This window comes from uncultured Maricaulis sp., assembly GCF_947259345.1.
GTDB lineage: Bacteria > Pseudomonadota > Alphaproteobacteria > Caulobacterales > Maricaulaceae > Maricaulis.
In genome coordinates this window covers 1-56821 of the sequence record NZ_CAMYLS010000019.1, presented here as the reverse complement: position 1 = coordinate 56821, position 56821 = coordinate 1, and the positions used below count along the sequence as shown (strand labels likewise).

Annotated in this window: 51 protein-coding genes (1 of these 51 cut by a window edge); 18 read left to right on the top strand and 33 right to left on the bottom strand. The window is 63.5% G+C overall.

The window, feature by feature from the left end:
* The 3 genes in view from Q0X62_RS08630 to folK are tightly spaced (at most 48 nt apart) and all read right to left on the bottom strand, a layout consistent with a single transcriptional unit that may run on beyond the window.
* On the bottom strand, positions 1 to 1929 hold the 5' portion of the coding sequence (locus Q0X62_RS08630) for a bifunctional (p)ppGpp synthetase/guanosine-3',5'-bis(diphosphate) 3'-pyrophosphohydrolase (RefSeq protein WP_297734151.1). The gene continues 303 nt to the left of window position 1, outside the view; only the first 1929 of its 2232 coding nucleotides appear in the window; its start codon is at positions 1927 to 1929; its stop codon lies beyond the left edge, outside the window.
* Positions 1930 to 1935: 6 nt separating this feature from the next.
* Positions 1936 to 2307: a DNA-directed RNA polymerase subunit omega gene (rpoZ, locus tag Q0X62_RS08625; RefSeq protein WP_297734148.1), complete on the bottom strand. Its 372-nt coding sequence runs from the start codon at positions 2305 to 2307 to the stop codon at positions 1936 to 1938.
* A gap of 48 nt (positions 2308 to 2355) precedes the next feature.
* A complete protein-coding gene (gene folK / locus Q0X62_RS08620; RefSeq protein WP_297734145.1) occupies positions 2356 to 2922 on the bottom strand; it encodes a 2-amino-4-hydroxy-6-hydroxymethyldihydropteridine diphosphokinase in 567 nt (188 codons plus the stop codon).
* Positions 2923 to 2952: 30 nt separating this feature from the next.
* On the opposite strand from folK, the gene Q0X62_RS08615 reads away from it, so the two are divergent.
* The 3 genes from Q0X62_RS08615 (at position 2953) to Q0X62_RS08605 (ending at position 5508) form a co-directional block, all read left to right on the top strand.
* Positions 2953 to 3492 (top strand): NYN domain-containing protein, encoded by a 540-nt coding sequence (locus Q0X62_RS08615; RefSeq protein ID WP_297734142.1) that lies wholly within the window; start codon positions 2953 to 2955, stop codon positions 3490 to 3492.
* Complete coding sequence (locus tag Q0X62_RS08610) at positions 3489 to 4151, top strand: uracil-DNA glycosylase (RefSeq protein WP_297734139.1); 663 nt, start codon at positions 3489 to 3491, stop codon at positions 4149 to 4151. The genes Q0X62_RS08615 and Q0X62_RS08610 overlap by 4 nt, the downstream gene beginning before the upstream one ends.
* Positions 4152 to 4500: 349 nt before the next feature.
* Positions 4501 to 5508, top strand: a complete 1008-nt coding sequence (locus Q0X62_RS08605) for a GlxA family transcriptional regulator (protein WP_297734136.1) — start codon at positions 4501 to 4503, stop codon at positions 5506 to 5508.
* Between the two features lie 4 nt (positions 5509 to 5512).
* Here Q0X62_RS08605 and smpB read toward each other — a convergent pair whose 3' ends face one another.
* Positions 5513 to 5983 carry an SsrA-binding protein SmpB gene (smpB, locus tag Q0X62_RS08600; RefSeq protein WP_297734132.1) on the bottom strand — a complete coding sequence of 157 codons (471 nt, stop codon included), beginning with the start codon at positions 5981 to 5983 and terminating at the stop codon, positions 5513 to 5515.
* Between the two features lie 11 nt (positions 5984 to 5994).
* Positions 5995 to 6876 carry a 4-hydroxy-tetrahydrodipicolinate synthase gene (gene dapA, locus Q0X62_RS08595; RefSeq protein ID WP_297734128.1) on the bottom strand — a complete coding sequence of 294 codons (882 nt, stop codon included), beginning with the start codon at positions 6874 to 6876 and terminating at the stop codon, positions 5995 to 5997.
* A gap of 145 nt (positions 6877 to 7021) precedes the next feature.
* On the opposite strand from dapA, the gene Q0X62_RS08590 reads away from it, so the two are divergent.
* Positions 7022 to 9082 carry a lytic transglycosylase domain-containing protein gene (locus Q0X62_RS08590; RefSeq protein ID WP_297734125.1) on the top strand — a complete coding sequence of 687 codons (2061 nt, stop codon included), beginning with the start codon at positions 7022 to 7024 and terminating at the stop codon, positions 9080 to 9082.
* A gap of 15 nt (positions 9083 to 9097) precedes the next feature.
* Here Q0X62_RS08590 and Q0X62_RS08585 read toward each other — a convergent pair whose 3' ends face one another.
* From Q0X62_RS08585 to Q0X62_RS08575, 3 genes are all read right to left on the bottom strand, one after another.
* The gene (locus Q0X62_RS08585) at positions 9098 to 12085 is read right to left on the bottom strand and encodes a hypothetical protein (RefSeq protein ID WP_297734123.1); all 2988 of its coding nucleotides are present in this window, start codon (positions 12083 to 12085) and stop codon (positions 9098 to 9100) included.
* Positions 12073 to 12828 (bottom strand): hypothetical protein, encoded by a 756-nt coding sequence (locus tag Q0X62_RS08580; RefSeq protein ID WP_297734120.1) that lies wholly within the window; start codon positions 12826 to 12828, stop codon positions 12073 to 12075. The genes Q0X62_RS08585 and Q0X62_RS08580 overlap by 13 nt, the downstream gene beginning before the upstream one ends.
* 64 nt (positions 12829 to 12892) lie before the next feature.
* Positions 12893 to 14083, bottom strand: a complete 1191-nt coding sequence (locus Q0X62_RS08575; protein ID WP_297734116.1) for a hypothetical protein — start codon at positions 14081 to 14083, stop codon at positions 12893 to 12895.
* A 78-nt stretch (positions 14084 to 14161) separates the two neighbouring features.
* Here Q0X62_RS08575 and Q0X62_RS08570 point away from each other — a divergent pair, with 78 nt between their 5' ends.
* The gene (locus Q0X62_RS08570) at positions 14162 to 15559 is read left to right on the top strand and encodes a hypothetical protein (RefSeq protein WP_297734113.1); all 1398 of its coding nucleotides are present in this window, start codon (positions 14162 to 14164) and stop codon (positions 15557 to 15559) included.
* Complete coding sequence (locus Q0X62_RS08565) at positions 15556 to 16995, top strand: serine hydrolase (protein ID WP_297734110.1); 1440 nt, start codon at positions 15556 to 15558, stop codon at positions 16993 to 16995. The genes Q0X62_RS08570 and Q0X62_RS08565 overlap by 4 nt, the downstream gene beginning before the upstream one ends.
* Positions 16996 to 16999: 4 nt before the next feature.
* On the opposite strand, the gene Q0X62_RS08560 is transcribed toward Q0X62_RS08565, so the two are convergent.
* The gene (locus Q0X62_RS08560) at positions 17000 to 17446 is read right to left on the bottom strand and encodes an XRE family transcriptional regulator (protein ID WP_297734107.1); all 447 of its coding nucleotides are present in this window, start codon (positions 17444 to 17446) and stop codon (positions 17000 to 17002) included.
* Between the two features lie 189 nt (positions 17447 to 17635).
* Positions 17636 to 18625, bottom strand: coding sequence for a threonine/serine dehydratase (locus Q0X62_RS08555; RefSeq protein WP_297734104.1), 990 nt, complete (start codon positions 18623 to 18625; stop codon positions 17636 to 17638).
* 164 nt (positions 18626 to 18789) lie between these two features.
* Between Q0X62_RS08555 and Q0X62_RS08550 the strand changes: the two genes are divergently transcribed.
* The 3 genes from Q0X62_RS08550 (at position 18790) to Q0X62_RS08540 (ending at position 22890) form a co-directional block, all read left to right on the top strand.
* On the top strand, positions 18790 to 20433 hold the full coding sequence (locus Q0X62_RS08550; protein ID WP_297734101.1) for a long-chain-fatty-acid--CoA ligase: 1644 nt from the start codon (positions 18790 to 18792) through the stop codon (positions 20431 to 20433).
* A gap of 185 nt (positions 20434 to 20618) precedes the next feature.
* Positions 20619 to 20822 carry a superinfection immunity protein gene (locus Q0X62_RS08545; RefSeq protein WP_295694000.1) on the top strand — a complete coding sequence of 68 codons (204 nt, stop codon included), beginning with the start codon at positions 20619 to 20621 and terminating at the stop codon, positions 20820 to 20822.
* 325 nt (positions 20823 to 21147) lie between these two features.
* On the top strand, positions 21148 to 22890 hold the full coding sequence (locus Q0X62_RS08540; protein ID WP_297734098.1) for an alpha/beta fold hydrolase: 1743 nt from the start codon (positions 21148 to 21150) through the stop codon (positions 22888 to 22890).
* 72 nt (positions 22891 to 22962) lie between these two features.
* On the opposite strand, the gene Q0X62_RS08535 is transcribed toward Q0X62_RS08540, so the two are convergent.
* From Q0X62_RS08535 to hutI, 12 genes are all read right to left on the bottom strand, one after another.
* Positions 22963 to 23631 (bottom strand): nitroreductase family protein, encoded by a 669-nt coding sequence (locus tag Q0X62_RS08535; protein WP_366946134.1) that lies wholly within the window; start codon positions 23629 to 23631, stop codon positions 22963 to 22965.
* A gap of 40 nt (positions 23632 to 23671) precedes the next feature.
* Complete coding sequence (gene tdh / locus Q0X62_RS08530) at positions 23672 to 24700, bottom strand: L-threonine 3-dehydrogenase (protein WP_297734093.1); 1029 nt, start codon at positions 24698 to 24700, stop codon at positions 23672 to 23674.
* Complete coding sequence (locus tag Q0X62_RS08525; RefSeq protein WP_297734090.1) at positions 24697 to 25536, bottom strand: hypothetical protein; 840 nt, start codon at positions 25534 to 25536, stop codon at positions 24697 to 24699. The genes tdh and Q0X62_RS08525 overlap by 4 nt, the downstream gene beginning before the upstream one ends.
* 44 nt (positions 25537 to 25580) lie before the next feature.
* Complete coding sequence (locus tag Q0X62_RS08520) at positions 25581 to 26690, bottom strand: NAD(P)/FAD-dependent oxidoreductase (protein ID WP_297734087.1); 1110 nt, start codon at positions 26688 to 26690, stop codon at positions 25581 to 25583.
* Positions 26691 to 26816: 126 nt separating this feature from the next.
* Positions 26817 to 27995, bottom strand: coding sequence for a hypothetical protein (locus Q0X62_RS08515; protein WP_297734085.1), 1179 nt, complete (start codon positions 27993 to 27995; stop codon positions 26817 to 26819).
* Positions 27996 to 28180: 185 nt separating this feature from the next.
* Positions 28181 to 28603 carry a DUF805 domain-containing protein gene (locus tag Q0X62_RS08510; RefSeq protein ID WP_297734083.1) on the bottom strand — a complete coding sequence of 141 codons (423 nt, stop codon included), beginning with the start codon at positions 28601 to 28603 and terminating at the stop codon, positions 28181 to 28183.
* 40 nt (positions 28604 to 28643) lie between these two features.
* Entirely contained in the window at positions 28644 to 29846 is a 1203-nt protein-coding gene (locus Q0X62_RS08505; protein ID WP_297734080.1) for a glycine C-acetyltransferase, read from the bottom strand.
* 214 nt (positions 29847 to 30060) lie between these two features.
* Positions 30061 to 30306 carry a hypothetical protein gene (locus Q0X62_RS08500; protein WP_297734077.1) on the bottom strand — a complete coding sequence of 82 codons (246 nt, stop codon included), beginning with the start codon at positions 30304 to 30306 and terminating at the stop codon, positions 30061 to 30063.
* Between the two features lie 14 nt (positions 30307 to 30320).
* The gene (hutU, locus tag Q0X62_RS08495) at positions 30321 to 31991 is read right to left on the bottom strand and encodes a urocanate hydratase (protein WP_297734074.1); all 1671 of its coding nucleotides are present in this window, start codon (positions 31989 to 31991) and stop codon (positions 30321 to 30323) included.
* A complete protein-coding gene (gene hutG / locus Q0X62_RS08490) occupies positions 31992 to 32804 on the bottom strand; it encodes an N-formylglutamate deformylase (RefSeq protein WP_297734071.1) in 813 nt (270 codons plus the stop codon).
* Positions 32804 to 34327 carry a histidine ammonia-lyase gene (gene hutH / locus Q0X62_RS08485; protein WP_297734068.1) on the bottom strand — a complete coding sequence of 508 codons (1524 nt, stop codon included), beginning with the start codon at positions 34325 to 34327 and terminating at the stop codon, positions 32804 to 32806. Before hutH ends, hutG begins: the two co-directional genes overlap by 1 nt.
* On the bottom strand, positions 34324 to 35532 hold the full coding sequence (gene hutI / locus Q0X62_RS08480) for an imidazolonepropionase (protein WP_297734065.1): 1209 nt from the start codon (positions 35530 to 35532) through the stop codon (positions 34324 to 34326). The genes hutH and hutI overlap by 4 nt, the downstream gene beginning before the upstream one ends.
* An 89-nt stretch (positions 35533 to 35621) precedes the next feature.
* Between hutI and Q0X62_RS08475 the strand changes: the two genes are divergently transcribed.
* The 3 genes from Q0X62_RS08475 (at position 35622) to Q0X62_RS08465 (ending at position 38313) form a co-directional block, all read left to right on the top strand.
* Positions 35622 to 36995, top strand: a complete 1374-nt coding sequence (locus Q0X62_RS08475) for a formimidoylglutamate deiminase (RefSeq protein WP_297734049.1) — start codon at positions 35622 to 35624, stop codon at positions 36993 to 36995.
* Positions 36992 to 37744, top strand: coding sequence for a histidine utilization repressor (gene hutC, locus Q0X62_RS08470; protein ID WP_297734046.1), 753 nt, complete (start codon positions 36992 to 36994; stop codon positions 37742 to 37744). Before Q0X62_RS08475 ends, hutC begins: the two co-directional genes overlap by 4 nt.
* 83 nt (positions 37745 to 37827) lie before the next feature.
* Positions 37828 to 38313: a hypothetical protein gene (locus Q0X62_RS08465; protein ID WP_297734043.1), complete on the top strand. Its 486-nt coding sequence runs from the start codon at positions 37828 to 37830 to the stop codon at positions 38311 to 38313.
* Positions 38314 to 38321: 8 nt separating this feature from the next.
* Here Q0X62_RS08465 and hisIE read toward each other — a convergent pair whose 3' ends face one another.
* Genes hisIE through Q0X62_RS08430 form a run of 7 tightly spaced genes read right to left on the bottom strand, consistent with a single transcriptional unit; the run spans position 38322 to position 44138 of the window.
* The gene (gene hisIE, locus Q0X62_RS08460) at positions 38322 to 38948 is read right to left on the bottom strand and encodes a bifunctional phosphoribosyl-AMP cyclohydrolase/phosphoribosyl-ATP diphosphatase HisIE (RefSeq protein ID WP_297734040.1); all 627 of its coding nucleotides are present in this window, start codon (positions 38946 to 38948) and stop codon (positions 38322 to 38324) included.
* On the bottom strand, positions 38945 to 39712 hold the full coding sequence (gene hisF, locus Q0X62_RS08455; RefSeq protein WP_297734036.1) for an imidazole glycerol phosphate synthase subunit HisF: 768 nt from the start codon (positions 39710 to 39712) through the stop codon (positions 38945 to 38947). The genes hisIE and hisF overlap by 4 nt, the downstream gene beginning before the upstream one ends.
* Positions 39694 to 40428: a 1-(5-phosphoribosyl)-5-[(5-phosphoribosylamino)methylideneamino]imidazole-4-carboxamide isomerase gene (gene hisA, locus Q0X62_RS08450; protein WP_297734033.1), complete on the bottom strand. Its 735-nt coding sequence runs from the start codon at positions 40426 to 40428 to the stop codon at positions 39694 to 39696. Before hisA ends, hisF begins: the two co-directional genes overlap by 19 nt.
* Positions 40425 to 41024, bottom strand: a complete 600-nt coding sequence (hisH, locus tag Q0X62_RS08445) for an imidazole glycerol phosphate synthase subunit HisH (protein ID WP_297734030.1) — start codon at positions 41022 to 41024, stop codon at positions 40425 to 40427. The genes hisA and hisH overlap by 4 nt, the downstream gene beginning before the upstream one ends.
* On the bottom strand, positions 41021 to 42916 hold the full coding sequence (gene hisD / locus Q0X62_RS08440) for a histidinol dehydrogenase (protein ID WP_297734027.1): 1896 nt from the start codon (positions 42914 to 42916) through the stop codon (positions 41021 to 41023). Before hisD ends, hisH begins: the two co-directional genes overlap by 4 nt.
* 23 nt (positions 42917 to 42939) lie before the next feature.
* Positions 42940 to 43827 (bottom strand): ATP phosphoribosyltransferase, encoded by an 888-nt coding sequence (hisG, locus tag Q0X62_RS08435; RefSeq protein WP_366946133.1) that lies wholly within the window; start codon positions 43825 to 43827, stop codon positions 42940 to 42942.
* Positions 43821 to 44138, bottom strand: coding sequence for a YerC/YecD family TrpR-related protein (locus Q0X62_RS08430; protein WP_297734021.1), 318 nt, complete (start codon positions 44136 to 44138; stop codon positions 43821 to 43823). Before Q0X62_RS08430 ends, hisG begins: the two co-directional genes overlap by 7 nt.
* 144 nt (positions 44139 to 44282) lie before the next feature.
* Between Q0X62_RS08430 and Q0X62_RS08425 the strand changes: the two genes are divergently transcribed.
* Positions 44283 to 44597: a metalloregulator ArsR/SmtB family transcription factor gene (locus Q0X62_RS08425; protein ID WP_297734018.1), complete on the top strand. Its 315-nt coding sequence runs from the start codon at positions 44283 to 44285 to the stop codon at positions 44595 to 44597.
* On the opposite strand, the gene Q0X62_RS08420 is transcribed toward Q0X62_RS08425, so the two are convergent.
* The gene (locus Q0X62_RS08420; RefSeq protein WP_297734016.1) at positions 44594 to 45121 is read right to left on the bottom strand and encodes a rhodanese-like domain-containing protein; all 528 of its coding nucleotides are present in this window, start codon (positions 45119 to 45121) and stop codon (positions 44594 to 44596) included. The two genes, Q0X62_RS08425 and Q0X62_RS08420, sit on opposite strands and share 4 nt — an antisense overlap.
* Before the next feature lie 132 nt (positions 45122 to 45253).
* Between Q0X62_RS08420 and Q0X62_RS08415 the strand changes: the two genes are divergently transcribed.
* From Q0X62_RS08415 to Q0X62_RS08400, 4 genes are all read left to right on the top strand, one after another.
* Positions 45254 to 46123, top strand: coding sequence for an MBL fold metallo-hydrolase (locus tag Q0X62_RS08415; protein WP_297734013.1), 870 nt, complete (start codon positions 45254 to 45256; stop codon positions 46121 to 46123).
* Between the two features lie 4 nt (positions 46124 to 46127).
* Positions 46128 to 47885: a SulP family inorganic anion transporter gene (sulP, locus tag Q0X62_RS08410; protein ID WP_297734011.1), complete on the top strand. Its 1758-nt coding sequence runs from the start codon at positions 46128 to 46130 to the stop codon at positions 47883 to 47885.
* A gap of 96 nt (positions 47886 to 47981) precedes the next feature.
* On the top strand, positions 47982 to 49937 hold the full coding sequence (acs, locus tag Q0X62_RS08405) for an acetate--CoA ligase (RefSeq protein WP_297734008.1): 1956 nt from the start codon (positions 47982 to 47984) through the stop codon (positions 49935 to 49937).
* Positions 49934 to 50452, top strand: coding sequence for a hypothetical protein (locus Q0X62_RS08400; protein ID WP_297734005.1), 519 nt, complete (start codon positions 49934 to 49936; stop codon positions 50450 to 50452). Before acs ends, Q0X62_RS08400 begins: the two co-directional genes overlap by 4 nt.
* Before the next feature lie 245 nt (positions 50453 to 50697).
* On the opposite strand, the gene aceB is transcribed toward Q0X62_RS08400, so the two are convergent.
* On the bottom strand, positions 50698 to 52341 hold the full coding sequence (gene aceB, locus Q0X62_RS08395) for a malate synthase A (protein WP_297734002.1): 1644 nt from the start codon (positions 52339 to 52341) through the stop codon (positions 50698 to 50700).
* 78 nt (positions 52342 to 52419) lie between these two features.
* Entirely contained in the window at positions 52420 to 53706 is a 1287-nt protein-coding gene (gene aceA, locus Q0X62_RS08390; protein ID WP_297733999.1) for an isocitrate lyase, read from the bottom strand.
* Positions 53707 to 53865: 159 nt separating this feature from the next.
* Between aceA and Q0X62_RS08385 the strand changes: the two genes are divergently transcribed.
* Positions 53866 to 55296: a short-chain fatty acyl-CoA regulator family protein gene (locus Q0X62_RS08385; RefSeq protein ID WP_297733996.1), complete on the top strand. Its 1431-nt coding sequence runs from the start codon at positions 53866 to 53868 to the stop codon at positions 55294 to 55296.
* Positions 55297 to 55371: 75 nt separating this feature from the next.
* On the opposite strand, the gene Q0X62_RS08380 is transcribed toward Q0X62_RS08385, so the two are convergent.
* A complete protein-coding gene (locus tag Q0X62_RS08380; protein ID WP_297733993.1) occupies positions 55372 to 56463 on the bottom strand; it encodes a ferritin-like domain-containing protein in 1092 nt (363 codons plus the stop codon).
* Positions 56464 to 56821 lie beyond the last annotated feature (358 nt).

The following is a 56821-nucleotide window of genomic DNA, read 5'->3' as shown; positions in this document are numbered from 1 at the left end:
CCAGTCATCCATCGACCCTTCCTCGAATTGGGCCAGGCGTTCGCAATCAATGGTGTGGATCTCGATGCCCTTGTCCTTGCGCAGGAGGCCGATAATCCGGTCGCCGGGCAAAGGTGAGCAGCATTCGGCGAAGTGCAGGGTCACGCCCTGGGTCAAACCTCGGCCCCGCACATAGAGACGCGCCTTTGAGTCCTGGATCAAGTCGCGGCTGGTGGTGTCCTCGCGCTCGTCGAGCCGCCCCGGGAAAGCCGCATTGAGCAGGTCACCCGACGTGATCCGGCCGCGTCCGAGCGTCTCATACATCTCGTGGATATCCTTGACCTCCAACCGCGACAGAGCGTCCTTGAGATCATCCTCGATCAGGGTCCGACCCTCGCGGCGGAAGGCGTGCTCGGCCATGATCTTGCCAATACGGTGGAATTCGTCGCGCTCGCTTTCGCGGATCAGGCGGCGGATCGCAGCCCGCGCCCGACCGGTCACGGCGAGATTCTCCCAGCCCGCCGGCGGCTGACGCACCCCGCCCTTCACGATGGCGACGACATCACCATTATGCAGACGGGTCCGCAGCGGTCGCTCCCGACCATTGATCTTGGCCGCCACCGTGGTGTGGCCGAGCTCGGTATGGACGGCATAGGCAAAGTCCAGCGGCGTTGCTCCGACCGGCAGGGAGATAAGATCGCCCTTGGGCGTGAAGCAGTAAACCTGGTCAGCAAACATCTCGAGCTTGGCATGCTCGAGGAATTCTTCCGGATCGCCGCCCTGATTGAGGATTTCCACGAAAGGACGCAGGCGTTCCAGCGGATCGCCACCGGCGGCCTCGGCCGCGGCCGGATCATAGGTGTAGGTTGAATTCTTGTAACGCCAATGCGCCGCCACGCCGCTCTCGGCGACCGATTCCATCTCTTCAGTGCGGATTTGCAGCTCGACCCGCACATTCTTCGGTCCCATCACCGTGGTGTGCAGGGAGCGATAATTATTCGGCTTGGGCAGGGAAATGAAATCGCGAAAGCGTTCCGGCACACAGCGCCAGGCCTGGTGAATGACGCCCAGCGCCCGATAGCAATCATCCGGCGTGTTGACGATCAGGCGGAAGGCATAGATGTCGGCGATTTCCTCGAAAGTCAGCCCCTTGCGCTCCAGCTTGCGCCAGATCGAATAGGGCCGCTTCTCGCGACCGAATATCCGGCCATCAATACCGGCTTGGGCGAGACTGTCGGTCATCGCCGCAGAGACCGAGGAGACTTCCTGGGCGTGCTGCTCGCGGAGCCGTTTCAGGCGGGTATTGATCGATTCATGGGCGGCGGAATTGAGATGCTCGAAGGCCAGGTCTTCCAGCTCGACACAGACCCGGTTGATCCCGATCCGGCGGGCCAGCGGCGCGTAGATTTCCAAAGTCTCGAGCGCGATCCGCTCGCGCTTGTCCTGGCGCGAGATGGCGTCGAGCGTGCGCATATTGTGCAGGCGGTCGCACAGCTTGACGATCAGGACGCGGACATCGGCCGAGATGGCGACCACCAGCTTTTGAAGATTTTCAGCCTGTTTGGTGCGCTTGGAGCGCAATTCCATCTGGCCGAGCTTGGTGACACCATCGACCAGGCCCGCGACCTCCTCGGAGAAGGCGCTCGTGAGGTCTTCCAACGTGGCGGGCGTGTCTTCGACCGTGTCATGGAGCAGGCCAGTACAAACCGTCGCCACATCCATGCGCAGCTCGGCCAGGATCATCGCGACCTGGGCGACATGTGCGAAATAGGGTTCACCCGACTGGCGGCGCTGCGGCCGGTGCGCTTCTTCCGCAAAGTCATAGGCACGCCGAACAAAGTCGGCATCGACCTTGGGAAAATAGCGTCGAATACGCGCTATCAGCTCGTCCGCACTTGGTATGGCGGGCGGCGGCGATGCCAGTTCTGGTGACGTCGCGCCGGGGGTCAAGACGCGTTAGAGGCGGCCGTCAGGCGCGCCGTCCCGGTCATTCTGCAGAGCCTTGAGCATTTCCGCCTCGTCCAGCTCGACCGGCGGGGCCGGCAGGGCTTCCAGCTGCGGAGAGCGCTCTTCCCGGGCGGCATCTTCCTCGTCTTCGCTCGGCAGCACGCGCTGCAGACCGTTCACGAGGCTGTCCTTGAGCGCGTCCATGTCGAGCGTCTCGTCGGCGATTTCGCGCAGGGCAACGACCGGGTTCTTGTCGTTGTCCCGATCAATCGTCAGCTCGGAACCGGCCGAAATGTTGCGGGCGCGATGCGCCGCCATCAGAACCAGACGGAAACGATTGGGAATTTTTTCAATGCAATCTTCGACGGTGACGCGAGCCATGCGCGCGATCTCCTTGAACCAGCGCTAGAGGTTTTGGAACCGCGTTACCTAATCCCCTCGCCCTGCAAAAGCAAGGCTGTCGGGTGAGAGTTTCCCGCCCTCTTGCAGTGCATATGTTGCGCTGCGATCCGCCTGCGGCAGCGCGGCGATCAAATCGTCGATGCCGCGCCCGCTCACCGGGTCGTGCCAATCCGGCGCGATCTCGGCCAGCGGCAGCAGGACAAAGGCCCGTCCGGTCGCTCTGGGATGCGGAATGACGACGCCGTCCTCCCCGTCGAGCTGTTCGCCGCGACAATCGATCAGATCGAGGTCCAGCGGCCGCGGGGCATTGCGCTCACTGCGTTCGCGGCCGAAGCGCGCTTCGAGCGTGTGCAGGACGTCGAGGATGGCGCGCGCGGTCTGGTCGGATTTCACGGCCACAACGGCATTCACGTAAGGCGGATCGGACGGATCGGGCCAGGCCGGGCTGTGCCAGTCCGATGACGCCGCAAGCACCGTTAGCCCGGCCTTGTCCATCGCGGTACGGGCCCTGGCCAGCGTCTCGCGTGGACCGGAAGAGCCCTGTGGAAGGTTGGCGCCGAGCGCGATATAGATTGGACCAGATTGAATCGACATATTCCACATCGCTATTTGAAGGTTATTGCCATGGCTTTTTATCCGGATGAACGGATCGGACTCTTCATCGACGGGGCCAATCTCTTTTCCACCACCAAGGCGCTCGATTTCGACATCGACTTCAGACGCCTTCTCGAGGAATTCCGCAAGCGGGGCAAGCTGATCCGGGCCAATTACTACACCGCCCTGCTCGAGCATGAAGACTATAATCCCTTGCGTCCGCTGGTCGACTGGCTCGACTATAACGGCTTCTCGGTGATCACGAAGCCGGCCAAGGAATATACCGACGAGCATGGGCGCCGCCGGATCAAGGGCGACATGGATATCGAGCTCGCTGTCGACCTGCTCGAAGCCGCGACCTATCTCGATCACATCATCCTCTTTTCCGGCGATGGCGATTTCCGCTACGCACTCGCTGCGGCCCGCGCCAAGGGGGCCCGCATCTCGGTCGTCTCATCGCTCAAGACCAACCCGTCCATGATCTCCGACGATCTGCGCCGCGAGGCGGACGCGTTCATCGAACTGGACGACCTCAAGGCCATGATCGGCCGCAATGGGGGCGGTGCGTGAGCCAGGCCTACCCGCCCGAAGCACCGCTGGACTGTCCGCTCTGCCCGCGCCTGGTCGCCTTTCGCGAGGCGATCGCCGCGGATCATCCCGACTGGCACAATGCGCCGGTGGACTCCTTCGGCTCCGATCAGGCCCGTCTGTTGATCATCGGGCTGGCGCCCGGCCTGCGCGGTGCCAACCGGACCGGTCGTCCCTTTACCGGCGACTGGGCGGGTGATCTCCTCTACGCGACGCTCGACCGCTTCGGTTTCTCACGCGGCCGCTATGGCAGCCATGCCGATGACGGCGTCGAGCTCGTTGATGCCATGATCACAAATGCCGTGCGGTGCGTTCCGCCGGAGAACAAGCCGGTCGGGGCCGAGGCCAATACCTGTCGGCCCTTCCTGACCAGCCGGATCGCCGCCATGCCTAGGCTGCGAGCCGTCCTCTGCCTCGGCAAGATTTCGCACGACAATACATTGCGCGCATTGGGCCTGCCGCTGAAGACCGCCAAGTTCGGGCATGCTGCAACCGCGGACCTCGCCGGACCGAACGGCCCCATCCGGCTTTTCGACAGCTATCACTGCTCGCGCTACAACACGAATACGGGCCGCCTGACCGAAGCCATGTTCGACGCCGTCTTCGCCGACATCCGCGACTGGCTTGCTACCAACCCCTGAAATCCTGCCGACTGTTTATAGTTAATGGGAAGGCGCCTGACAGGCGAATATCCGGCACTCTGCACGCATCAGAGTTGCCACTTGCTGGCAGGATTTCTGGGCGAACAGGCCCGACAGGACTCGAAGACACGCATCGCCGCCTCGCCGGAGAAGCGGCAAGCAGGAATGCAGAATCCGCCCACCGCTCCACGGTATCGTGTCAGGGAATCCGCCGCGACTGGCCTGCCCGAGGCGGGGCAGGTCTCTTTGAGGACATTATCCAGCGCTAGCGTCATGGCATTAACCCTGTTTCTGCGTTCTTGCGGGTTCCCGCTGGATATCTCGCCTGATCAATGGCATGAATAACCACATGCTCCCTTTTTCTGCCAAGCCCGATCAAACCGAACGCTGTGTCGCCTTTGTCACCTATCCGGGTGTGAAGCTGCTCGACATTACCGGCCCGCTCCAGGTGTTCGAGGATGCCAATAATTTTCTCGGACGCACCGCCTATTCGACGCCAATCGCGTCTTACTATGGCGGTCCAATCGAGACCGATGCCGGCGTGCTGCTGAATACGCGCCGCCTGGCCGGGATCGGCCTCGACGAAGAGGACACGCTGATGATCGCCGGCGGCAACGGAGTCTTTCCCGCCTGCCGTGATTTGCGCCTGGTCCAGGCGATCCAGAAAGCTGCGGAGAAAGCCGGGCGCATATCTTCCACCTGCACCGGCGCCTTCCTGCTCGGAGCGACCGGTCTGTTGTCCGGGAGGCGTGCCGTCACCCATTGGCGTTATTGCGACCAGCTCGCGGAAGACTGTCCGGAAACCGAAGTGGATGCGGATCCGATTTTCATCGAGGATGGGCGCATCTGGACCTCTGCCGGCGTGACGGCTGGAATTGACCTCGCCCTGGCCATGGTCGAGCGCGATCACGGGCGCGACCTGGCGCTTGATCTGGCCCGTTCGCTCCTGGTCTACGTCAAACGCCCGGGCGGACAGTCACAATTCTCCGAAGCCCTGCGACAGCAAAAGCGCTCGGCCACTGGTCGTTTCGACGCCCTGCATTTCTGGATGAAGGAGAATCTCACCGCTGACCTTAAAGTCGAGGCCCTGGCCGAACGGTCCGGCATGAGCCCACGCAATTTTGCCCGAATCTACACCGAGGACACTGGCATGACACCGGCCCGTGCCGTCGAGCAATTTCGGGTCGATGCCGCCCGCGCCATGCTGGAAAACCCCAATGTCTCGATCAAGACCGTCGCGGGCCAGACCGGTTTCGGCAATGACGAGCGCATGCGGCGCTCCTTCGCACGCCTGCTGGGCGTGACGCCGCAAGCCTATCGCGAGCGTTTTGCCGTCGAAATGGCTGACAGCCTCTGACCGCCTAGCCGTAATTCTTCATCAGGCGCGATTTCTGCTTGTTCCACTCGCGGTCCTTGATCGTCTGGCGCTTGTCGATGTTCTTCTTGCCCGTCGCCAGGCCGATCTGGAGCTTGGCTAGACCACGTCCGTTGAAATAAAGGCGCAGGGCGACAATCGTCCGCCCCTGCTGTGTCGCGGCGCCGGAGAGCTTGGCAATTTCCTTCTTCTTCAACAGGAGTTTGCGGTGACGCCGCGGCTCGTGATTGAAGCGATTGGCCGGGCCATAGGGCGGAATATCGGCATTGATCAGCCACAAGCCCTCACGTTCCGGGCTGACATAGCTCTCGGCAATATTGGCGCGGCCTTCGCGCAGGGATTTGACTTCCGAGCCCATCAGCATCAGGCCGGCTTCGAACGTCTCCTCGATCTCGTAGTCATAACGGGCGCGCCGATTGACCGCGACGGCTCCGAATTCGGTCTTGGGTTTGCTCATGGCGCTTTCTATCAGGCCTGATCCAGCAGGCCGGCATGGACGAGTGCCGCTCGCACCGCAGCATTCGACGCTTCATTCGGCTCGGTCAGCGGCAGACGCAATTCGGTGTTCATGACACCCAGAACCGACATCGCATACTTGGTCGGCCCGGGGCTGGACGAGGTGAACAGGGCGTTGTGCAGTGGCATCAGACGATCATTCAGCGCCCGCGCCGTATCCCAGTCCCCGGACAATGTGGCGTCCTGGAATTGTGCGCACAAGGCCGGTGCGACATTTGACGTCACCGAGATCGCGCCGACACCGCCCGTCGCGTTGAAGCCGAGCGCCGAGGGGTCATCACCGGACAATTGCACGAATTCACCGTCGATCAGGAGACGGTGCCGGGAAACACGCGCCATATCGCCGGTCGCGTCCTTGATGCCCACAACACGCTCCAGCATCGCGATCCGCGCGACTGTCTCGGCATCGATATCGACGACGGTCCGGCCCGGCACGTTATAGACAATGATCGGCAATTCGACCGCGTCATGAATGGCCTTGAAATGCCGGTAGAGACCTTCCGGGTTCGGCTTGTTGTAATAGGGGGCAACCACAAGCCCGGCATCAACGCCCAATTCCAGGGCGCGCTGCTGGTTCTCGATCGCGACAGCCGTATTGTTCGAACCGGTGCCAGCAATGACCGGCACGCGCCCCTTCGCGGTATCGGCGACGATCTCGACCACGCGCATATGTTCGGCAAAGGTCAGGGTCGCGCTTTCGCCCGTCGTTCCGCACGGCACGAGTCCATGCGTACCGGCCGCAATCTGACGCTCGGTCAGGGCGATGACAGCCTCTTCGTCAACGGCCCCGTTCTTGAATGGGGTGACGAGTGCAGTGATGGACCCTTTGAACATGTTTCATTCCCGGATACGGCCAAATCAGCGCGCGACCATATCGACCGCGCCGGTCACGGCCAAGTGTTCTTGTCAAGTCTGGACAGGCCCGCGGATTTGCTGTGATGATGGGCGTCCCAGTCGATCCAAGAGTGTCCCGTTTGCCATGATCGCACGCTGCCTCGCCGCACTTGTGTTCCTTGCTGTTTCCGTTCCCGCGGACGCGCAGGTTCCGACACCGCGCATCCGACCGGAACCGCTCAATTTTTCCCAATACCTCTCCGACGCCGATTTCCAGCGCTTCCGCGAGGGACTCGATGCCGCGGATGATGAGGAATGGGACCGCGTGCGCGCGCTCCGCCTCGAGCTAACCGATACTGCCGCGCGCGACATCCTGTTGTGGCGGATTGCTCTCAATGATGCCCGGGCCACTTTCCTCGAGCTCGACCTTGCCCTGAGCGAGCTGGATAATTGGCCACGCGACAGCTTCATCCGCTCGGAAGCAGAGTCGAAGATTGACAGCTCCGGACTGACAGCGCCCTTTATTGTCAATTGGTTCGAGGAAAACCCGCCGACCACCGGGCGCGGACGGGTCAGCTTTGGCGAAGCGCTCATCGCTGTCGGCCGGACCACTGAAGGCGAGGAATTGCTGCGCGAGACCTGGCGCTCCGGCCGCCTCGCCTCCTCGGTTCAGAGTGACACCTATCAGCGCCACAGTGACCTTTTCACCGAAGACGACCACATGGCCCGGATCGATTACCTGATCTGGTCCAATCAGCGCTCCCTCGCGCGCCGCGTCCTGCCACTCCTGAGCGGCAATAATCGCAATCTCGCCGATGCCCGCCTGCGCCTTGCCGGCCGCCAGAGCGGCGTCGACCGGGCGGTCAACCGCATTCCCGCCAGCCTCTCCAATGATCCAGGTCTTGTCTTCGAAAGGGCGCGCTGGCGCCGCCGGTCCGGATTGCGTGACAGCACCCTGCCCTTGCTGCTGCAATTGCCGGACAGCCACACGGATGTGACGGCGCTGGAATTGATGTGGACCGAACGCAAGCTGATGATCCTGACCCTGATCCGGGACCAGGAGTATGACACCGCCTACCAGCTCGCCCGCGCCCACGGCATGTCCCGCGGAGCTGATTTCGCGGATGCGGAATTCATGGCTGGCTGGCTCGCCCTGGTCCATCTTGATCGAGCTGAAGAGGCGCTCGCCCATTTTACGCGCCTGCACCAGAACGTTTCGACGCCGGTGAGCCAGTCTCGGGGAGCCTATTGGATGGCGCGCGCGCTGGACGCTCTGGGGCGCCCGGAAGAAGCCGCCGTCAGCTATGCAGAGGCGGGTCAGCACTCCACGGCCTATTATGGCCAGCTCGCCCTCACCCAGCTGCCGGGTGCGTCCGGTCAACTTGCCCTGGAGCGCGATCCCGAGCCGACCGAAGAGGTCATTGTCCGTTTCGAGGCCCGCCCGCTCGTCCGCGCCATGCGCCTGCTTGCCGAGCAGGACGAGGAATATTACTTCCGCCTGTTCAGCTACCGGCTCGACGATCAGCTGACCGATCCGCAGGAAGCGGTCCTGCTGTCGCGCCTGGCCAGCAATTACCTCTTCCTGCGTCAATCCGTGCGCGCCGCCAAGGCGGCTCGCCTGCGCGGTATCATCCTGCCGCAAAGCGCCTATCCGACGATCACCCTGCCACCGCAGACCAATGTCCGCGCCCAGCGTCCCGAAGATGCCCTCGTGCACTCCATCATCCGCCAGGAAACCGAGTTCGGACAGCACGCCGTCTCCGGCGCCGGCGCTCGCGGCATGATGCAGTTGATGCCCGCCACGGCCCGTGCGACCGCCCGTGATCTGGGCGAGCCATACCGTTTCAACTGGCTGACCGATGATCTCGACTACAACCTTCTTCTGGCCATGCACCATCTGGCCGAAGTTGTGGACGACTATGACGGCTCTTATGTGATTGCGCTGGCGGCCTACAATGCCGGCGCCCATCGCGCCAATCGGTGGATCCGGGATTATGGCGACCCGCGTGACCCGGACGTCGATCCGGTCGACTGGGTGGAAAGCATTCCCTTCTCGGAGACCCGCAATTACGTCCAGCGGGTGATGGAGAATCTGCAGGTCTACCGCTCGCGCCTGAATGACGATGCGGCCGTACCGCTTCTCATCGAGGACGATATGCTGCGGGGCACGGCGCCGGTGCGCGTCGTCGTCGATCCGCAGCAGTAAGTTTCATCCCGCCAGTCAGTCGTAAATGACGTGCTTGAGCGCGTCGCTGATCGGATCGCCAATTCCGCTGAGTTCAATCAGGACCCCAGCCTCCGTATTGACGAGGGTTTCGGTAAACGCCGGCAGCGTACCGCCGGCAATTCCCTTGACCGCATCTGTCGCGCGATCCCCCATCGCACCCGTGACATAGCCCTTGCCGAAGGCGGCAAAATACTCGGCATAAATATCGCTCGGATCGATCTGACACCCTTCCGCCGCCGCGGCCTCGGCATTCGCGTCCAGCTCACCGGTCTCCATCGCGTCCGTGACAAAGCCAAGCATGACCGTCGAGTAGCACCAAAGCCGCAGATTGGTGTCGAGAATCCCCACAATACCACCCAACTGGGCCCCACTCACGCCCAGCGGAGACCCGACACCACTGGCTGTTATCCCCAGCACCGTCAGCATGCGCCGGATACGCGCGAATTCATCGATTGCCTGCCGCGCTCGCGCGCCCTTCACTTCAGGCGCGAAAAAGCGGGCCTCAAGCGCGCCATTTCGATCGATCAACCAGCCGGCCTGTCCGTCCGGTGTCGCCAGCAGGCTGCCCCCGCGCTCTGACAGGACGCGCGCAATATTGGCCGGCCATTCGGCCGGCAGGGCTGTATCCGGGTCAATCATCACCAGATCTGCCGCACTTTCCATCAATGCATTAACGCCGTCGCCGTCCAACACCTCCGCCTCCGCAACGGCCAGGGCCAGACCGAGACGCGGCGAGATCCGGCCATCCGCATGACGCGCATGCCCGTCGTGTAGAACATCGAGCCTGCGCACGAGATCTGCCGTCTCCGCGTCAATGATATCCACGACCGCAGCGCGCAGCGTGACGAGCGGCTCACGCCGCACGGCGCGCTCACCCAACAGATAATCCACCTGCCCGATCAGACCATTGCTGGTGGCCAGACCGTCGAGGCTTGGCCCGACCGGGCTCGGCAGGGTCTCCGCCGTGCCTGACTCGCGCGCAAGGCGGGTTTCGAGCTCGAGCCGCCACTCCGCGAAATAGCGGCGATAGAGCGCTTCGGGCGCGAACTGGCCTCCCGCGAGGAAGATCGCGCGACTGCCCAGTAGCTCGTCCTGGCTTCCATCGCGCCCCAGTTCAATCAGGGTGCGCCGCCCGCCGAGGGACTGCGCGCCCCGTCTGACCTGCAATTCCAACCGCGCCGCTGACGCCGCGCCGGTTTCCGGAACCGCGTACTCGCCGCTGACCGCCAGATCACCTTCACCGAGGGCGAGCGTCATGCTTTGCGTGTCCCCGGCGGTGGCGAAGGGAGCGGTGTAGCGGATCTCCAGCTGGGTCCCGAGGGCCCGGCGGATCGAAGCAATGGTCGCATCGGGATGGCTGTCCTCGGGCAAGGCCCAGACCCGATCAAACACGCCCTGGAAACGTGCGGTCTGCGTCTCCGGCACTACGCCGAAGACGCGGCCCGGAAGGGTCGCAATGGCAGACTGAACGGCGGCGAAGTCGGCGCCCAGCTCGCCATCGGTCATGACGAGGAAAACAGAATCCCCACGCGCCACTTCGGCAGCCATTTCCAGCGCCGCGGCGAGATTGTCGCCTTCGCGAACAATCAGGCCGGAATTATAGGCCAGTACCGCATCCCGACGCTGGAAATAGAGTTGATCACCGGCTGCGAGCTGCGGCTCTCCGGCTGCGGAAATTGCGACAAACCGATCCATGCGCCCCATGGCCTCCACCAGGCCTCGCCCGAGCAGACCGGCTGAGAAAAGATTTCCCTCGTCGATCATGGACGGAGAAACATCGGTGATGAAGACGATGCGCGGCGAGCTTTGTGGCTGCGCCGTGATGCGGGGAGTGAGGGCTTGGCCCTCAACTTCAAGGCCAAGATGAGGAGCATACCACCGCGCACCCGCCGGCGTATCGGTCTGAAGGGTCAGACCGACCTCCGGCCAGTCCGCGGTATCGATCCCCGCCAGCGTAACCTGCGTGACCGCGGGCGCCGGCGGCAAGCCCGACGCGAGACTCGTTGGCCCATCGGCGGCCAGCGGCAGGATATTCCCGCCAGAGCTGAAAGCGCGCCCGGCAACCGGATCGCCCGCGCCAGCGATCACCGGCCGCCAGGCCGGGACGTCCAGCTCACCCGGCGCGCTGGTCAGGAAGGCCTGCAGCTGAGCGGCCGGCAGAAAACGCAGAACCGGCTCCTCCGACATGCTTCCGCGCCAGTCAAGCACACGCTCACGCCCGCCACCGGGTGTCACGAGGTCCACGGCAATCTCTGTCGCGGTCAATCCAGGATCCCGCCAGGCCGAGGCGTCATCCGGACGGTCGAGACCCGGAAAAACAGGATCGGCAACCTGCCAGGCGCCGTCTTGCAAAAACTCCACCCAGACCCAGGCCTGGCCTGGCCCCTGCCATGTGTCGGACGGATCAAGGCGGAGATGGCCGGCGAGGCGCTCTTCCGACCGCTCAAACGCCGCGCGCAATTCCGCCGGGACCGCACTGGCCTGAGCGAGCACAGCCTGGCGGGCGGCCGCCTCATCAACACCAAGCGCTTCATAGAGCGCGGTCAGACTGTCGCGTCGATCTGTCTCGACCGTGCCAATGACCGGGTCTGCATCGGGCCAACCAGCGCCGCGCATACGCACAGGCAATCCCTGCGATTCCAGCAGAGCTGCCAACAACACGGCCTGATCGGCCGCGTTCGCGCCGCGCAGAATCATTACATCATCCGGTGAAAGTCCGCGGCCCTCATACTGTTGCAGCCAGACCCGGTCGCGCACAAAAGCCAGACTGGCCTCCGGCGTGGCCAGGACAGGAGCCGCCTCGGCCACGCTCAACCCCGGCGCGGCATAATCCGCTTCGGCGGCCTGCAGGAGTCCCAGCAAGTCGAGCTGCCGGTCGCGCGCGCCATCATTGCCCATCAAAATCCAGAGGAGCACGGCGAGCAGTACCAAGGCCGCGATACCGGCGCGCAAGGATGTGACGTGTCGGGTCAATCCATCCATGATCGAACGCCCGCAGTTTCGCGGACATAGCTGTCCGTCACGGTGTTGATGTAGCTCGTCTCGCAACGGGTGGAGAGATTGTTGCGGATGCGGGCTCCGTCGATCCGGACCTGCCCGCTTTCGCTGAAGCCAAAATGAACCGAGTGCACCGGAAACGGCGCCTCCCATTGGTCCGGGCAAGTGTCTCTCATGCGTTCTGGATACCGAATGATCGCAAGCAGGTCGACGCGATCTGGCGAGACCTGTCCGATCAGCCACTCATCACCGAACATATAGCCCCAGACCGCGTAGTAATCATTCTCCGGGTCGACATGGGTAAAGCGCATCTCGAGCGCGCCGCCGCGCTGTTCATGATAAGCAATCAGCTGGAAGCTGCCCGACATTTCCCATCGCCCCGACAGGTCCGTGAAGCGCAATCCGCAGGGGTCGAAGATCTCTATGCCGGACTCACCGACATCCGGGTCGCGGACGTTCAGCGGTGGTCCATAGGTTCCGAAGGGACAGGGACGTTCCGTGGCGGGCTCGATCGGGCCGGCAGCCCGGATCGCGGCCAGCAGGGCCAACTCGGCGTCGGTCAGCGAAGCGCCTTCGGGCTCGTCGATGGCAGGATTGGCGGCCTCGTCTGAGCGCGCATCCGGCTCGGTCGCTTCCTCGGGCGGCTGGGCAGATACGGCCGGGACGGCGCCCTGAATGACCAGTGCGACCGCGAACCACAAGGCATAGCATGGTCTGGAACCCGGCATGCAACCTCCCCATTTCGGCTCAAAGGTTAACGCGCGGGACCGGTTCCGGCAATCAATCCGACGATCAGGGTCGGTCTGCGCCTTGCGATGCAACCTCGCGCTCCCTCTCCAGCGCGGCCAGGTCGCGGGCCAGAAATGCAAGTGACTGCTCAGCCCTCAGAAGGTGTTCACGCGCCTGGTCCAGCTCCCCACCGACCCAGAGCGCCATACCCATGGCGCGCTCAGACCCCGCATCCAACGGCGCAAGGCGAAAGGCTGTTTCGGCATGACGCCGAGCCTGATCCGCGAGGGCGCCATCCCCCTCGCCCATCCGGCTCAACCGGGCCAGCACCAGCGCCAGGCGCGCATGCGCCGCCGCGAAGTCCGGTTCCGCCGCGATCGCCAAGTCCAGTTTCTCCCAGGCGACCAGGAGGCCCGCTTCGTGCCCGAAGGCCATGGCACTGAGCGCCTCAAGATACAGTTCTCGCGCGTCTTCGGACAGCGCCATTCCGGCGAGAATCTGGTCAGGATAGGCGGCGGCCAGACGGTCTTGCATGCGCACGACGAAATGCGCTGCAATACGGTCACTGACATCCAGATCTGCAGTGGACGGGAAATCATAGAGCTCGGAAGCGATCAGGCGACCGTCGCGGCGGTCGGTCAGGCGCAGACGTATCCGGCGCGTCTCACCGTGCCCTTCAAGGGTCAGATCCAGGCGCACGCGCCCGGCAGACGGCGCCGCTTCGACAACATCAATCCCCTGGAGCGCGGCGAATTGGGCGGCCACACTCTCCGCCAGCACCTCGGTCGCCGGCTCGCCTGCCGCATAGCTGACGATCAGCGCTGCAGGCGCCGAGCGCGGCCAAAGCATCAGGAGCGCCACAACGAACACCATCACCGTTGCGCCCAGAACCAGACCCAGTCGCCGGTAATCCGGCCGCGACTGTTCATCCGCTGACGCAAACAGGACCGGCACATCAAGTCGGTACCCGCGATGCCGGTCAGAGGGCACAGGATCGCCGGCAAGGCCGGCCTGTCGCAGACTCTCACGAAGCAGGCGCGCGCGCTGTTTGATGGTATCCGGTCCAATCTGAACCTCGCCCCAAACCTCAGCATGCAGTCTGTCGACAGCCACACTATCCGGCGCAGCCGCGGCCAGGGTCACGAGGAATCGATAGCTGAGATCCGACAATTCGAGTGCCTGACCTGACAGGCTGACCTGTCGTCGCGCGCGGTCAATCCGCAGTTCCTGGACAGCCTCTCGCCCTGTCTTCACCGATCTTCACTCCACTTCACGTGCATCGCGACATGCCAAGCCTAGCCTGAGCCGACCTAGCCATCCCGGAGTTTTGACATGTCTTCTACCAAATGGGGATGCCGGGTCGCTGAAGCGACCTTCATCCTGCTCTTGCTCTGCCTCGTCGCGACCGTTCCGGCCCGTGGTCAAAGCGTAAGCGACCGGCACCCGGATGCAGTCCATCTCGCATGGTTCAGCACCCTGCCCTTTCGGGAAACACCCTTTGCTGATCTCGTCGGCCTCCACCCGATGACAGCCGAAGCCGCCCGCGAGCGCAATCATTACCGATTTGAATACGATGCCGAAGGCCGCCCGGTCCGGGTCAGCTTCCGGCTCGGTGAGCGGATCCGTGATCTCAACACAACGGCGAACTACTATTTCGAGGCGCCCAGGATCGATATCGACTACGCAGACGGACGGGAAACCCGCCATTATTTTGATCGCCACGGCAACCGCATCGCCGTCAATGGCAGTGTCTTTGAAGCCGTTTTCAGCCTCGACAGCCGCGGCTACCGCCAGAGTCTGCGCTTTCGCGCGATCGACGACGCGCCGACCGAGACCCATTGGGGTGTCGGCCTCTATGAATGGACGATAGCGCCAGACGGCACAGTGCACGAACACCGCGAAGGTCTGGATGGTCAACCGGCGCCTCTCCGGCGCGGCTTCCCCTTCCACGACATCCGGCTTCATTACGGACCGGGCGGTTATCTCGCCTTGATGGAGAATTACGGCGATGGCGATCGCCTGACCCTGAATGAACTCAATGCCGCTCAGGACCGCCTTGAATTTGCTGCCAATGGCGATATGCGCGCCTGGAACGTGCTTGATGAGACCGGCGCTCGCGCTGTCGGCAATGGACCCGGCGTCGCCCGCGGGCAGATCGGTTATGATGCAAACGGCCTACAAATCTCCCAGCATCACCAGGACGCCGCTGGTCGGCCCATGGTCTCCGACTATGGCTGGGGCGTGACACGGAGTGAGCATGACCGCTTCGGCAATGTGATCCGGCGCAGCAACTTTGCCCTCGATGGTGCCACACCGCTCGACAATCCCCGAAATGGCTACAGCTATTACACCTATCAATGGTCCGAGAACGGGCTCCACCAAACGGGCCTTGCGCTCTTTCACGCAGATGGGCGCCCGGCCCTGCACCCGCGTGGTGGCTTTGCAGAGCGGCGCCGCGACCATGATGCCTACGGCCGGTTGATTGAAGAGCGCTTCTTTGACCCCGACGGCCTGCCCACTGATCGGAGCGACAGCGGGGCGCACCGTATCGAGCACGCCTATGATGCTCGAGGTCGACGGGTCGTAACGCGCCTCTTCGACGCCGCCGGCTCACCTGTCGCGCATCGAAGCGACGGGTGGCATGCGCGCCATTTCAGCTATCACGGCCTGAGCGGCGTGGTGGACCGGGTGACCGACGAGGGTGTCGACATGGAAGGACGCCAGCCATGACCGCCCTGACAGCCGCTCTCGCCCTTGCCAGCCTGCAAGCCGCCAGTCTGGCCCCCGAACAGACCGCATGGTCGGAACAAACCGCGCAGGCCGCCCTTGATGCCGTTCGGGAGGTCAGCGGTGTGCCCGGCCTGTCCCTGGCCATCGCGATAGCGCCGGACCAGGGTCTCACTCTGACCAGTGGCCTGTCTGACATCGCGCAAGCCCGCCCCGTCACACCGGCCACCCAGTTCCGGCTGGCGAGTGTATCGAAACTCTATCTCGCCTCCCTTGCCGCGCGCCTGCACCAGGAGGGGCGTTTCGATCTCGACGCACCGGCATCTGACTTTCTGCCTGACCTGTCGCCCCGACTGGGCCGCGTCACGGGCCGCCAGCTGGCCGCGCATATCTCCGGGGTGGGTCACTATACCGAGGCGGATCGCTGGCCGGATCTCTACACCCGGCACTATGATACTGCGATCGAGGCGCTGGCCATCTTCGCGGATCGCCCCCTGCTCGCCGAGCCGGGGACGCGCTATCACTATTCAAGTTTCGGCTACACCTTGTTGACGGCGGTGATCGAAGCCGCCACGGGCCGGGTCTATCCGGACCTGCTCGCCACCGAGATCCTGCAGCCCTTTGGCCTGCCGGAAACCGGTCCCGATGATTTGGCGCACCGGCCTGAGAGCATGACCACGCTTCACACATTGACGGATGGAGTCGCGCGCCCGGCCCCGGTTCGCGATTACAGCTATAGCTGGGGCGGTGCCGGGATGCGGGCGAGCGCAGGTGATGTCGCCCGCTTCGGGCTCGGCCATCTCGATCCGGCGCTGACCCCACCGGAGACCTGGGACACGCTGCAGGCGACGACCCGGCTTGTGGACGGACAAGTCGTCAGTGATCGCGGCTACAGAGTGGGCCTGGGCTGGCGGCGCATGACCGACCCGCTGTCCCGCGAAGTCGCCTTCCACACAGGCGTAATTGTCGGAGGGCGCTCCGCCCTCCTTGTCTATCCCGAGGAGTCCATTGCTGTTGCGCTTCTGGCGAATTCGGGCTGGGTCGCCCAGATCGACCGGACAGCCGCCCTGCTCGCTGCGCCCGTCCTTGAAACACGCCCGCTCGACAGCCGCGCAGGCTGTCCGGAGACGGACCTGCCATTGGCGGGTTACTTTGATGGTCAAGCGATGACCGCCAGGCTGATCCTGAATGAGCGCGACGGACTGTGCCTGGGTACGCTCGAGCTGGATGGCGGGCTGGAAGTCTGGCTCGCCGGTTTTAACCCGGCGAGCCGTCCCTACCCGCTTTTTGCGTTATCGTCTCAGGCCGGTCATTCGGTCTGGCTGCTGGCGACCCCGGTCGGACTAGCGGACATCCATATGGAGATGATGGAAACCGGCCCACGACTGACAGCGTCATGGGGGGCACGAGCGCTGACGCTGTCAGCCGCGCCGCAATGACTGTCTAGAACTGCTCGGAATAATGCGTGACCACATGGATGATCACGACGGTGGCGGCGTGGGCGACGATGCCGACTGTCCACCAGATCGCGGGCCATGCCATTTCGCCGACATTGCCGATGCCCAGACCGATGCCGATGAACACCACCATGCCGAGCACATAGCTGGCCAGGTGGATCCAGAAGGACAGGAGGATGCCGGCCCGGGCACGCCGGTTTTTTGCCCGGAGCCGGTCGCTCACTTCGGTTTCCGGATCGATGCACAGTGCCATGGTGTCGACATTGAAGGCGGCCGCCAGGGCCATCAGCGTTTCGCGTGATCCGGCTTCGCCATTCTCGATGCGCTGGATCGTGCGCAAGCCGATACCGGCCAGGTCTGCAAGGTGTTCCTGCGACCACTGACGTTCCTCGCGCCAGCGTTTGATTTTCGGGGCGTCGACCTTGAAGCTCATCTTCTTCTCCTGCCTGTTGGGTCCGGTCGGTGGCCACCCCCTCACGGGCCGGCCTGCCGTCCGCGTCCAAACAGCTCTTCTGCGCTCGTCGCGCCACGCCAGACGCCCGCCACAGGCACGCCAACACCCCGCCAGCTGGCCGCCACTACCGACCGGCCCGCGGTCCGAACGCCCTGGCCTGCAGGGCGATCAGACCCGCTGCAGCGCCTGCTGGAAGACGGCCGGGTCGACATTGCCGCCAGTTGCGAGCACACAGACCGTCTTATCGGCGATATCGAGCTTGTGGGACAAGACCGCCGCCAGCGCGGCCGCTCCGCCCGGCTCGACCACGATTTTGAGATGGCGCCAGGCTGTCGCAACGGCGTCGAGCGCGTTGTCATCACTGATCGCCGCGCCGCCGGTCAGCTGGGACGCATTGAGCGCCCAGGTCATCACACCTGGCGTTGGCGTTATGATGGCGTCGCAGATTGAACCGGTCAGGCGCTCATTCGTCTCCCGCTTCCCGCTGGCGAGCGATCGCCGGTGATCATCAAAACCTTCCGGCTCGGCGGCCCAGATTTCGACACCGGGGAAAGCGTCGCGCATGGCGAGCCCGACGCCGGCTATCAGTCCGCCGCCGCCGGCACAACACACGACAATGTCAGGGCTTTCACCGCGCGCCCGCAGCTGTTGTGCGGCCTCCAAACCGGCTGTGCCCTGACCGGCAATAACAAACGGGTCCTCATAGGGCGGGACCAGGACACGTCCCTCCGCGGCCGCGATCGCCTGCCCGATCTTTTCGCGACTTTCCGTGCCGCGATCATAAGTGACGACCTCGCCTCCCCAGAAGACAACGCCCTCGACCTTGGAGCGCGGCGCATCGGCCGGCATCAGGATCTTGGCCGTTGTGCCGTTGATCCGGGCCGCCGCAGCAACCCCCTGGGCATGATTGCCGGAGGAATAAGCGAGAATACCCCGCTCCTTTTCAGCATCATCCAGCCGCGAAATGCGGTTGAAAGCCCCGCGAAACTTGAACGACCCCGTGCGCTGAAGGCATTCGGCCTTCACGAAAATCCGTGCGCCCGTGCGTGCATCGAGCTGGTCATTGCGCAGGAGTGGCGTGCGCACCGCATGCCCCTCCAGCCGCTTGGCCGCATCCAGAATGTCCGCATGGGACGGCAGGGAGACGGGCTGGGTCACGGGCATCACTCCTCAACTGGACGGGACACGATCCGACGCCGCATCTTGAAAAAACGCATAAGCAATTCAAATCGATTGAGCAAAGGGATTGCGCCGTCGAGCGATAGACCGTTTGATTGGCAAAACACAAACACGAAGCAACGGTTGATATTCAGGGGAAGAACATGACTTTGCGCGCACACATGATGGACTGTCCGTTGATGATTTCGGACATTCTGGTCCACGCGGCAAATTGCCATGGCGATCAGGAGATCGTAACGCGTCTGCCGGAAAGCGGTCAGATTCATCGGCAAAATTACGCCCAGACCCACGAGCGCACCAAGCAGCTGGCCAATGCCCTGCAAAAGAAGCTCAAGGTCCGCGAGGGAGACCGGGTGGCCACGATCGCCTGGAACTCGCATCGCCATTTCGAGCTCTATTATGCCATTTCCGGGGTCGGCGCGGTCGTGCACACAGTCAATCCGCGGCTCGACCCCAAACAGTTGATCTGGATGCTCGATCACGCCCAGTCCAAGACGGTCTTCTTTGACAAGCAGTTCGCGCCGCTCATCGATGCAATCTCCAAGGCCTGCAAATCGGTCAAGAACTGGGTTTTGATGACGGACAAGACCCATCTCGACAGCGTCCAGACCAAGTGCAAGAGCTATGAGGAACTGATCGCCGACTACCCGTCCGATTTCGACTGGCCGGTCTTCGACGAGTTTGCCGCGGCCGGACTTTGCTACACGTCGGGCACGACGGGTGACCCAAAGGGCGTGCTCTACTCGCACCGCTCGAACGTTCTGCACGCCATGGCGAGCGCCTCGGCGGACGTTATCGGCGTCGGGGCCCGTGGCACGCTACTGCCAGTCGTGCCCATGTTCCACGTCAATGCCTGGGGCATTCCCTACGCGGCACCGATGAATGGTGCCAAGCTGGTCATGCCGGGCGCCCAGATGGATGGGCCCAGCATTCACGAGCTCATCGAGAGCGAGAATGTCAGCTATGTCGCCGGCGTGCCGACCGTCTGGCTGGGCCTGCTCAACTATCTCGAGACCGAAGGCAAGCGGATTGATACGGTCGATCGTGTCCTGATCGGCGGTTCGGCCCTGCCGGAGGCCCTGCTGCGCGCCTATGAGGACAAGTATGGCGTGGTCATGCAGCAAGGCTGGGGCATGACCGAGATGAGCCCGCTGGGCACCGTCAACTCCCTCCTGCCCAAGCATGACGGGCTGGATCGCGAAGAGGTCATCAAGATCAAGTTGAAACAGGGCCGCCTCGTCTTCGGTGTCGGCATGCGGATTGTCGATGATGAAGGCAAGGAATTGCCCTGGGACGGCAAGTCCTCCGGCCATGTGCAGGTGCGCGGCCCCTGGATCGCCTCGGGCTATTATCGCGGCGCCGGTGCCGAGAGCTTCACCGAGGATGGCTGGTTCGAGACCGGCGATGTCGCCCATCTCGACGGCAATGGCTTCATGACCATCACCGACCGCTCGAAGGACGTCATCAAGACCGGTGGCGAGTGGATTTCCTCGATCGACCTGGAAAACGCTGCCATGGGTCATCCCTCGGTCGCCATGGCCGCCGCCGTCGGCATGCCGCACCCGAAATGGCAGGAACGCCCGCTCATGGTGGTCCAGCTCAAGGAAGGCGCCGAGCCGAATGCCGCCTCGATCATAGAGTATCTGCGCGGTGAAGTGCCGAAATGGTGGCTGCCCGATGCCGTCGAGTTCATCGACGAGATGCCGATCGGTGCCACCGGCAAGATACTCAAGACCAAGTTACGGGAAATCTACAAGGACTACGAATTCCCCACGGTCGACGCGTAAGCGTCCGATCAAGGCCGACAAGATCAAGCCCCGGTCGGCTGGCCGGGGCTTTTTCTTGTCGGGTGTCTGACGCGGGACTTGAATCGGTTCAATCCCCCCTCGATCTCCCTTGTGCGCTTTCGCAACCCCTCCTACATTCATATCGAAATTCGATAAGCCCTCCTGAGGGCGAAGGAGACAGGACAATGGAGGTTTACGTCATGGGTGGTGAAGTCGCGGTGATTGGTCTGCTTGCCTACTTCCTGCCGACCCTGATCGGCCTCCTGCGCGGCCACGACAATACATTTGCGATCTTCCTCACCAACCTCTTGTTGGGCTGGACTTTCATCGGCTGGATCGTGGCCTTCATCTGGTCTTTCACGGCAATCCGCCGGCGCGTGCGGGCCTAGGGGTTCCCCAGACCCTACTCACGGGCTGACCGCCCAAGCCTCACACCTCAACGGTCAGCCAGGCAAACGCGCCACCCCAACCGGCCCCAAACCGGACAATGCTGCGCCCGGATCGCCCCCAACGATCCGGGCGCTTTTTGTTGGGGACCATTCTCATTTAGATATTCATCAAAATACGGCTTGACCTCATTTCGATCATTAGCTAATTATCGAGCTGAACGCGGGCCAAACCGTCCCCCGACTTCCCGGCCCCACCATCATCACCGCCAGCTCACCGCACCGTCACGGGCGAATGCACCCGGCTGGCCAAACACCGGAGGACAATATGCCGATCATCCGAATTGCTTCGCCCTTGCTGACAGGCCTTCTGGTCGCGCTCTTGCTGACACTCGCCCCGGCTTTCGCCCAGGACAGCCCCAATACCCCGCCGGCCGGCGACTGGCTGGGCGTGCTGGCGACACCGAGCGGCGAATTGCGCTTGCTGGTCACGGCGACCGAGCAAGCGGATGGCAGTTTTCGGGGCCAGCTGGAAAGTCTCGACCAGGCCCCCGGGCAAAAAATCCCGATGAGCGAATTCGCCATTGATGCCGAGACAATGCGCTTTTCCATTGCCGCCATGGGCGCTTCCTATAACGGCGTTTGGAACGATCAAACCGAATGCTATGAAGGCGAGTTCAGCCAGGGCATGAGCTTTCCCCTGGCTTTCGCCCGGCCCGCGGCTGTCGAGGTGACCGTCATCGAAGGTATGGATGGCGTCTGGGAGGGCCTGCTGGTACGCGGCGAGACCGAATTGGCTTTCACCCTCAATGTCGAGACCGGCGAGGACGGCACACAGGTCACGCTCGATTCCGTCACACAGGCGGCTTATGACATTCCCGTATCTGATTTCACCCGTGAAGGTGATTCGATCGGCTTTCGTGTCCCGGCAGCCAGTGTGACCTATCGCGGCGCCCTGAATACCGAGGGCGACACGCTGACCGGCCAATGGACCCGCCCTGGCTTTCCCGAAGCCGAGGTCAGCTTTCAACGCACGGCCGAGATCGTCACGGGTCCCAATCGTCCACAGGAGCCGGTTGGTCCTTTCCCCTACAGCGTCGAGGACGTCCGCTTCGACAATCCCGAGGCCGCCGGCGTCACCCTTGCCGGCACGCTGACCATACCGGCCGGCGACGGCCCCTTCCCGGCCGCCATCCTGATCTCCGGCTCCGGTCCGCAGGATCGCGACGAGACCGTGTGGACCCATCGCCCCTTCGCCGTGCTGGCCGATCACCTCACGCGCCATGGCATCGTCGTGCTGCGCTATGATGATCGCGGCTTCGCCGAGTCGACCGGCGATTTTGCGTCCTCGACCTCGATGGATTTCGCCTCTGATACCGAGGCCGCGCTGGCCTGGCTGCGGGGTCGGCCGGAGATCGACACATCCGCAATCGGCTTGATCGGCCATAGCGAGGGCGGACTGATTGCCCCGGTTGTCGCCGCCGACAATGACGCGGTCGCCTTCCTGGTGCTGCTGGCCGGTCCGGGTACGACCGGCGAGCAGATCATTCTGGACCAGTCGCTGGCAGCCGCCCGCGCCGGTGGGCGGAGCGAAGAAGACCTGGACGTGCTGGCACAGCTGATCCCGCAAATCACCGGCACGGTGAGCGCGGCAGCGGATGAGGCCGAAGCCCGAACTGCCCTGACAGCCCTTCTGACCGATGCGAGGCTAGCCCTGCTCGGCGCCGCGCCGGCACAGCGTGAATTGCTGATCAGCCAGAATGTCCGCGCCTGGCACCGCAACTTCCTGCGCCACGATCCGGCAGACTTTCTGCCGCGTGTCGATCAGCCTGTGCTGGCCCTGAATGGCTCGCTGGACCTGCAGGTTCTCCCCGATGCCAATCTCGCCGGGCTGGAAGCTGGCCTGTCCGGCAATCCCGACACCACGGTGGTCGAGCTGGAGGGTCTCAACCACATGTTCCAGAGGGCGCAGACAGGCACGATCGCCGAATACGCCGAGATCGAGGAAACCTTCGCCCCGCACGCGCTGGAGCTGATCTCGGACTGGATCGCGGAGCGCTTTGTCGATTGAGCGCGGCGATAGGGGGACAGGTAGAATTAGCGCTTGGCGTTAATTCTACCTGTCCCTCGCTCATCGCTGACCTCAAAGCCAGGTCGTGATCTCATTGAGGCTTTTCTTGACCAGGGCGTGTTCCGGCACGGTGGCATCTTCGGCCGGATAGCCTCCGACGATCAGCATGTAGGGCTTTTCCTCGACCGGGCGCTCGCAGACCTCGTTGAGGAAACGCATCGGATTGGGGGTGTGGGTCAGCGTGACCAGGCCGGCCTCGTGCAGGGCGGCCAGGAGGAAGCCGCAGGCAATGCCGACGCTTTCATGGATGTAGTAATTCTTCTTGTCCTGACCGATTTCCTCGCCGCCGCGTTTCTGGGCGAAGACGGCGATCAGGACGGGGGCGTGTTCAAGGAAAGGCTTGCTGGCATCGGTCCCGAGCGGGGCCAGGGCGTCGAGCCATTCCTGTGGCGCCTTGCCGTTGTAGAAAGCCGCCTCCTCTGCTTCGGCCGCCTCGCGCAGGGCCTTGCGCTTGGCCGGATCGCTGAGCACCACGAAATGCCAGGGCTGGTGATTGGCACCCGACGGAGCCGATCCGGCCGCGATGATGGCCTGCTCGATCACCGCCCGTTCGACCGGCCGTTCAGAATAATCCCGAACCGTGCGACGGCGCAGCAGGTTCTGCGTGAAGCGGCTGACCCGCTCGCGCATCTCGGCCTCAGGATATTCGATATAGTTTTCAAGCGGTACGCGTTTTTCCATGCCCATCAGGACCCTCCCCGGTCCAAGTGAGGTGAAACCATCAATCCCAGTCCAGCACGACCTTGCCGGACTTGCCGGCGCGCATGGCGTCGAAGCCCTTCTGGAATTCGTCGGCCTTGTAGCGGTGGGTAATGATGCGCGAAACGTCGAGACCGCTCTCGAGCATGGCGATCATCTTGTACCAGGTCTCGAACATCTCGCGGCCATAGATTCCCTTCAGCGTGATCGCCTTGAGCACGAGCTGCCCGAAATCGACCTCGATCGGCTTGGACGGCAGGCCCAGCATGGCAACCTTGCCGCCCATCACCATGTTCTGGAGCATGGAGCCGAAGGCCTGCGGCGCGCCGGACATTTCCAGCCCGACATCAAAGCCCTCGGTCATGCCGAGCTCTTTCGCCACATCCTCGATCTTCTCCTTCGAGACATCGACCGTGCGGATATTCGGCGCGACCTGGCTGGCCAGGTGGAGGCGGTGGGTATTGATATCGGTCAGCACGACATGGCGGGCGCCGACATGGCGGGCAATCGCGGCCGCCATGATGCCGATCGGGCCGGCGCCGGTGATCAGCACATCCTCGCCGATCATGTCGAATTGCAGCGCGGTGTGCACGGCATTACCGAGCGGGTCGAGTATGGCGCCGATCTCGTCGGGCACGTCTTCGGGCAGCGGCACGACATTGAAGGCCGGCAGCTTCATGTATTCGGCGAAAGCGCCCGGGATATTCACCCCGACGCCGCGGGTTTCCGGATCGAGATGGAAACGCCCGGCGCGGGCAGCCCGGCTGGTCACGCCAACAACATGTCCTTCACCGGAAACGCGCTGGCCGACTTTCACGCGGGTCACATTGGCACCGATATCGACAATCTCGCCGGCATATTCGTGGCCGACAACCATGGGGGTGGGCACATTCTTGGCGGCCCAGTCATCCCAGTTATAGATATGGATATCCGTCCCGCAGATCGCGGTCCGCCTGACCTTGATGAGGACGTCATCCGGGCCGATTGTCGGCTCGGGCACATCCTCCATCCAGATGCCTTCTTCCGGCTTGGCTTTCACCAGGGCTTTCATGCGCTTCCCTCACCTTGTGGCGTCCCCGTCTTGGCGGGTTTGTCGCGAAGATACATCACAGCGGCGATGGGGAAAGTGAGCATCATGGGAATGAGCAGTATCGACATCAGCTCGGCGACATGGCCGTTTGATCCGCTGACAAAAGTCGCCAGCACCGACAACGCCCCGACACCCGCCGGAACCGCCAGGATCCGACGCCGGTCCATCCACAACATGGCCGCCATCCAGGCCGCATAGGCGCCGAGCAGCCCCCATTTGATCCAAGTGTCGATACGCAGCATTTCGATGCGCACCGGCAGGAAGCTGTCAAAGGCATAGGAGACCAGCTCGGCCTCACTGCTCGCCTCATCGAAATAGCCGTCCGGGAGGCAGTCGCGCAACACGACATTATCGCGGCCATCCGGCGGCTCGATATCGGGGCCGCAGACCGGGTTCTCGATCTCGGCAAGAATGCCATTGATGGTGGCATTCTCCTGCCAGTCGGCGGGGATGGTGGCGAGCGCCAGTCCGACCCCGACCACAGCGAGAAAGCGCCCGCGCAGCGCCATGCCCAGAAAGAAGACAGCCGCCATGCCGGCATAGGCCAGCGGGAAGAACCAGTCGAGAAATTGCACCTCGACCAGCCAGGCCCGCAGATCCGCCGCCTCCTCGCCCTGAAGGAAGGCTATGTCTTCAACGTCTTCAGCGAATTCCAGCGCCAGAATGGGGGTCTTGAACCCGTCCGCCATGGGCGCGCTGCCCAGATTCGGCGGCGATCCGAACAGGGCGAGCGGGAAGGCAAGCGTGGCTATGGTCAAGACCAGTGTGGCCACAAAGGCCCAGCGTGCAGGTGTCATCTCATCCCCCGATCACCCGCATTGTGAAGCGTCGCCCGGCGCGATCAAGCGGTCAATCGCTCGGCCACGGTCTCGCCGATCGCCAGCGACGAGGTCAGTCCCGGACTCTCTATGCCAAACAGCGTGACCAACCCGGCCAGGCCATGCGTGTCCGCACCGTCGATGCGAAAATCAGGCTGCGCTTCACCCGGACCATGCAGTTTGGGGCGGATACCGGCATAATCAGGCATCAGCGCACCGTCCGGCAGGTCCGGCCAGAAGCGCCGGGCCGTCGCATAGAAGGCCTCGGCCCGATCCGGGTCGACGGTGTAATCCTCGGTCTCGACGAAAGCGAGGTCCGGTCCGAAACGCGCCTGTCCGCCCAGATCGCGGCGGTAATGCGTGCCCAGCGCACCCGGAATGGGCAGTGGATAGACCAGATGCGAAAACGGCGCCTTGCCCGACAGGGTGAAATAGACGCCCTTGCCATAGTGCAGCGGCGGGATGGACGGGGCCGGAAATGCGTCGATCCGACCGGCCGCTGACTGGGCGCCGAGTCCGGCCGCGATCACCAGATAGCGGGTCGTGACCTCGGTCGCATGCTCGCCGCCGGTCCGGACCAGAAATCCACCGCCGTCCAGCGGAGTCGCGCCGGCGAAGGGCGTATTGACCGCAATCGCCCCGCCATGCCCGGCAATCTCGCCGGCCAGTGCGTCCATATAGGCATGGGCATTCATGACGCCGCTTTCTTCCGACAACAGCGCCGCTTCGGCCCGCAGCTCCGGTTCCAGCGCCCGCGCCTCGGCACCGCTCAGCCGCCGCATGCCGCCGACCTGATTGGCATGGGCTTGATCGAGGATGGCGTCCAGTCGCTCGATTTCGTGCGGCTCGGTGGCGACGACCAGCTTGCCGCATTTCTCGTGCGGCAGATGATGGTGTTCCAGAAAGGCATAGAGCATCAGCCGGCCCGCCACGCAGAGCCGCGCCTTGAGCGAGCCGGACGGATAGTAGAGCCCGCCATGAATGACTTCCGAATTGCGTGAGGAGATGCCCTGGCCAATCTTTGATTGGGCCTCCAGCACGATGGTCTCATGCCCGCGCCGGGCAAAGGCCCGCGCCGTGGCAAGCCCGACCGCCCCCGCGCCCACAATGATCACATCCGTTTCAAACGCCATGACGATCACGCCCCTGCGACTCGACCCCATGATCGGTGCTCGCGTGCGGCGGGTAAATGCGGCACCAAAAAAAACCGCCCGATGAGGACCACCGGGCGGTTCAGCTTTCAGTCGTTCAATGGCTCGCTAGCCTTCAGCGGCACTGACCGGCGGAAAGATGCGCCCAAGCGGGCCGGCCTGCGGGATCGGGGCCAGCAAGATCCGGCGGACCGGGTTCCAGGCGGCCCCCAGCAGCACCACGACGGCGCCCAGGACCAGCAAGGTCACAGCCACGACCGCGCCGGCTCCCAGATCGGACCCATTGACGATCACCCCGATCGAAACACCCGCGGTGACAAGACCCGAGACGATCAGGGCACGGCGATTGATCAGCAGCGAGACCAGGGCGAAAAGACCAATCACGGTCAGTGCGGTGACGGCCAGACGCATCGACTCGGCACTGTCGGTTGCCAGGGCGGCGAACAGGTTGAGATTTTCCGGATTGGCGAAATCACTCTCCTGAAAGGTCCAGCCGGTCTGGGTGATGTTCAGCACTGCGCCCAGCAAGATGGGGGCCGCGAAGAAGTGCAGCCAGAACGCCGTACCGGACAGCCGAGTCTCGCGGCCCGGGTCCCGGGCGTCGAAGAGGATACCGGCCAGCAACAGGGCACCACCGGCGGCGACATTAATGGTCGGGGACCAGACGATCACTGTATAGGGATCGATTGCCAGCAAGGTCATGACCGCCGTCAGAACAACGCCAACGCCCATCAGGCCACCCGCAAAGGGCAGGCGATAGCTGACATAATAGGCCGTGACCGGCAGCAGGAAGGCGAGACCGAAGACGATCGGCATGAAGCGGATCGAGGCTGGCAGCTGCGCCAGAACCATGTTCACCGCCTCGCGGCCGAATTCCATATTCTCGACCGCATCATCGGTGATAGAAAAACTGTCCTCGGAAATCCCGGCGCCATGGATCAGGAATTGGGCATAACCCCAGACCAGCACGATCATGGTCGCCACACCGAACACGCCCGACAGGACGATGCCCGGCAGGATGCGGCGCTGTTTGCCGACCAGGAGGGCAGAGAGCAGCCAGGCAAAGATCCCGATCCCGCCGATCAGCGCCATGAGCGCGTTCTGCCAGGCCTGTTCGCCCTCATCGAGGCCAAGCCCCGCCATCACCTGGCCGGCACCGGCACCAAGGCCCGCCAGCAGGATGAGCACACCGATCGTGGTGAAGATGTCGTGGAAATTGTTCAGGAAAGGCAGCATCTCGTCCGATGGACGGGCGCTGCTTGCAGTCACTTCGCTGGTATCCGTCATGTCAGTCCCCTGTTCACGTTACCCGTGTGATGCCCCCCGGCGATCATTCGGATGCAAATTCGCCGATGAGGCGAATTTGTGCGGGGCACACTACGCGTGTTTGGGGAAAGCGTGAGGGGGAAAAGGAACGAGCCCGTCCCCGCCCGCTCCGGTCAATTCCAACGAAAGACGCAACCGCATGCGGCTCACGCCAATTCTCTCGCACCGGCGACCGCGCCAGGCGTCTCGCCAAAACGGTTTGTCGTCGGGACACTCGGCACCAGCCCGGAGAACACGAGGACAAGACCATCAAGCCAGGCAATCTGTGTGAACAACATCAAACCAAACAAGGGAACCGACACCCATATCGCCATTCCAAAGTCATGCCAGCGTCGGACGAAAAAACTCCCCCACGAAGCAAATACGACAAGAAACCCAGGTATCGAGATCCATATCGGGTACGCGTCGATCCAGTTCTGTCCCGTCAGACGCCCCCCGAGAAAGGCCAATCCAATGAACAAGATACCAACAGCAAGCCCAACTGGAATCGCGGCCAACAGCCCGGTCACATATTCGACGCGGTTCACACGCCCTTGAAGGCTGAACAGATGAGGCAAAACCATCTCCATGGTGCAACCATAATCATCACACGCTTGGAGGGCAAGAAGTCTAGATAACCCCGAGCTCCTTGCCTACCTTGCTGAACGCCGCCACGGCGCGGTCGATCTGCTCCGGCGTGTGGGCCGCGGACATCTGAGTGCGGATGCGGGCCTTGCCCTTGGGCACGACGGGGAAGAAGAAGCCGATCACATAGACGCCCTCGCCCATCAGCCTGGTGGCCATGTCCTGGGCCAGCTTGGCATCGCCCAGCATGACCGGGATGATCGGATGCTCGCCGGGCAGGAGGTCGAAACCGGCCTCGCTCATGCCGGTGCGGAAGCGTTTGGCATTATCGAACAGGCGGGCGCGCAGATCATCGCCCTCGGCGACCATGTCGAGCGCTTTCAGCGAGGCGCCGACAATGGCCGGTGCCAGCGAGTTCGAGAACAGATAGGGCCGCGAGCGCTGGCGCAGCATGTCGATGATTTCCTGGCGCGCGGCGGTGAAACCGCCCATCGCTCCGCCCAGCGCCTTGCCCAGCGTGCCGGTGATGATGTCGATCTCGCCGAGGACACCGCAATGTTCCGGCGTACCGCGACCCTTTGCGCCCATGAAACCATGGGCATGGCAGTCATCGACCATGGTCAGCGCGTCATACTGTTTGGCCAGGCGGACGATGGATTTGAGGTCGGCGATATAGCCATCCATCGAGAAGACGCCATCGGTGACGATCAGGATATGGCGCGCGCCATCGGCCCGGGCCTGTTTCAGCTGGGCCTCGAGGTCCGCCATGTCGGAATTGGCATAGCGATAGCGTTTCGCCTTGCACAGGCGCACGCCATCAATGATGGAGGCATGGTTGAGCGCATCGGAGATGATCGCATCCTCCGGCCCCAGAAGCGGTTCGAACACACCGCCATTGGCGTCAAAGGCGGCGGCATAGAGGATGGCATCCTCGCAGCCGGTGAAGGCCGCGATCCTGGCTTCCAGCTGCTTGTGCAGGTCCTGAGTGCCGCAGATGAAACGCACCGAGGCGACGCCGAAACCATGGCTGTCGAGCGTCTTCTTGGCGGCCTCGATCAGCTCGGGTCTATTGGCCAGGCCGAGATAGTTGTTGGCGCAGAAATTGATGACATGGCTCGACGCCCCGTCCGCCGACACATCGATCTCGGAGAATTGTTGCGAGGTGATGATCCGCTCGCGCTTGTACAGCCCGTCAGCGTCGATCTGGGCGAGTTCGGCTTTGAGGTCGGCAAAAAAGGCGTCGGACATGAAGGGCTCCCAAGGGTGAGTCTGTGTTGCCCACCTTCTATTGCCCTGCCCTTGCCTTGTCATCCCGGCCACCCGCATTCGCGGGCGCAGGCTCCTGCCCCGCGAAGGCGGGGCGCAGAGCCGGGACCCAGATGTCGGGAAGTTCGCCGGAGAAGGTACCGCATAGGGGTCCCAATGTGTTTGCGGGACAATGGTGATTGCACAAACGACACCATCAGCTATCAGGCCGTCGCAAACGGCTATCACAGACCGCCCCGGCCAACGCAGAAACAAGCGAAAGCAATACGATCCAGAAATAGACGAAGGTCGAGTCGTGATGCACCACGCCGTCCACGAGACACCGGCCGTTCTCGTCGAAACACGCGCGATTGCTCCAGTAGACCACCGCAAACAGCCAACCAAACCAGACCGCCATCCCGGCAAAAATCAAAGCCCACGCCTTGGCAAGCAGTCTGATCATGGCCGCTACCGCCCCTACTCCACGCTCGGCAAATCCAGCCCCTGCTCGCGGGCGCAATCCTTCGCAATCTCATAGCCCGCATCCGCATGGCGCATCACGCCGGTCCCCGGATCATTCCAGAGCACGCGGCCAACGCGGGCGGCGGCGTCTTCGGTACCGTCGGCGAGGACGACCTGGCCGGAATGCATGGAATAGCCCATGCCGACCCCGCCGCCATGATGCAGCGAGACCCAGGTTGCGCCCGAGGCGGTGTTGAGGAGGGCGTTGAGGAGCGGCCAGTCGGCGACGGCGTCGGAGCCGTCCATCATGGCTTCGGTTTCACGGTTCGGGCTGGCGACCGAGCCTGAATCGAGGTGATCGCGGCCGATCACGACCGGGGCAGAGAGCTCGCCCGTGCGGACCATTTCATTGAAGGCGAGACCCAGCTTGTGGCGTTCGCCCAGGCCGACCCAGCAGATGCGCGCCGGCAGGCCCTGGAAGTGGATGCGCTCGCGCGCCATCTCGAGCCAGCGGTGAAGATGCGGATTGTCCGGGATGAGTTCCTTCACCTTGGCGTCGGTCTTGTAGATATCCTCCGGATCACCCGACAGCGCCGCCCAGCGGAAGGGACCGATGCCGCGGCAAAACAGCGGACGGATATAGGCCGGCACGAAGCCGGGGAAATCGAAGGCGTTCGAGACGCCCTCATCATGCGCCATCTGGCGGATATTATTGCCATAATCGAGCGTCGGAATACCCTGCTCCCAGAAGGCCAGCATGGCTTTGACCTGTTCCGCCATGGAGGCCTTGGCAGCAGCCTCGACGGCGGCGGGATCGCTCGCGCGCTTGTCGTCCCATTCGGCCAGCGTCCAGCCGGCGGGGAGATAGCCATTGGCCGGATCGTGGGCCGAGGTCTGGTCGGTGACCATGTCTGGCTTGACGCTGCGACGCACCAGTTCCGGGAAGACTTCCGCCGCATTGCCCAGGAGGCCGACCGAGACCGCCTCGCCCTTGGCGCAGGCCGCGTTGATCATGGCCAGGGCGTCGTCGAGATTGTCCGTGCTCTTGTCGAGATAGCCGGTCTTCAAACGCATCTCGATCCGGCTGGGCTGGCATTCCACCGCCAGCATCGAGGCACCGGCCATGGTCGCGGCGAGCGGCTGGGCGCCGCCCATGCCACCCAGGCCACCGGTCAGGATCCACTTGCCAGTGAGATCGCCATTGTAATGCTGGCGACCGGCTTCGACGAAAGTCTCATACGTGCCCTGAACGATGCCCTGCGAGCCGATATAGATCCAGGAACCGGCCGTCATCTGGCCGTACATCATCAGACCCTTCTTATCGAGCTCGCGAAAATGATCCCAATTGGCCCAGTTGGGCACGAGATTGGAATTGGCGATCAGGACGCGCGGCGCATCCTTGTGCGTGCGGAACACGCCGACCGGCTTGCCGGACTGGACCAGCAGGGTCTCGTCTTCCTTGAGGCGTTTCAGGGTCGCGACGATGCGGTCATAGCTCTCCCAGTCGCGCGCCGCCCGGCCGATCCCGCCATAGACGACCAGTTCTTCCGGCTTCTCGGCCACTTCGGGGTCGAGATTATTCATCAGCATCCGCAAGGGCGCCTCGGCGGCCCAATGCATGGCGTCCAGTTCGCTGCCATGCTTGGCGCGGATGATGCGGGAATTGTCGCGGCGGGTCTGGGACATTTACTTCACTTCTCCGGAATAGAGACTTTTGGCCGCGTCCAGGGCGGCTTTCATGACATCCTTGAGCGCGGCGCGGAGCTGGTCGGCCTTGGCCGTCTCCAGCGTCCAGGGCGGCGCCTCGCTCATATAGGCGGACTGGGCGAGTTCCATTTGCAGGGCATGGATATTCTGGCTCGGACGGCCAAAGGCGCGGGTGATGAAGCCACCCTTGAAACGGCCATTGACGATGGAGGCGTATTCCTCGTGATCCATCATCGCCTTGACCGCCCAGCGCTCGATCATGCGGTCACAGCTCTCGCCGCCATTCGTGCCCAGATTGAGGTCGGGCAGTACGCCCTCGAACAGGCGCGGCACTTCGGATGCAATGGAATGCGCGTCCCAGAGCAAGGCATAGCCATGCTCCATACGGGTCGCCATCAGCGTTTCGGTCAGGGCACGGTGGTAGGGGTCATAGTAGTCGGTGCGGCGCTGCTCGACCTCGTCATCATCGGGCGCCTCGCCGTCCTTGTAGATCGGTGTGCCGTCAAACAGGGTTGTCGGCACCAGATCCGTCGTCGCCTGGCCGGGATAGAGCGAGGAGCCCGTCGGGTCGCGATTGAGATCGATGACATAGCGCGAATAATTGGCGCGGATGATCGTCGCGCCCAGCCCGTCAAGAAAGTCGTAGAGTTCCGGAATGTGCCAGTCCGTATCCGGCAGGCCGCCCGCCGGCTCGCTCAAGCGCTCTGCCAGTCCCGGCGCCAGGGCCGTGCCGGAATGCGGCATGGAAACAACGAGCGGCGAGGAACCGCGCTTGAGTGTGAAGACGTCCATCAGGCAATCCCGGGAAGCGTGCCCGCATCCGCGACAAGCCCCCTGCCCGTCACGAGATCGCGCGCACTGGCGATGTCGTCGGCAAAATAACGGTCATCGCCATAGGCGGGAACCGTCAAGCGCAAGTGCGCCTTGGCGGCTTCCAGCACTGGCGAGGAGGTCAACCCGTCATGGAAATCCGTGCCCTGGGCAGCGCAGAGCAGCTCGATTCCGACCACCGCATGGAGGTTTTCCGCCATTTTCAAAAGGCGAAAGGCGCCATGGGTCGCCATCGAAACATGGTCTTCCTGATTGGCCGAGGTCGGAATGCTGTCGACCGAGGCCGGATAGGCTTTCTGCTTGTTCTCCGAGACCAGGGCCGCGGCCGTGACATGGGCGATCATGAAGCCGGAATTGATACCCGGATTGGGCGTCAGGAAGGCTGGCAGTCCGGAGACGGCGGGGTCGGTCAGCAGCGCAATCCGGCGCTCGCAGATCGAGCCGATTTCGCAGGCGGCCATGGCGATCTGGTCAGCGGCGAAGGCGACCGGCTCGGCGTGGAAATTGCCGCCGGAGATGGCTTCATCGGTATCGGTGAAGATGAGCGGGTTATCCGTGACCGCATTGGCCTCGCGCTCCAGCACGGCACCGGCCTGGCGTAGGAGGTCGAGCACAGCGCCCATGACTTGCGGCTGGCAGCGCAGGCAGTACGGGTCCTGGATTTTCTCGCAGCCTTCATGGCTTTTGAGAATGTTCGAGCCTTCCAGAAGCGTCCGCAGGGAGGCCGCGACATCGATTTGGCCAGGATGGCCGCGCAGGCTGTGAATGCGCGGATCAAAGGGCGCGACCGAACCCTTCGCGGCATCGACGCTGAGCGCCCCGGAGACCAGGGCCGCGCGGAAGCCGGCTTCAACCTCAAACAGGCCAGCCAGGGCCAACGCGGTCGAAGTCTGGGTGCCGTTCAGGAGGGCCAACCCTTCCTTCGGACCGAGCTGGACCGGTGCCAGACCTGCCTTCGCCAGACCGTCCCGCGCCGGCATGCGCTCGCCCTTTAACGTGACATCGCCGGCCCCGATCAGTGCGGCCGACATATGCGCCAGCGGGGCCAGATCGCCCGAGGCGCCGACCGATCCCTGGGACGGGATGACCGGCAGGACATCGGCATCCAGCATCGCCTGGATGGCTTCGATCGTGGTCCAGCGAATACCGGACGCGCCGCGCCCCAGGCTGGCCAGTTTCAGCGCCATGATCAGGCGGACCATGCGCGCATCGAGCGGATCACCAATCCCCGCCGCGTGCGACAGGACAAGACGTTCCTGCAAAGTCGCCAGCTCGTCATCGGCGATCCGTGTCTGGGCCAGCTTGCCGAAACCGGTATTGAGACCGTAGACGGCCCGGCCCGAGGCGATCAGCCGGTCGACCGTCGCGGCAGCCGCATCGACATCGGACTTGGCTGCGGGATCGATGCGGATTTCGGCGCCACGCCAGATTTCAGCCCAATCGGCCAGCGCCATGGCGCCCGGTTTGATGGTCACAGCTGTCACTGCCACTCTCCTGCGAGGATGCGGCCGTGCAGCGGCCGGCGTCCGATCCATTGAATGATTTCTGCGGGACGTTCGACGTCCCAGATGGCGATATCCGCGGCCTTGCCGACTTCCAGCGTTCCGATCTCGTCCTGCAGACCCAGCGCGCGCGCCGCATGCCGGGTCATGCCGGCAAAGGCTTCCGGCAGGGTCAGGCCGAACAGGATGCAGGCCATGTTGGCGGCGGTAAGCAGGGAGACCAGCGGCGAGGTGCCCGGATTGGCGTCGGTCGCAACGGCCATCGGCACGCCGGCAGCCCGCATCGCAGCGACCGGCGGCAATCTGGTTTCGCCAAGGGCGTAGAAAGCGCCGGGCAGCAGCACGCCGACCGTACCCGCCTTGGCCATGGCGGCGACACCGTCCGCATTGGTGTATTCGATATGGTCGGCGGACAGGCCGCCAAACTCGGCTACCAGCTTGGCGCCGCCCGTGTCGGACAACTGGTCCGCATGCAGTTTGACCGGCAGACCCACCGCCTTGGCCGCGATGAAGAGGCGCCGGGTCTCCTCGGGTGAGAAACCAATCCCTTCGCAATAGGCATCGACCGCATCGGCGAGACCGTCGCGGGCGGCTTCGCGGATGAGCGGAATACAGATTTCGTCGATATAGCGGCCGCTCTCGCCCTTGTATTCCGGGGGCACGGCATGGGCCGCAAGCAGCGTCGCTGAGACCCGCATACCAGACGCGCGCTGGACGCCGCGCGCGGCGCGCAACATGGTGCGTTCGCTCTCTAGCGTCAGGCCGTAGCCGGATTTGATCTCGACCGTGCCGACACCTTCCTGGGCCAGGGCATCGAGACGAGACAGGGCGCTGCCAGCCAGTTCCGCCGCACCCGCCTGCCGCGTTTCCGCGACAGTTCGGGCGATGCCGCCGCCCGAGCGGGATATACTCTCATAGCTCTCACCGCCCAGGCGGCGCTCGAACTCGTCAGACCGATCCCCGGCAAAGACGAGATGGGTGTGGCAATCAATCAGCGCCGGCGTAACCCAGCGGCTGGCCAGGCGGTCGACCTGATCGGCCTCGCCCGGCACCTGATCCATTGGACCGATCCAGGCGATGCGCCCGTCCTTGATCCCGAGCGCCGCTTTCTCGATCACGCCATAGCCATCATCACCGGCGACTAGGGTCGCGAGGCGGGCTTCCGTGAGCAATCGGTCGAAATGCATGCGGGCGATCTCCGGTCAGGGTCTTTGCAAGCGGCTAATTGTCTATACAATAAAGACGCGTTTTCGAGTCTGTCCAGCCGGGAGACACCGTGTCCACTGAATTTCATTGCGCGCAGGCCCTGCTCCCTGACGGTTGGACCGACCAGGTCCGTATCCAGGTTGATCCGACCGGGTTGATTAAATCCATTGAGGCCAATCAGTCACCCGGCCCAGACGCGATCCGTCTCGGAACGGTTGTTCCTGGCATGGCCAATCTGCATTCCCACGCCTTCCAGCGGGCCATGGCCGGCCTGTCCGAGCGACGCGGACCGGGCGCGGACAGCTTCTGGTCCTGGCGCGACGTCATGTACCGCTTTATCGACCGCCTGACGCCCGAGGCCGTTGAGGCGATCGCCGCGCTGGTCCAGATCGAAATGCTGGAGGCGGGCTATACCGCTGTTGGCGAGTTCCACTATCTCCATCATGACCAGACCGGTGCAGCCTATGACGATCCGGGGGAGATGGGGGCGCGGATTTGTGCCGCTGCCGGGCGGACCGGCATAGCCCTCACACTCCTGCCCGTCTTCTATCGCCATGCCGGTTTCAATGACGCGCCCGCGAGCCACGGCCAGCGCCGTTTCCTCAATGATGCGGACAGTTTTGCTGCGCTGGTTGAAGCGGCCCGCAAGCATGTGTCAGCGCTGTCCCATGCCCGGATCGGGATCGCGCCGCACTCCCTGCGCGCGGCGTCCATGAATGATATCTCGGCCATTCTTCCGCTCGCGGACGGCGGTCCGGTCCATATCCACATTGCCGAGCAGACGGGAGAGGTCGAAGCCTGTCTCGCGGCGACCGGCCAGCGCCCGGTCCGCTATCTCCTGGATCATCAGCCCGTCGATGAGCGCTGGTGCCTCGTTCATGCCACGCATATGGACACAGACGAGACAATCGCCCTCGCCGCCTCGAGCGCCGTGGCCGGGCTTTGCCCGCTCACAGAGGCCAGCCTCGGCGATGGCCTGTTTCCGGCCGTCGACTATCTCGCCGCCAAGGGACGTATCGGCATTGGCTCGGACAGCCATATCCGGATCGATCTGGCCGAGGAGATCCGCCTGCTGGAATATGGCCAGCGACTCTCCCGCCGCGCGCGCAATGTCCTGGCTGGCACGGGAGCCAGCACGGGGCGGACGCTTTTCGAGGCGTGCCTGAGCGGCGGCGCCCAGGCCCTGGCGCAACCCACGGGCCGTCTGGCCCCGGCGCAGCGGGCCGACTTGGTCGAGCTTGAGACTGACCATCCCGTCCTGGCCGGACGCAGCGGCGACACGCTGCTGGACAGCTGGCTCTTCGCGGGAGATGCACGGCAGGTTCGCAGCGTCCATGTCGGGGGCCGGTGCCGGGTCCATGCCGGGCAATCCCTCGTCCGCCCGGAAGTCGAAAACGCCTACCGATCGGCCCTTCACTCCATTCTGGCAGACGAGACCGCATGACGGATTGGCGCGATCAGATCACTCTGGATGATGACGGGCCGGTTTATGACCAGATCCGCCGGGCCATCCTCGACCAGATCCGAACAGGAGACTGGGCGCCGGGCTATCGCCTGCCGTCAGAGGCGGATCTGTGCGATCATTTCGGCACGGCGCGGATGACCGTCAATCGGGCGCTGCGCGCCCTGACCGAGGACGGGCTGGTGGTCCGCAAGCGCCGCGCCGGCAGTTTTGTGGCCCAGCCCGATGCCCCTGCTGCCATGCTGGAAATCGTCGACATGGCGAGCGCCATCCCGGCGCGCGGGCAGCGCTACGGCTATCGCTGCCTGGCCAGCGAGACCGTGCCCGCCGACGAGGATGTCGCGCGCCAGATGCGGCTGCTGCACGGCGCCCGTGTCCAGCATGTGCGCTGTCTGCATACAGCCGATGACGCGGTCGTCGAGTATGAGGAGCGCTGGATCAATCTCGCCCTTCTGCCGGAAGCCGCCCAGGCCGATTTCGACAAGGAGGGGCCCGGCGGCTGGCTCTTGCGCAAAACGCCCTGGACGGAGGCCGAGCACACGATCTCGGCCATCAATGCGAGTGACGGCCTGGCGAACGCGCTGGGCGTCGCGCCAGGTGCGGCCTGCCTCGTTCTCGAGCGGCGGACCTTCCAGGGCGAAGACGTGGTCACGCTTGCGCGCCTGACCCATCCCGGCGACCGCCATGTCATGAGCGAGCGGTTCGGACCGCGCCGCCATGGCCGAGAGTGAATGACAAGAGCCCCGCCTGTCGGTCACATGTCTGACAGGCCCAGCGATTCGCGGGGGCCGGCCAATCCGGATTTATGACATCCATGATGACTGCACTTGCCTTGGCGGCCACGGCCGCCCTGTCGACCGAGACCTGTCTCGACCATACCAGCTATACGTTCGGCTTTGCCGACAGCCGCCTTCGCAATGTCGAAATTCTTCGCGATGAACCCGATGGCCGGTCCGAGCGCGGTGAATATCCGGACGGCACTGTGGTGACGCTCAGCGCTGACTATTGCAGCGAGCGTGAGGTCACGCTGACCATGGATGCGCGCGCAGATGCCCAGAACATCATGCGATTGCGACAGGTGTTCGGACAGCTGGACCGTTTTGTCAGCTGCCCGATCAGCGACTGGAACGGCTTCGACGCCGCCATGGACGCAGCCGGCGCCTCACTCGACGCCGGCGACGCGTATGACAATGGTGGCAATCCGATCGACGGCGATGGCGTCAACGCCATCTACCTGTCCATCGGACCAACCGGTGAGCGGATTGCCGCAACGATCCGCTGCGTCCGGCCTATCGACTGACGGACGCCTCAGGACGGCCGGGAAGCCCGGACGGCGTGACGCTTGCGCAGGATGTCGACCACGTCTTCCAGGCTGAGATCGCGTGACTCGAGCAGGACCATGAGGTGGAAAAGCAGGTCGGCGGCTTCGCCGGCCAGTTCCTCGCGGCTTTCCGAGACTGCCGCCATCGCGACTTCCACGCCCTCCTCGCCGACCTTCTGGGCCGGGCGCTTGGGCGCCTTCGCCATCAGCCCGCCAACATAGGAATTCTTCGGCTTGTCCTTCTTGCGCTTGCGGATGATGCCCCGCAAATGAGCAAGAAAACCGAGACCCGGTCCCGGGTCGTCGCCGAAACAGGTCACCGTCCCGGTATGGCAGGCCGGGCCCTTGGGCTTGACCTCGACGAGCAGCGTATCGCTGTCGCAGTCGGCTGACAGATCGACCAGTTTGAACGTGTTGCCCGAGGTCTCGCCCTTCTTCCACAGCCTCTGTTTCGAGCGCGAGAAGAAATGCACCTTGCCGCTCTCGAGCGTGGCCGCAAGCGCCTCGGCATTCATGTAACCCAGCATGAGAACCTGGCGGGTCGCCACGTCCTGGATGATCGCCGGAATCAGGCCGTCGCCCTTTTTCCAGTCGAGCGAATTCGCATCAATCATGGTCTGACCCTGATTCCCTCACCACCAAGCCAGGCCTTCAACTGCCCGATCTCGATGACCCCCTTGTGAAACACGCTGGCGGCCAGCGCACCATCGACCTTGGCAAGTTCGAACACGGATTTGAAGTGCTCTTTTTGTCCTGCCCCGCCGGACGCGATCAAAGGTGTGGTACACACCGCCCTCGCCGCCTGCAATTGCTCGATATCATATCCGTCGCGAACGCCATCCTGGTCCATGCAATTGAGCACAACCTCACCAGCCCCGCGATCCACGGCCTCGACAATCCAGTCCAGCGTGCGACGATGCCCGACCACGGTCTTGTCCGGATCGCCGGTATATTGATGGACCCGCCAGGCGCCTTCAATCACCCGGCTGTCGACACCAAGCACCACACACTGACTGCCAAACTCCGCGGCGAGCCGGTTGATGATTACGGGGTCCTCGAGCGCCGGCGTGTTGACGGAAATCTTGTCGGCCCCGGCGAACAGACGCGCGCGGGCGTCATCGACGGAGCGGATCCCACCTGCCACACAGAAGGGAATATCGAGTTCACGCGCAACGGCGCTGACCCATTCCGGCTCCACCGTCCGGCCCCGGGCGCTGGCGGCGATGTCATAAAAGACCAGCTCATCCGCGCCTTCCTGTGCATAGCGCCGGGCGAGGTCGACAATGTCACCGACATCCTCGTGGTCGCGGAAGCGAACGCCTTTCACCACACGCCCATCACGCACGTCGAGGCAGGGAATTATGCGTCGCGCAAGCATGCCAGGGCCTCCGCAATCGTGAACCGGCCTTCGTAGAGCGCCTTGCCGGAAATCGCGCCGGCCGCGCCTGCCGCCTTCGCCGCGCGCAGATCATCAAGCGAGGCCACGCCGCCGGATGCCTGCCAGGCGATGCCGGGATAGTCCCGCGCCAAACGTTCATAGAGGGCGATATTCGGGCCGGAGAGATCGCCATCGCGGCCGATATCCGTGACCAGGGCATGAGCTAGGCCGCTGCCATTATAAGCCGCGACGACATCCTCCAGCGTGGTGTCCGTTGTGTCCGTCCAGCCCTTGAGCGCTGGCCGGTACTGGCCTGCAATCCGGCGCACATCGAGCGCCAGGGTGATGTGATCGCCGCCATAGCGCTGCAACCAGTCCCGCACACGCACCGGATCGGTCACGGCCAATGAACCGATGATGACGCGCTCGACGCCCGCTGCGAGCAGGTCTTCAATGTCTTCCGATGTGCGCACACCGCCACCGGTCTGCACGCGAAGGCCGGTCTCGCAAATCGTGCGAATGATCTCGCCCTGCCGGCGGGCCCCGTCGCGGGCACCGCTCAAATCGACCACATGAATCCAGGTCGCGCCAGCCTCCCCGAATTGCTCGGCGACCGCACGCGGATCCCCGCCATAATCGGTGACGGCGTCAAATTCGCCCTTGTGCAGACGCACGACACGCCCGTCCAGAAGGTCAATTGCCGGATAAAGAATCATACCGAACTCGTTGCAAAATTTGCCAAAATTCGCGCACCCACGACGGCAGACCGCTCCGGGTGAAACTGGCATCCCGCGACATGGTCCTGGCGCACCAGCGCCGAGACCGGACGGCCATAGACGCAGGTCGCGGCCGTGACCGGACCGACCGGCGCGTAGAAACCATGCACGAAATAGACGTGATCCCCGGCCTCGACACCCGCCAGCAGAGGCTCGTCGGGATCAAGATCCTCCAGGGCATTCCAGCCCATTTGCGGCCAGACACCGTCTTCCGGAGCGGGCAGTTTCTCGATCGTGCCCGGAAGAAGCCCCAGGCACTCAACATCGCCCTCGGCCGAGCGCTCGAACAGCATCTGCATGCCCAGGCAAATCCCCAGCAGGGGACGACGGTCCGCCTTCAGTGCCGCATCCCAACCCGCCTCGCGCAGACGCGCCATGGCCGGGCCAGCCGCCCCCACGCCGGGCAGGATGAAGCGGTCGCAGCCTGCCATCTCGGCAGGCGTCGCTATCACACGGTAGTCCAAGCCGGCTCGTTCCAGGGCAAAGCGGACCGAGGCGAGATTGGCGCAGCCGGTATCGATCAGACCGATCATCATGCCAGCATGCCCTTGGTCGATGGCAAGGCATCGCCCTCGACACGCAAGGCCTGTCGCAGGGCCCGGCCAAAGGCCTTGAAGCAGCTTTCCACCATGTGGTGGGCATTCTCGCCCTCCACCTTCATATGGATGGCGGCACCGAGGCTTTCGGCGATCGAGCGGAAACAATGCGCCGTCATCTCGACCGGAAACTCGCCAACACTCTCACCGGGGATCTCGCCTTCAAAGCGCGCAAAAGGTCGCCCGGAGAGGTCGATCCAGACCGCGGCACGGCTTTCATCCATGGGCAGCTCAAAGCCGAACCGACCTAGACCACGCTTGTCGCCGAGCGCATCGCGCAGCGCCTCACCGAAGGTCAGGCACACATCCTCGATCGTGTGGTGACCATCAATCTCCAGATCGCCTTCCACCGCGACGTCCAGCGAGAAGCCGCCATGGCGCGCAATCTGGTCGAGCATGTGGTCGAAATAGCCGATCCCGGTGGAGATCCGGATCGGACCGTCGCGATCGAGATCGACCGTGACGGTGACATCGGTCTCCTTGGTCTTGCGTCGCTTGGTGCCGGCGCGCGGTTGATCGCCCGTCTCCGGGACGAGCGAGCCAGCCTTCTCGCACCGCAAGCGCATGGCCAGGGCATGGGCATCAAGCTGTTCCAGCGCGGCCAGTCGCTCCACGGTCGGCGCCATGGACGCAGCGCCTTCGCGGCTGGCGCGCAGGATGGTGGTGGTCTTCTGGAAGCTTTCCACGCTGACACCGCCATAGGCCTTCGCGGCACCCGCTGTCGGCAGGGTGTGATTGGGTCCGGCGGCATAGTCACCGGCTGCCTCCGGGGTCCAAGCCCCGACAAAGATCGAGCCGGCATGACGCACGCCGGCCAGCAGGCGTTCGCTCGCCTCGGCCTGCAGGATAAGGTGTTCGGGCGCGTAGAGATTGGCGATCTCGATCGCATCCTCGACGGTATTGCAGATCAACGCCCGGGAGGCCGAAAGCGCCTTGCGGGCAATATCAGCCCGCGACAGGCCGGCCAGCAGGCGGTCGACGGACTCCATGACACGCGCCGCGGTCGCGTCATCGAAACAGACCAGCATGACCTGGGCCGAGGGGTCGTGCTCGGCCTGGCTGAGAAGGTCACTGGCGACCAGGTCCGGATCGGCCTGGTCATCGGCGATTACCATGACCTCACTTGGCCCGGCCGGCAGGTCGACCGCCGGTCCACCCGGGAGACTGCTGACATAGGCCTTGGCAGCCGCGACATAGGCATTGCCCGGGCCGAAAATCTTGTCGGCGCGCGGCAGGCCGGCAACCCCGCCCGCCAGCGCGGCGACAGCCTGGGCGCCGCCCAGCGCGTAGACCTCGTCCAGACCGAGCAGGTCCGCCGCAGCCAGAAGCGCCGGATTGACACCGCCCTCACCGCTCGGCGGCGCAACGACAACAATCCGGGGCACGCCAGCGAGCTGAGCCGGCACGGCCAGCATGACCAGGGTCGAGACCAGCGGCGCCGACCCGGCCGGCACATAGAGCGCAGCGGTGTCGATCGGCGTGGCCCGGCGCGAGGCGGTCACGCCCGGCCAGGTTTCGACCGAGTAATTGCGATAGCCTTGGCGGATGTGGAAACGCCGCACGGCATCCGCGGCGGCCTTGATCGCCTCGGCATCAGCCGGATCCATCGCCGCGCGCGCCGCACGAATGGCTTCCGGCGACACCCGGAATCTCTCTGGTGCATAGCCGTCGAGGCGCTGGGCATAGGCGCGCACGCCCGCCTCGCCCTTGTCGCGAATGGCATCGACGATATCACGCGCCGCGGCGTCGGCGGTATCGATGCCGATCGGGCGGGCGAGCGCCGCAGCGCGAGCCTCTTCGGAGGCATCTGTCCAGTTCAGAATATCCATCATGGTCTTGATCCCGAGTGCACTGCTCAGGCGAGCATTTTTTCGATCGGCAGGACGAGGATGGCGCGCGCGCCTTCCTTTTCGAGGGCTTCCAGCGTTTCCCAGAAGACCCGCTCGCGGCACACGGCATGGACCGCGACGACATCCTCGCGTCCAGCGACCTTGGCGATGGTGGGTGCATCGGCGCCTGGCAAGAGAGCGCGGATGGCATCAAGCCGGTCGGTCGGCGCGTTTAGCATGATGTATTTGGTCTGCGAGGAGGCAATGACGCCATCGGCGCGACGCATCAGGACGTTGGCGATGGCATCCGTGTCCGCAGCGCGGTCTGCCTTCCGACGGATCATCACGGCTTCACTCTTGAGCACGGTCTCAAAGGCTTTGAGACCATTCGCCTGCAGAGTCGCGCCTGAAGACACCAGGTCACAGATCGCATCGGCAATGCGCAGGCGCGGTGCCACTTCCACCGAACCGCGCATCTCGACGATTTCCGCCTCAATGCCACGATCCTTCAGATATTTCGCGGTGAGAGCCGGATAGGAGGTCGCAATCGCCTTGCCGGCCAGATCCTCGACCGAGCGGATATCGCCGTCCTGAGGCGCCGCCAGTTTCAGCGTACAACCGGCAAAGCCGAGACGCAGGGCCACTTCCAGTTCGCGGGCGCGACCGCCGGCGGCCTGCTCCTCGGCCAGCACATTTTCACCGACAATGCCGTAGTCGCAGGCGCCGCTGCCGACGAAGTTGGGGATGTCGTCATCGCGCACCAGCATCAGATCGACCGGCATGTTCTCGGCTCGCTGGTGGAGCTTGTCACGCCCATAGGCGAAACGCAGGCCACAGCGCTTGAGGAGGTCCATGCCTCCTTCTGCCAGACGGCCCTTGCTTTGTACGGCAATACGCAGACGGGAGGTCACGATTGGCTCTCCTTGAGACGGTTGAGAATGGTGCGATAGCCCTGCCAGGGCTCCTGGCTGAGAAAGCGGGCGACCCGTGTCACGGTGGTGGTGCTGGCGCCGGTCATCTCGGAAATTTCACGATAGGAATGCCCACCTTCATTGAGCAGGCCGGCAACTCGCCAGCGTTCTGTCAGCGTTTTCATTTCGCCCGGCGTGAGGAGATCGCGCAAAAAGCGTTCGGCTTCACCGGCATCACGCAGGGCAAGGATCGCCTCGCTGAGAGGCTGCAAATCAGTGCCAGCAGCACTGGAAGACTGGCTCGTATCGGTCATGGGTGGGCTCCTTGACCGTCGATATAGCGTGTTAGCGCGCTAACACAATAGCAAATTCAGCCGGGATGCAGTCCGGGGCTTGCTTGGCGTCGCGCCAGCCACCGCTTATATACTTGCGAAGCTACGCAACTAATGAGTTCCGCCATGCAGTATGATGACATGAAGCCGATGGCTGAGACGGTGGCCGATCTCATGAAGACCCTGGCCCACCCCAATCGCCTTCTCGCCCTCTGCGCGATGATGGAGAAGGAGCGCTCGGTCGGCGAGCTCGCCGAAGCATTGGGCATGCGCGACCAGGCCATGTCGCAGCAATTGGCGATCTTGAGAAACAAGGGCCTGGTCAGCACACGGCGGGACGGCCAGACCATTTATTATGGCCTGGCCGATGCCCGTATTACCGCCGTGATGTCCGCCTTGTACGCGACCTATTGCGACCCGGACGAGACACCGTCCATCTAACCCGGGCGGAAGCCAAGACGGGCGAAGATCGAACTGGCCGGGCAAAAACCCGTGAAGCTTGCCTGCAGCAACATGCCGCTGACGCCGGCGCCGAGCAGCAGCCACCAGGGCGAAATCACGACACCCAGCCCCACCGAGACCAGCATCAGGAAGGACGCCATGGCCATGACAGCCTGCTGGATGGTCATGCCGGTCGGGGCATTCTCGGCCCTTTCCGTGGCCAGCTGGCAGGTTTTCCAGTTGAGAATCCCGCCCTTTACATGGCCGGCCACATCAACCCCTGCCTCACGGCACATTTGCAAGGCACGCCCGGATCGTCCGCCGGACTTGCAGTGCAGGATGATCTCGCGATCCTCGCCGCGCGGCAGGGTCTTCGGATTGAAACCGGACAGCGGCGCCAGGATGGCGCCGGGAATGCGCTCATCGGCAAACTCGCCCGGCTCGCGGACATCAATCAGGAGATAACGCCCGGCTTCCAGGCCGGCCTGCACGTCCTGCGGTTCAAAATCCTTGTGGTCTGTCATAGTAGAATTCCAATCATTGCGTGGCCCGGCTTCGGGCTGTTGATCCTGATATAATCGTACTTGCATAGTTTTGCAAATATATTATATGTAGACCACAGAATGAATTTGATCGGCAGACGGAAAGGCCGAGCCATGACACAGACACCGCACGTACAAGCCTTCTTCGATGAAGACACTTTCACCGTCAGCTATGTGGTATCCGATCCCGCGACCAAGCGCGCGGCGATCATCGATTCCGTGCTGGACTTCGACCCCGCCTCCGGACGCACCGCGACCCGCTCGGCCGATATCCTGCTCGAGCATGTCCGCCGCGAGGGCCTGACGATCGACTGGGTGCTGGAAACCCATGTCCATGCCGACCACCTCTCGGCCGCGCCGTATCTGGCGCGCGAAACCGGCGGCCAGATCGGTATTGGGTCGCATGTCACCCATGTCCAGGCCGTGTTCGGCGACCTGTTCGACGCTGAGCCCGAATTTGCCCGTGACGGCTCGCAATTCGGCCATTTGTTCAAGGATGGCGAGCGGTTCAAAATCGGTTCGATCGACGCCGAAGCAATCTACACGCCTGGCCACACGCCGGCCTGCATGGTCTACCATGTCGGCGACGCGGCCTTCGTCGGCGACACGCTCTTCATGCCCGATTTCGGGACCGCACGCTGCGACTTCCCCGGCGGTGATGCGAGCGCGCTCTACGCCTCAATCCAGCGCATTTTCGCACTCCCGGACGAGACCCGTCTTTTCATGTGTCATGACTACAAGGCACCGGGCCGCGATCATTTCGAATGGGAAACAAGCGTCGCCGAGCAGAAGGCCAAGAACATCCACGTCCATACCGGCATAAGCGAGGACGAATTCGTCGCCATGCGCACCAAGCGCGATGCCGAACTGGCCATGCCGCGCCTGATCCTGCCCTCGGTCCAGGTCAATATGCGGGCGGGCAATCTGCCGCCGCCGGCGGACAATGGCACGCGCTATCTCAAACTTCCCCTGAATGCGGTCTAGGCCGGTGAACACGCTGACCCGTTTCCTGCCCGGCCTGGCCTGGTTGAAGGGTTACAATGGCAGCACGCTGACGCAGGACGGGCTGGCCAGCCTGGTCACGGCTGTCCTGCTTATCCCGCAAAGCCTCGCCTACGCCCTGTTGGCCGGATTGCCCGCGCAGGCGGGGCTTTACGCCTCCATCGCACCTCTCGTCGCCTATGCGCTGTTCGGATCGAGCCGCGTCCTCGCTGTAGGACCGGTCGCGGTTGTGTCCCTGATGACCGCGGCCGCGATTGGATCGCTCGGCCTCACTGACCCGGCGGAGATCATGGCCGCCGCGGGCGCCCTCGCCCTGCTGTCCAGCCTGTTGCTGGTCCTGTTCGGGATTTTTCGCCTCGGCAGTGTCGCCAATTTCCTGTCCCGACCTGTCGTGGAAGCCTTCATCACCGCCTCGACGGTCCTGATCATCGCCAGCCAGCTGCGCCATTTTCTGGGCGTCGACATGCATGGCGCGACCTTGCCTGAGCTGGCGGTCTCCCTGTTTCAATCCGGCAATCCGCTGGTTGATTTTAACCTGACAGCCCTGATCGTCGGCGTCACCAGTCTCGCCTTCCTGCTGGCCGCGCGCTCCGGTCTGCCAAGACTGCTCGAACGCCTGAACGTCTCCGAAAGCCTGATTAGCGGGATCACCCGCGCGGCGCCCGCCGTTCTCGTGGCCGCCACAGCCCTGAGCGCCTGGCTGATGGGCCTGAACGCCAATACCGGACTGGCCATTGTCGGCGAACTGCCCTCCGGCCTGCCGCCCTTCGCCTTTCCGCTGGTACCGTTGGAGACCTGGCGCGCCCTGATCGGACCGGCGGCCCTGATCTCGCTGGTGGGCTTCGTGGAGAGCGTCTCTGTCGGCCAGTCCCTCGCCGCCCGACGCCGCGAGACCATTGAACCGAACCGCGAGCTCCTCGGCCTCGGTGCGGCCAATGCCGCCGCGGCCTTCACCGGGGGCTATCCGGTGACCGGCGGCTTTGCTCGCTCCGTGGTCAATGAATCGGCGGGCGCAGAGACGCCGCTGGCCGGCGTCTTCACGGCCGTGATCATCCTGCTGGTCGCCGCTTTCCTGACACCTCTTTTCTACCATCTGCCAAAGGCCGCCCTCGCCGCGACCATCCTCGCCGCGATCTGGCGTATGGCCAATTTCAAGGATGCCTGGCACGCCTGGAAATACTCCCACGCCGATGGCGCCGCGGCCTTCCTGACCCTGGTTGGCGTGCTGTTCCTGGGCGTCGAGATCGGCCTGACGATGGGCGTAGCCCTGTCAGTGGGTCTCGTCCTGCAGCGCACGATGAGGCCGCATTGGGCGGAAGTCGGTCAGGTCCCGCGGACCCACCATTTCCGCAATATCAACCGGCATGACGTGATCTGCTCGCCGCATGTGGTCGCGCTTCGGATCGATGAGGCGCTCTATTTCGCCAATGCCCGATTCCTCGAAGCTCTGGCCGGTGACATCCTGGCCCGCGAGAGCCGGCCCACCGACCTGGTTCTCTTGTTCCCGGCCGTCAATTTCGTTGATGCCAGCGCGCTTAGCAGCTTGCGCGCGATCAACTCGCGGCTGCTGGATGGCGGCGTCCGCCTGCACCTGTCCGAGGTCAAGGGGCCTGTGGCGGACAAGTTGATAGAGGCCGGTTTCTTCGACGAGCTGTCCGGTGAAGTCTTCCTGTCCCACTACGCCGCGATGCGCACCCTCGACCCGCAGACAACGCTGCGAGCCGAAGGGATTGCAGACGACTAGGTCAGCTGCACCCGCCGAAATGGTCCGATTGCCTGTCAGGACTGAATCGTTATCGTTCACCCGACGAAATCGCAGACCCAGTGCGGAGCCTGACCCATGTCCCATACCGATCCGAACGCCATCTTCCCGGTCCCCGCGGATTGGACGAATCGTGCCGGTATTGACGCCGCACGCTATGCCGACATGTATCGCCGTTCGATCGAGGATCCGAAGGCCTTCTGGCGCGAGGAAGCCAAGCGGATCGACTGGATGACGCCCTTCACTGAGGTATCGGACGTCAATTGGGACAAGAATGACCTCCATATTCGCTGGTTTGCGGACGGCACGTTGAACGCCTCGGTCAATTGTATTGACCGGCACCTGCCCGAGCGCGCCCATGACACGGCGATCATCTGGGAGGGTGATGACCCGACCGTCGATGCCCACATCACCTATGCCCAGCTGCACGACCATGTCGGGCGCTTCGCCAACGGGCTCAAATCCATCGGGGTAAGGAAAGGTGACCGGGTCACCATCTACATGCCGATGATCCCCGAGGCCGCCTACGCCATGCTGGCCTGTGCGCGGATCGGTGCGGTCCACTCTGTCGTCTTTGGCGGCTTCTCGCCCGACGCCCTTGCCGGACGCATCACCGATTGCCAGAGCCGCTTCATTATTACCGCCGATGAAGGCGTGCGCGGCGGCAAGCCCATTCCGCTCAAGGCCAATGTCGACAAGGCCGTCGCCACCGCCGGCGGGGTCGAGAAGGTCGTGGTCATCCAACGGACTGGCGGCGATGTCGCCTGGGACGAAGCGCGCGATATCGCCTATGACCAGCTTATCGCCGATGCCAGCCCGGATTGCCCGGCAGAGCCGATGAATGCCGAGGATCCGCTCTTCATCCTCTACACCTCCGGCTCGACCGGTAAACCCAAGGGCGTGCTGCATACGACAGGCGGCTATATGGTCTGGGCGTCGATGACGCATGAATACGTCTTCGATTACAGAAAAGGCGAGATCTACTGGTGTACGGCCGATGTCGGCTGGGTCACCGGCCACACCTATATCGTCTATGGCCCGCTCGCGAATGGTGCGACCACACTCATGTTCGAGGGCGTGCCGACCTGGCCCGGCCCGGACCGGATGTGGGCTGTCGTCGACAAGCACAAGGTCAACACCTTCTACACCGCCCCGACCGCCATCCGCGCTCTGATGCGCGAGGGCGATGAGCCGGTCAAGAAACACTCCCGCGCGTCATTGCGCCTGCTGGGAACAGTCGGCGAACCGATCAATCCGGAAGCCTGGAACTGGTACAACACCGTCGTGGGCGATAGCCGCTGCCCGATCGTCGATACCTGGTGGCAGACCGAGACAGGCGGCGCCCTGATCACACCCCTGCCCGGCGCGACCGACCTCAAACCCGGCTCGGCGACAACACCCATGTTCGGGGTTGAACCAGCCCTGATGGATGCCGAGGGCCAGCGCATCAGCGACACAGGCGCCGCCAATGGCAATCTGGTCATCTGCCGATCCTGGCCCGGTCAGGCGCGGACGCTTTACGGCGATCATGACCGCTTTGTGGAAACCTATTTCTCGACCTATCCCGGCTATTATTTCACCGGTGATGGCGCGCGCCGTGATGCCGACGGTTACTGGTGGATCACCGGGCGGGTCGATGATGTGCTCAATGTTTCCGGCCACCGGCTGGGCACGGCCGAGATCGAGAGCGCGCTTGTCGCTCATGACGACGTCGCCGAAGCGGCCGTTGTCGGCTACCCGCACGACGTGAAGGGCCAGGGCATCTACTGCTATGTCACGCTGATGGGCGGACGCGACCCGGCCGATGAGGATGTTGACCTTTTGAAGAAATGGGTACGCCAGGAAATCGGCCCCGTGGCGACACCGGACCTGATCCAGTTCGCGCCTGCCCTGCCGAAGACACGCTCGGGCAAGATCATGCGCCGCATCCTGCGCAAGATCGCCGAGAACGAGTTTGGCAATCTCGGCGACACGTCTACACTGGCCGACCCGGGCGTCGTCGACGACCTGATCGCAAACCGGAAAAATCGATGAAACGTGCCCTCGCTCTCGTCTCCGCCACCGCTATGCTGGGCTTGTCGGCCTGTGCGACAGAGACCGTTCCGATGTGCCGCGCGCCCATCGCCTACGAAATGGCGGCATTCTCGGCGATCATCAGCCATAACGAGACCGCCGTCGCTGACGCGATGGCGCCGGGCTTGCTGCAAAACGCCTTCATCTCACGCGACCCGATGGTGCGCAGTCATGTCTGGGGTGCCGAAGGCAATACACGCGGCACGGTGACCGGCATGCTCAGCCAGCCGCCCCTGTGTATTCTTGACGATCCGAATTTTACCGCGACCGAAGCCTCGCGCCAGATTCTGGTCTATCCGCAGCGCGCCCATGACCGGGTCGCCCCGCCTGCGGAAACCCCGCTGCTCGACGCCCCCCTGCCCTGGGGCATTTATCGCGGCGACTACATGACCTGCCGTTTCGAACAGACCGCGACCGGCTGGAAGCTGGCCGATCTGTGCGGGTACCGGATGCCGGGTGCGGGCGTTACGGGTTAGACCAGACGACGGACTTTCCGTTGGCTTGTCATCCCCGCCGGACGTCCGGCGAAGGCCGGACGCAGAGCGGGGACCCAACTCTTTGCAATCACATAGGTCCATGACCTTCGCCCCGCTTGCGCGAGGCGTCCATCAGGGATGACAAGGTACCAAGCCCCCAAACCAATGCGGGGTCCGGGCCGGTCTTTTCGACCTCGCCCGAACCCCGCGCCTGAGACGACCAACCGTCATCAGCTCGTTGTTTGCTAGTCCTCGAACTCCATCAGCTTCATGGGCGCCTTGAGTTCTGCGGTGAGGCGATCATAGGCCGGCAGAGTGAGGAATTCGGCGAATTCCGCCGACAGGACCAGCTCGGTGAGGATGTCGGCAGCGTCACGGATGCGGTCGCACAGCTCGGTCTGGTCCGGCACCTCGTCCTGGATCGCCGCACAGATATCCTCGATCTTGTTTTCCAGCATCGGGCCGGTCAGCGCCATGCCTTCGACCGTCGAGCGGTCATAGGTCCGCCACTGCCAGAGCTGCGCCCGGGCAATCTCGGCGGTGGCCGCATCTTCCATCAGATTACGGATCGGGACCGCGCCACGACCACCCAGCCAGGCGGCGATATAGCGGATGGCGACATCGATATTGTCGTTCACGCCGGCATCGGTGATCTCGCCTTCCGGCGCTTCCAGCAATTGCTGTGTGGTCACCGGCCGCTCATGTGGATCAGCAGGCCGATCGAGCTGGTTGGGCCCCTTCATGTGCTTGTCGAAGATCTCCATCGCGACGGGAACCAGGTCCGGATGGGCGACCCAGGTGCCGTCATGGCCGTTTTTCACTTCGCGCAGCTTGTCCTCGCGAACCTTTTCGGTCGCGGCGGCATTGGCTTCGGGATCATTCTTGACCGGGATGAAGGCCGACATGCCGCCCATCGCATGGGCGCCGCGGCGGTGACAGACTGCGACCACACGGCGCGAATAGGCTGCCATGAACGGCACGCTCATCGTGACCGCGGAGCGATCTGGCAGGACATGATCCGGGCGTGACTTCAGACGCTTGATATAGCTGAAGATGTAGTCCCAACGGCCGCAATTGAGGCCGACGATATGGTCTTTCAGCTCGTAGAGAATCTCGTCCAGCTCGAAGGCAGCCGGAAGCGTCTCGATCAGGACCGTGGCGCGCAGCGTGCCACGCTCCAAACCCAGCTCGTCCTCGGCATGCTGGAGGACCAGGCTCCACAAGCGCGCTTCCAGCCGGCTTTCCAGCTTGGGCAGGTAGAAGTAGGGCGCGGTGCCGCGTTCCTTCAGGGCGGCGTGATTGTGGAAGACATAGAGGCCGAAATCGAACAGCGAGCCGGAAATGGCCTGGCCATTGACCTGCACATGACGCTCATCGAGATGCCATCCGCGCGGACGGACGATCAGGACCGCCGCATCATCCTTGACCTGGTAGCGCTTGTTATTCTTCGGATCGGTGAAATCGATCTCACGCCGATTGGCGTCGCGCAGATTGATCTGGCCTTCAACGAGGTTTGACCAGAGCGGCGATGTGGCGTCCTCGAAATCGGCCATGAAACATTTGGCGCCGGAATTGAGCGCATTCACGACCATTTTGCGATCCACCGGACCGGTGATCTCGACACGGCGGTCCTGCAAATCCGCAGGCGCCGGACGGACCTTCCACTCGCCGGAGCGAATATCGACGGTCTCGTGCGGGAACATCAGCAAGGCTCCCTGGTCGAGCTCGGCCTGGCGTTCCTTGCGATAGCGCAGCAGGGACTGGCGGCGCTTTTCGAAACGGCGGTGCAGGCCGGCCAGGAAGCCGAGCGCTTCGTGGCTGAGAATATCGCGATAGCCGGGCTCGAGATGGCCGAGGACTTCGACGCCGGAAGGGGCAATGAGGGTCATGTCATTCTCCTGATGCGGGAGACAAGACCGGGGTGCGTTCGGAGAACCGCACCCCGGCAAGGAGCAGTGAGTAAGGCGTTACTCGGCTGCGAACTGGGCCGACTCGGTGGACGCGCCCATGGCGGTCGTCGAGGCGGTGCCGCCGGAGATCGCCAGCGAGACCTTGTCGAAATAGCCGGTGCCGACTTCACGCTGGTGGCGCGTCGCGGTGTAGCCATCGACCTCGGAAGCGAACTCGGCCTGCTGCAGCTCGGAATAAGCGCCCATGCCGCGGGACTTGTAGCCGCGAGCCAGTTCGAACATGCCGTGATTGAGCTGGTGGAAACCGGCCAGGGTCACGAACTGGAACTTGTAGCCCATGGCGCCGAGTTCCTGCTGGTAGGTCTCGATCGTGGCCTTGTCGAGATTGGCTTCCCAGTTGAAGGAGGGCGAGCAGTTATAGGCCATCATCTTGCCGGGGTACTCCTTCTGGACCGCCTCGGCGAAACGGCGCGCCTCGTCGAGATTCGGCTTGGAGGTTTCCCACCACAACAGGTCGGCGATCTTGGCATAGGCCAGGCCACGCTTGATGCAGTGATCAACGCCAACGCCTTCTTTCAGGCGGAAGAAGCCTTCCGGCGTGCGGCCGGCGTCGAAATCGATGAATTCATGGTCGCGCTCATCGATGTCTGAATTGATCAGATTCGCCGATTCCGCATCGGTGCGAGCCACGGTGATGGTGGAGACCCCCATCACGTCAGCGGCGAGACGGGCAGCGGCGAGATTGCGCTCGTGCTGGCTGGTCGGGATCAGGACCTTGCCGCCCAGATGGCCGCACTTCTTCTCGGCCGCGACCTGGTCTTCGAAGTGAACGCCGGCAGCGCCTGCCTCGATGAAGGCCTTCATGATCTCGAAGCAATTCAGCGTGCCACCAAAGCCGGCTTCGGCATCGGCGACGATCGGGGCGAACCAGTCACGGCTGGCTTCGCCGGTCTCGCTGACTTCGATCTGGTCGGCGCGCTGCAGGGCGCGATTGATCTTCTTGGCCAGCTCCGGCGCTGAATTGGCCGGGTAGAGCGACTGGTCCGGGTACATGGTGCCGGCCGTATTGGCGTCGGCGGCAACCTGCCAACCGGACAGGTAGATGGCTTTCAGGCCGGCGCGGACCATCTGCATGGCCTGGTTTCCCGACAGCGCGCCCAGGGCATTAATGTAGGGCTCGGTCTTCAGGAGTTCCCACAGCTTGTTGGCACCGCGCTCGGCCAGGGTCTGGCTGATGGTGACGGAGCCGCGCAGCTTTTGCACATCCTCGGGGGAGTAGGGACGCTCGATACCGTTGAAACGATCATCGGCCGTATTGGGGACCAGTTCCGCAAAAGTCGTCATTTTTATCTCCGTTCCGGCTCAGCCGGTTCTGGGTGATCAGGATTGACCCCAAGCTGTCAAACGGAACGGAGAGTGTCGATATGGCTTTTCCTATAAAGAGGTTTCAGTGTAAGTTACATACATTGTGTGATTGTCAGTTTGTAAATTTTGGTACAAGTCATGAGCGACAACCAGGCCTTTGAGAAAATCTTTGCCGGCGCCCGCCTGCGCCGTCTACGACGCGAACGCGGCATGACCCAGGCCGAGGCGGCCGAGGCGCTGGGCCTGTCGGCCAGCTATCTCAACCTGCTCGAACGCAATCAACGCCCGGTCACCGCCCGTGTCCTTCTGGCCTTGGCCGACGCCTTCGATGTCGATGTCCGCAGCTTTGCCAATGAGAGCGACCGGCAATTGATCGCCGACCTCACCGAGGCCGCTGCCGACCCGGTCCTCTCCGGCCTCGAACTGGACCGGATGGAACTCAACGAGTTGGCCGACAGCCAGCCGCGCGCCGCCGAGGCTCTGACACGCCTTTTCCAGTCCTATCGCGAAATGGCGACGGCGACGGCCGATCTGGCGACCCGGGTCTCGGGTCCCGGCGCGACGACGGGTGGTCCCGGCGCGGTGCTGGAATCGGTGCGCAATGCGATCGACGCGCACCACAATCACTTCCCGGAGCTTGAGGAGGCCGCCGAAGCCCTGTGCGAAAGGGCCGGCCTGCGCAGCCGCAATCGCGATCAGGCGCTGGCGACCTATCTGCAGGACCAGCACGGCTTCACGGTGCGGGTCCTGGACGAGGATGTGATGGCCGGCGCCCGTCGGCGCCTCGACTTTCACGGGCGCCGCCTCCTCCTGTCGGAAACCATCGCCCCCGCTTCGCGCGGCTTTCATATCGCGGTGGTTCTGGCCTCGCTGGAACAGGCCGAGACGCTGGACCGGCTCTGTGACCAGATCGACCTGCCCAGTCCGGAGGGCCGCCGCCTCCTGCGCATCGGGCTGGCCAATTATTTCGCCGGTGCGGTCCAGATGCCCTATGCCGCCTTTCACAAGGCCGCCGAGACGCATCGCTATGATCTTGACCTGCTGCAACGCCGCTTCGAGGCGAGCTATGAACAGGTTTGCCACCGCCTGACCACGCTGCAGCGGCCAGGCGCGCGCGGCCTGCCCTTCTTCATGATCCGCGTCGATGCGGCGGGCAATGTCTCCAAACGCTTCGGCGGCGGCATCATGCCCTTTGCCCGCGCCGGTGGCGGTTGCCCGAAATGGAATCTCTACGACGCGCTGCGCCTGCCCGAGCGCATCCTGACGCAGGCCTTCGAACTGCCCGATGGCACCCGCATGCTCTCCCTCGCCCGAGGCCAGTCGACACCCGGTCCGACCGGCCAGCCGCCGGTCCTGCATGCCATCGCCCTGGGCTGTGATTGGGACAATGCCGGCAAGGTGATGCACGCCGACGGCATGGCAGAAGCCTCGCCTGCGCCGATCGGCTTGGCCTGCCGCCTCTGCGACCGTGAGGACTGCGCCCAGCGTGCCTTCCCGCCGCTGAACCGCAAACTGACCATGGACCCGCACCAGCTGAGGGCTTCGCCTTATGCGTTCGGGGAGAGTTGAGGGAGACACCCCAATAGAAAAGGGCCCCGCAGGATGCGGAGCCCCAGTCCGGGATAACGTGTGAGGTGACCGCTTCTACTCGGCCGCGCCGGCGACGGCGTTGACATAGGCCGTGCGCACATCCTGGTGCTTCACTGTGTCCAATTCGCGGGCGATTTCCTCGTCCTGCTTGGCCAGAGCATCGAGATCCTGGTCGGCATAATGCAGGACGCCCATATCCGCATAGGCGGCCTGGATCTTCGGACCCCACAGGCCGATATCCTTCACCACAGGCACGATACGCTGGAAGAGAAGCGTGCGGAAAAGCTTGTTCATTTCGGACTGCTCGGCCCAGGCGACGCATTCCTCGACCGGCAAGCCCATGACTTCATAGACTTCCCGCGCCTGGAAACGATCACGCATGTGATAGCAGGCCTCGACCAGGAATTCCTCGCGCTCATCGCGCTCGGCCTGGGTCAGGTGCGGGTAGAAATCGCGCAGTGACAGGCGACCAAAGGCAACATGGCGCGCCTCGTCTTCCATCACATAGGCATTGACCATCTTGGCCAGCGGGTTCTGGGCGAGATCACGGATCGTGCCGAAGGCGGCCAGGGCCAGCCCCTCGATAACGACCTGCATGGCCAGATAGGTGAAGTCCCAGCGACTGTCGCGCAGGGCCTGGTCGACCAGCTGGCGCAGGGGTTCGGTCATCGGATAGGCGACGCCGAATTTCTTCATCAGATTCTTGTAGGCCTCGACATGGCGGGCCTCGTCCATGACCTGGGTCGCGGCGTAGAATTTCGCGTCGAGATCCGGCACGGATTCCACAATCTTCGCAGCACAGATCAGTGCAGCCTGCTCGCCCTGCATGAATTGCGAGATATTCCAGGCCTGGGCGTGACGGCGGAACTCGATGCGTTCCTTCTTCGTCATCTTCTCCCACATCGGAGAGCCGTGCAGCGCAATGCCTTCATCGGGCAATTGCATCGGGTTTTCCGGGTCGAGCTCGAGGCTCCAGTCGATGCGATTGACCGCATCCCACTGCATGTCCTTGCCCTTCTGGTAAAGGTGCATGAGCGTCGAGCGACCGTCGTCATACTCGAAATCGAAGGTGGCGTTGAACTGTTCCGGAACCGACCAGTGCTTGTCGATATCCGGCATCGGATAGAGCTCGCGAAGCGATGCCATGGCGCGTTACCTCCCCAGGAGCGACCAAACGTGTCTCGTGCGTGTGCGTTTATCGCATACAGCGCTTTGGTGAACAATGTTCACAACACAAACGTGAGTCATATTCCCGTTTTTGGCAAGAGGGAATCCGGTTTGTGATCGCGAAACCGGAACGCGCCCGGCTCCGCACGCGATTGCGGCGGAGGTGGGAGGAAGCGGGATGCCGGCGGACACCGGGGTGTCCGTGTGGCTGGTCTGCGGTGTCCGTGGTGTCCTCGGCATCCCGCTTGCGGAGTTTTCCCGGGCTGTCTCCACCCCGATTCCAATGCGCCAGGTAGATGGGGTCGGTCGTTTAGTGCCCCGCGACCCGGTCGCACGC

What these genes read in the sequence shown, in the direction of transcription:
- Q0X62_RS08380 (WP_297733993.1), bottom strand. Translation starts at nt 56,463, where the DNA reads ATGGCATCGCTTCGCGAGCTCTATCCGATGCCGGATATCGACAAGCAC.
- Q0X62_RS08515 (WP_297734085.1), bottom strand. Translation starts at nt 27,995, where the DNA reads ATGACGGATACCAGCGAAGTGACTGCAAGCAGCGCCCGTCCATCGGAC.
- Q0X62_RS08505 (WP_297734080.1), bottom strand. Translation starts at nt 29,846, where the DNA reads ATGTCCGACGCCTTTTTTGCCGACCTCAAAGCCGAACTCGCCCAGATC.
- Q0X62_RS08430 (WP_297734021.1), bottom strand. Translation starts at nt 44,138, where the DNA reads ATGACCGATACGAGCCAGTCTTCCAGTGCTGCTGGCACTGATTTGCAG.
- hisD (WP_297734027.1), bottom strand. Translation starts at nt 42,916, where the DNA reads ATGATGGATATTCTGAACTGGACAGATGCCTCCGAAGAGGCTCGCGCT.
- Q0X62_RS08605 (WP_297734136.1), top strand. Translation starts at nt 4,501, where the DNA reads ATGCTCCCTTTTTCTGCCAAGCCCGATCAAACCGAACGCTGTGTCGCC.
- Q0X62_RS08560 (WP_297734107.1), bottom strand. Translation starts at nt 17,446, where the DNA reads ATGAGCTTCAAGGTCGACGCCCCGAAAATCAAACGCTGGCGCGAGGAA.
- hisF (WP_297734036.1), bottom strand. Translation starts at nt 39,712, where the DNA reads ATGCTTGCGCGACGCATAATTCCCTGCCTCGACGTGCGTGATGGGCGT.
- Q0X62_RS08615 (WP_297734142.1), top strand. Translation starts at nt 2,953, where the DNA reads ATGGCTTTTTATCCGGATGAACGGATCGGACTCTTCATCGACGGGGCC.
- Q0X62_RS08415 (WP_297734013.1), top strand. Translation starts at nt 45,254, where the DNA reads ATGACACAGACACCGCACGTACAAGCCTTCTTCGATGAAGACACTTTC.
- Q0X62_RS08590 (WP_297734125.1), top strand. Translation starts at nt 7,022, where the DNA reads ATGATCGCACGCTGCCTCGCCGCACTTGTGTTCCTTGCTGTTTCCGTT.
- dapA (WP_297734128.1), bottom strand. Translation starts at nt 6,876, where the DNA reads ATGTTCAAAGGGTCCATCACTGCACTCGTCACCCCATTCAAGAACGGG.
- hutI (WP_297734065.1), bottom strand. Translation starts at nt 35,532, where the DNA reads ATGCATTTCGACCGATTGCTCACGGAAGCCCGCCTCGCGACCCTAGTC.
- Q0X62_RS08385 (WP_297733996.1), top strand. Translation starts at nt 53,866, where the DNA reads ATGAGCGACAACCAGGCCTTTGAGAAAATCTTTGCCGGCGCCCGCCTG.
- aceA (WP_297733999.1), bottom strand. Translation starts at nt 53,706, where the DNA reads ATGACGACTTTTGCGGAACTGGTCCCCAATACGGCCGATGATCGTTTC.
- Q0X62_RS08545 (WP_295694000.1), top strand. Translation starts at nt 20,619, where the DNA reads ATGGAGGTTTACGTCATGGGTGGTGAAGTCGCGGTGATTGGTCTGCTT.
- Q0X62_RS08565 (WP_297734110.1), top strand. Translation starts at nt 15,556, where the DNA reads ATGACCGCCCTGACAGCCGCTCTCGCCCTTGCCAGCCTGCAAGCCGCC.
- Q0X62_RS08535 (WP_366946134.1), bottom strand. Translation starts at nt 23,631, where the DNA reads ATGGAAAAACGCGTACCGCTTGAAAACTATATCGAATATCCTGAGGCC.
- Q0X62_RS08500 (WP_297734077.1), bottom strand. Translation starts at nt 30,306, where the DNA reads ATGATCAGACTGCTTGCCAAGGCGTGGGCTTTGATTTTTGCCGGGATG.
- hisIE (WP_297734040.1), bottom strand. Translation starts at nt 38,948, where the DNA reads ATGATTGATGCGAATTCGCTCGACTGGAAAAAGGGCGACGGCCTGATT.
- Q0X62_RS08425 (WP_297734018.1), top strand. Translation starts at nt 44,283, where the DNA reads ATGCAGTATGATGACATGAAGCCGATGGCTGAGACGGTGGCCGATCTC.
- Q0X62_RS08420 (WP_297734016.1), bottom strand. Translation starts at nt 45,121, where the DNA reads ATGACAGACCACAAGGATTTTGAACCGCAGGACGTGCAGGCCGGCCTG.
- hisA (WP_297734033.1), bottom strand. Translation starts at nt 40,428, where the DNA reads ATGATTCTTTATCCGGCAATTGACCTTCTGGACGGGCGTGTCGTGCGT.
- Q0X62_RS08540 (WP_297734098.1), top strand. Translation starts at nt 21,148, where the DNA reads ATGCCGATCATCCGAATTGCTTCGCCCTTGCTGACAGGCCTTCTGGTC.
- Q0X62_RS08550 (WP_297734101.1), top strand. Translation starts at nt 18,790, where the DNA reads ATGACTTTGCGCGCACACATGATGGACTGTCCGTTGATGATTTCGGAC.
- Q0X62_RS08465 (WP_297734043.1), top strand. Translation starts at nt 37,828, where the DNA reads ATGATGACTGCACTTGCCTTGGCGGCCACGGCCGCCCTGTCGACCGAG.
- Q0X62_RS08510 (WP_297734083.1), bottom strand. Translation starts at nt 28,603, where the DNA reads ATGGAGATGGTTTTGCCTCATCTGTTCAGCCTTCAAGGGCGTGTGAAC.
- acs (WP_297734008.1), top strand. Translation starts at nt 47,982, where the DNA reads ATGTCCCATACCGATCCGAACGCCATCTTCCCGGTCCCCGCGGATTGG.
- aceB (WP_297734002.1), bottom strand. Translation starts at nt 52,341, where the DNA reads ATGACCCTCATTGCCCCTTCCGGCGTCGAAGTCCTCGGCCATCTCGAG.
- Q0X62_RS08520 (WP_297734087.1), bottom strand. Translation starts at nt 26,690, where the DNA reads ATGGCGTTTGAAACGGATGTGATCATTGTGGGCGCGGGGGCGGTCGGG.
- smpB (WP_297734132.1), bottom strand. Translation starts at nt 5,983, where the DNA reads ATGAGCAAACCCAAGACCGAATTCGGAGCCGTCGCGGTCAATCGGCGC.
- hutU (WP_297734074.1), bottom strand. Translation starts at nt 31,991, where the DNA reads ATGTCCCAGACCCGCCGCGACAATTCCCGCATCATCCGCGCCAAGCAT.
- Q0X62_RS08585 (WP_297734123.1), bottom strand. Translation starts at nt 12,085, where the DNA reads ATGGATGGATTGACCCGACACGTCACATCCTTGCGCGCCGGTATCGCG.
- hutG (WP_297734071.1), bottom strand. Translation starts at nt 32,804, where the DNA reads ATGGACGTCTTCACACTCAAGCGCGGTTCCTCGCCGCTCGTTGTTTCC.
- Q0X62_RS08580 (WP_297734120.1), bottom strand. Translation starts at nt 12,828, where the DNA reads ATGCCGGGTTCCAGACCATGCTATGCCTTGTGGTTCGCGGTCGCACTG.
- hutC (WP_297734046.1), top strand. Translation starts at nt 36,992, where the DNA reads ATGACGGATTGGCGCGATCAGATCACTCTGGATGATGACGGGCCGGTT.
- rpoZ (WP_297734148.1), bottom strand. Translation starts at nt 2,307, where the DNA reads ATGGCTCGCGTCACCGTCGAAGATTGCATTGAAAAAATTCCCAATCGT.
- Q0X62_RS08525 (WP_297734090.1), bottom strand. Translation starts at nt 25,536, where the DNA reads ATGACACCTGCACGCTGGGCCTTTGTGGCCACACTGGTCTTGACCATA.
- Q0X62_RS08400 (WP_297734005.1), top strand. Translation starts at nt 49,934, where the DNA reads ATGAAACGTGCCCTCGCTCTCGTCTCCGCCACCGCTATGCTGGGCTTG.
- tdh (WP_297734093.1), bottom strand. Translation starts at nt 24,700, where the DNA reads ATGAAAGCCCTGGTGAAAGCCAAGCCGGAAGAAGGCATCTGGATGGAG.
- folK (WP_297734145.1), bottom strand. Translation starts at nt 2,922, where the DNA reads ATGTCGATTCAATCTGGTCCAATCTATATCGCGCTCGGCGCCAACCTT.
- Q0X62_RS08570 (WP_297734113.1), top strand. Translation starts at nt 14,162, where the DNA reads ATGTCTTCTACCAAATGGGGATGCCGGGTCGCTGAAGCGACCTTCATC.
- hisH (WP_297734030.1), bottom strand. Translation starts at nt 41,024, where the DNA reads ATGATGATCGGTCTGATCGATACCGGCTGCGCCAATCTCGCCTCGGTC.